Genomic DNA, 57,671 nt, shown 5'->3' with positions numbered 1-57,671 from the left:
CGGCAACGTCGCGTCGGCGGTGACCGTCATCAGCGGCGACCGCCTGCGCCGGCTGGGCTACCGCACGATCGCCGAGGCGCTGCGGGGCGTGGCCGGGTTCTACGTGGTCGACGATCACTACACCGAGCGGGTCGGCGTGCGCGGGCTCCAGGTCGTCGGCGACTTCAACACCCGGCTGTTGCTGCTGATCGACGGCGCCACGGTCAACGAGCCATGGAACCAGTTCGCCGGGTACGGCTGGGACGCGCCGGTCGCGATCGACGACATCGCCCGCATCGAGGTGATCCGCGGCCCGGTGTCGTCGGTCTACGGCACCAACGCGTTCTTCGGCATCGTCAACATCGTGACCCGCGGCGCGACCGAGACCCCGCGCGCGTGGGGCCGGGCCAGCGGCTCGAACCTCGGCGGCAGCGTCGCCGCCGGCTTCGCGATGGGCGACGTCGATCACCAGCTCCGGGGCTCGGTCGCGGCGCTCGGGCGGGTCGGCGAGGCGCTGACGGTGCCGGCGCTGGGCGAGGTCGATCAGGACGGCGCCACGGCGCTCTCGGCCAGCCTCGTGGGCGCCTACGAGGGCGCGTTCGCGCAGGCGCGGTTCTACCGGCGGGTGCGGCAGCTGCCGTTCGCGCCCTACCAGAGCGCGATCGACAGCCCCGAGAACACGGCGTCGGACACGCTGCTCATGGTCGAGGGCGGCTACACCCGCGAGGTGTCGTCGCGGCTGACCGCGACCGCGCGCGCCTACGGCAACGCCTACCGCTACCGCGATCGGCTGGTGCTCGACGACGGCAGCGGCACGTTCACCGACATCGGCGACTCGCGCTGGGCCGGCGCCGAGGTGCGCGGGCGCTACGCGGTGGTCGGCGGCGATCGCCTGGGCGTCACCGCCGGGGCCGAGGCCGCGTTCATCTCGACCGAGAGCCAGGCGTTCTACTACGGCGATCCGCCCGACGCGGTGGTGGTGGTGACGACGCCGTTCAACCTGCAGGGCCTCTACGCCGAGGTCGACGCGAAGCCGCTGGGCTGGCTGGCGCTGACCGCTGGCGTGCGCGCCGATCGCAACTCGCTGCTCGAGGATCGGGTGTCGCCGCGGGCGGCGCTGTTCGCGAGCCGCGACCGCTACGGCGCCAAGCTGCTGTACGCCGAGGGCTTCCGCAACCCGAGCGCGTACGAGGGCTTCTTCGAGGACGGCGTCGACTTCATCGCCAACCCGGCGATCGGCGCCGAGACCATCCGCAGCTTCGAGGCGGTGGTGTGGGCGCGGCCGCGGCCGGGGTTGACCACCCGCCTGTCGGGCTTTCGCTGGACCGCCGATCGCCTGGTCGAGCAGGACACCGTGACGACGCCCGACGGCGATCGGCTGCAGTTCGACAACCGCGGCCGGCTGCAGTCGACCGGCGTCGAGGTCGAGGGCAGCTACCGCGACGCCGACGGCTGGCTCGGGTTCGGCGGCGCGACCGTGACCAAGGTCGAGGACGGCGATGGCGCGACCGCGATCGGCGCGCCGTCGTGGACCGCGGTCGCGGGCGGGTCGTCGCCGCTGGTGGCCGAGCGCTTCCACATCTCGACCGAGGTCCACGCGATCGGCGCGCGCTCGACCCGCACCGACGGCGTCACCGCGGCGGCGTTCGTGATGTGGAACCTGGTGCTGTACGCGCCCGACCTGCACGGCGTCGACGCGACCGTGGGCGTGCGCAACCTGCTCGGGACGCGCGAGGAGGTGCCCGCGCCCGAGGACTACGATCGCGACGACGTCGTCCCGGTCTTGCCCGGCGAAGGGAGGGAGTTCTATGCGCGGCTCGGTTATCGCTACTAGCCTGCTGGCCGCGGCCGTGGTGCTGGCGACGCCGGCCGCGGCCCAGCCGCGCGGCGACGACGACAGCGTCGCGCTGGTCGCCGCCGGCCGCAGCGCGCTCACGCGCGGCGATCTCGGCGGCGCGGCCAAGGCGCTCGACCAGGCGCTGGCGCTCAACCCGCGGCGGATCGAGGCCTACGTGCTGCGCGCGGCGGTGTACGCGGCCCGCGGCGAGGCCGCCCGTGGCGTCGAGCTGATGCGCAAGGCCCGGGCCCTGGCGCCCGACAACGACGACGTCGCGATCGCGCTCGGCACGCAGCTCATGCTGGCCGGCGACGTCGCCGAGGGCGTGCCGCTGCTCGAGGCCGCGGCCGCGCGCGTGCCCGATCGCTACGAGGCCCACGCGCTGCTCGGCCACCACTACGCCGATCGCGCGCGCTGGCGCGACGCGGTCGTGGCGCTCGAGGCCTACCGCCGGACCCGGCCCGCGGGCATGGCGACCGAGGACGATCGCCACGCGCTCGATCTGGCCGAGGCCTACCTGCGCACGCGCAAGGCCGAGCCGGCCCGCGCGATGTACGAGGACCTGGCCCGGCGCCACCCGACCTGGATGACCGCGCGGCTGGGGCTGGCGTGGGCGACCGCGGCGGTCGACTGCCGCCGGGCGCGGCCGCTGCTCGCCAAGCTCGCCGACGATCCGGCGGCGCCGCCGACGGTGTGGCTGGTCGACGGCCAGTGCGCGATCGAGCTGCGCGAGCCCGGCGACGCGATGGCGCTGGGGCGCCGCTACCTCGAGCGCGAGCCCGACTCGGCGCCGGCGCTGGCGCTGATCGGCGAGGCCGAGGCGGCGCGCGGCGATCTGGCGGCGGCGCGCGCGTCGCTGACCCGGGCCCGGGCGCTCGAGCCGGCGCGCGCGCGGTACGCGGTGCGGTTGGCGCGGGTGCTGCGCGCCGCTGGCGACGACGCCGCGGCGGTCGCCGAGCTCGAGCCGCTGGCCGTGCCGCCCGAGTCGATCGACTTTCGGTCCTACTGGATCGAGTTCGGCGAGGCGCTGATCGCGGTCGGGCGGGGCCCGGCCATGCTCGATCGGCTGCGGCAGGCGCTGGCGACCGCGCCCGACGACGCCGAGCTGGCGACGACGGTCGGCGCGGCCCAGCTCGCGGCCGGCGACGCGGTCGCGGCGGCGGCCACCCTCGAGCACGCGCTGGCGGTCGCCGACGGCGGCGGCGGCGCGCGCACCCGGACGCGCCTGGCCCAGGCGCTGATCGCGATCGCCGAGGCGGCGCTGGCCGCCGATGACGTCGCCACCGCCGAGCCGGCGCTGGTCCGCGCCGACGCGGTGGCCAGCTCGCCGCCGGTGTGGCGCGGGCTCGGCATGGTCCGGCTGGCCCGCGGCGACGCCGCCGGCGCGATCGAGGTGCTGAGCCGGGCCAAGCTCGATCAGGCCGACGACGTGACGCTGATCTTGCTCGGGCGCGCCCAGGCGGCCCGGGGCGACGTCGGGGCAGCGCGCGCGGCGCTGGATCGCGCGGCCGCGATCGCGACCGGGCCGCGGCAGGTCGACGTCGCGCTCGAGCGCGCGGCGTTCGAGCTCGAGCGCGGCACGGCCGCGGCGGCGGTCGACGCGCTGACCGCGGTGCCTGCGGACGAGCGCAAGGCCGCGGGCGCGCGGCTCGCGAGCGCGCTCGTGACCGCGCGTCACGCCGCCGGGCTGGCGGCGCTGGCCGACGGCCAGGCCGCGCGCGCGCTCGGGCTCCTCGACGAGGCCGGCCGCGACGCCGCCGGTGACCAGGCGGTGGCGATCCGGTGCGACGCGGCGCTGGCGGCGGTCGCCAGCGGCGATCGCGATCGCGCGCTGGGCCGGCTCAAGGCCATCGCCAAGCTGCGGTGCCCGTTCCCGGCGCCGGCCGACACCCAGGCCGTGCCGATCCTGACCGCGTTCGTCGACGGGCTCAACCCGCGCCGCGCCGGCAAGGCCGCCGACAAGCTGGCCGGCCTGACCAGGACCGCGACCGGGGTGCCGCGCGCGCTGGCGGCGTCGGCGCTGCGGGTCGTGGCCATGACCGCCGCCGAGCAGGCCTACCGGGCTGGCAAGCTGCCCGCGGCCCGCAAGCACCTCGCCACCGCGCGCGGGGTCGAGAGCCGCGCCGGCGCCGACGAGCTCACCTACGATCTCGCCGCGCTCGATCTCGCGGACGGCAAGCTGGCCGAGGCCAAGGCCGCGTTCGCCCGGGTCGCCGCGCGCGTGCCCGAGGCCCTGGTCGGCGCCGGCATCGTCGCCGATCGCGAGGGCGACAGCGCCAAGGCGCTGGAGCTGTGGCGGCAGGCCAAGAAGGCCGGCGCCAAGCTGAGCGGCCTCGACGAGTGGATCGCCGCCAAGGAGCGCATCTTCGGGGGTGGCCGGTGAGGGCGCTCGTCGCGACCGCGGTGATCGCGCTCGCCGCGCTGGCGCTGACGCCGCGCGACGCCCAGGCCCAGGCGGTGACCGTCGGCGTGTACGCGCCGTCGACGCCGTTCGACGGCACGGCCGCGCGCCTCGACTTCGCCAACAAGCTGGCCGCGCACCTCGGCGGCGCCGGCTCGGTCGGGCGGGTCTACGGCAAGGGCTCGGACTTCGCCGCGGCGCTGGCCAAGGGCGAGATCCAGCTCGCGGTCGTCGACGCCGAGTTCCTGGCGACGACCAGCGCCGCCCACACCGCGCTCGCCGTGGCGGTCCGCGACGGCGACACCGCCGCGGCCTGGCAGCTGGTCGCGCGCGCGCCCGCGACGTCGATCCTCGATCTGCGCGGCAAGACCGTGCTGGCGCCGGTCACCGACGGGCGCCACGTGGCCTTCGTCGACAACGCGCTGCTGGGCGGCGAGCTGGCGGCCGGGTTCTGGAAGGTCGAGGCGTCGCCTGACGCGCTGTCGGCGGTGGCCGCGGTCGGGCTGGGCAAGGCCGACGCGGCGGTCGTCCCGACCGGCGTCGCGCTGCCGGGCGGCGTCGCGCGGATCGCGACCCTGCCGACGGTGAGCTGGCCGGTCCTGATCGCGGCCAAGGACGCGCCGGCGGCGGTCGTGGCCGCGGCCCGCGAGCGCGCGGCCACGTTCGGCGGCGCCGGCGCGATCTCGGGCTTCCGCACCAGCGGCGTCGACGGCTACCGCGGCCTGGCGCGGCGCATGAAGCGCGTCGTCCGGCAGGTGCCGCTGCTGGTCCCGAACCTCCGGATCGCGGTCGGCGATCTGATCGAGGGGCGGACCTTCACGATCGCCCGGCCGGCGGCGTCGTCTTACTTTCGCGCGCGCTGACGATCGCGTGCGCCGGTCGGCGCCGGCGCGCGTTCTCGGGGTGATGTCGTCGTCACTCGTCCGCTCGGTCCTCGGCCAGCAGCCGCCCGACGCTGGCCTCGAGCCGGCTGGCGATGAGCGCCAGGATGCTGTCGACCTCGGTCGGCGACACCGCCAGCGCCGTGGTCAGGCGCCGCCGGGTGCCGTCCAGCAGCCGGCCGCGGGCGTCGGCCAGCCAGCGCACGACCGTCGCGCGGTGGACGCTGTACATCGCGGCGAGCTGCTCGAGCGTCGCGCCGGTGAGGTGGTGCAGGCGGAGCAGGTTGCGGGCGCGGGCGTCGAGGTCGTCGACCGCCTCGGTGAACGCCGACTTCCACGCGTCGCGGTAGGTGGCCTTGAGGAACGTCAGCTCGGGATCGTCGGCGACGGCGGCCAGGTCGCCCAGCTCGTCGGGCGCGGCCCGGGGCTGGCCGCGGACGTGGTCGAGCGCGATCCGGGCCGCGACCACCTGCACCAGCCCGCGCAGCTTGCCCTGGCCGGCGTACGCGACGATCCGCGCGGTCGCGCCGGGCTCGGCGACCAGGAGCCGGGTCCGGGTGTGCTGGACCACGTCGTCGACGACCGCGCCGTCGAGGCGCATGTGGCCGAGCCCGGCCGGGACCTGCCGCAGGTAGTCGCGCTCGAACGTCGTCAGGGCCGTGCGATCGCCGCGCGCGCACGCCAGCGCCAGCGCCAGCTCGACCGCGTCGACGTCGGCGAGCGTCGTCGGCGTCGCGCGGATGGCCAGCGCGCGGCACAGCTCGGCGCGGTCGACCGCGACGCCCGGCAGCCCCGCCTCGGCCTCGGCGCAGCGCGCGGCGAGCAGGTCCCCGAGCGCGGCGAGCTCGGCGGGCGCGATGGCGAGCGCAGCGTCGGGGGCACCGGCGCGGTAGGCGTCGACCAGGGCGCTCGTCATCGCGCGGCCACTGTACCGCGGCGGCCGCACCGGCGCGCGCTATCCTCGGAGGTGGCGTGACCTGTCTCGACGACGTCGTGGTGCTGCGGGCGATCCAGGGCGAGCTGGCCCCGGCCGAGCTGGCCCAGCTCGACGCGCACCTCGACGGGTGCGGCGCGTGCCGGGCCCTGGTCGGCGCGGCCGGGCTCGCCCTCGGCAGCGCGCCCGCGGTCGCCTCCTCCGACGCGCTGGCGCCGGGCACGACCCTCGGGCGCTACCAGCTCGGGCCGCGCCTGGGCGCCGGCGCGATGGGCGTCGTCTACGCCGCCCAGGACCCCGAGCTCGAGCGCGCGGTCGCGATCAAGCTGGTGCGGCCGGAGCGCGCGGCCGATCGACCGCGGCTGGTGCGCGAGGCCCAGGCGATGGCGCGGCTGGCGCACCCCAACGTCGTCACGATCCACGACGTCGGGCGCCACGGCGACGACGTCTACGTCGCGATGGAGCGCGTCGACGGGCCGACGCTGCGGACGTGGGCCGCGACCCGCCCGCTAGCCGAGCGCGTGACGGCGTTGATCGCGATCGCGCGCGGGCTCCAGGCCGTCCACGCGGTCGGCCTGGTGCACCGTGACGTCAAGCCCGACAACGTGCTGGTCGGCGCCGACGGGCGGCCGCGCCTGGGCGACTTCGGCCTGGCCCACGTCGACCTCGACGACGGCGCCGCCCCGCCGCCGGCGCTGAGCACGACCGTCACCGCCACCGGCGCGGTGGTCGGCACGCCGGCGTACATGGCGCCCGAGGTGCTGCGCGGCGAGCCGGCGACGCCGGCCAGCGACCAGTGGAGCTTCGCGGTGATGGCGTGGGAGCTGATCGCCGGCCGTCGGCCGTTCGAGGGCGACGACCTCGCGGCGCTGCGGCGCGCGATCGACGCCGGCCTGCCCGACATCGCGTGGCGCGTCGGCACGGCGACCCGCCCGCTGATCGTCCTGGTGCGCGCGCTGGCGCTGCGCCCGGCCGACCGCTACCGCGATCTGGCGGCGCTGGCGGACGCCCTGGCTGGCGCCCTGGCGCCGCGCTCGCTCGCGCGGCCGCTGCTGGTGCTCGGCGCCGGCGCGGTCGCGGCGGTGGCGATCGCCGTGGTGCTGGCGCGGGGCGGCGGCGCGGCGCGGTCGGTCGACGCGTGCGCGGCGGTCGCCGGCGCGCTCGATCCCGTCTGGGGCGAGGCCGCGCCGGCGCGCGCCCAGGCCACGCCGGCCCAGCGCGACGCGCTCGATCGCTACGTCGGCCGCTGGCGCGGGGCCCGGCGCGCGGTGTGCGAGGCGGCGCGGCACGAGCGCGACGCGCTGGCCGACGTGCGCGCCGCGTGCCTGACCACGCGCGCGGCCGCGCTGACCGCGGTCGTCGACGGGCTCGGCCGCGATGGCGCCTGGGCGCTGGCGATCGCCGACCTGGCCGATCCCGACGAGTGCGCGACGTCGCCGGCGCTGGCGCTGTACACCCCGGTGCCCGCGTCGGACCGGCCCGCGGTGACCGCGCTCGCGGCGCAGATCGCCCAGGCGCGCGTGCGCGGCGCGGTCGACCTCGACGGCGCGCTGGCGGCGCTCGCGCCGCTCGCGGCCGCGGCCGAGCGGCTCGGCCATCGCCCCACCCAGGCCGCGGCCCAGCTCGCGATCGCCGAGCTGCGGCGGCGGCAGGGCCGCTACGTCGAGGCCGATCGCGCGGCCGAGGCCGCGGCGCTCGCGGCGGCGGCGGGCCACGACGATCTGACCGCGGCCCGGGCGTGGCTGGTGCGGGTCGGCGTCGCCGGCGATCGCCGCGACCTGATCCACGCCGGCGAGTGGCTGCCCCACGCCGCGGCCGCGGTCGAGCGCGCGGGCGCGCCGACGCTGCTGGCGGCGCAGGTCGACAACAGCGCCGGCCTGCTCGCGCTCAACCAGGGCCGCCTCGACGACGCCGACGCGGCGCTGGCCCGGGCCCTGACCGCGCGGACCGCGATCGCCGGCGACGACGTCGAGGTCGCGCGCACGCTGTCGGCGCTGGGCCACCTGGCGCGGCTGCGCGGCGAGCTGCCGGCGGCCCGCGCGCACCACGAGCGCGCGCTGGCGATCGATCGCGCCGCGCTCGGCCCCGACCACGTCGACGTCGGCCGCGACCTGCACAACCTCGGCGGGGTGCTGCGCCTGGCCGGCGATCTCGACGGCGCCGCGGCCGCGTACCGCGAGGCGCTGACGATCCGGACCGCGGCGCTCGGCGCCGACCACCCCGACGTCGGCCTGGTCCACAACAGCCTCGGCATCCTCGCGCTCGATCGCGGGCGGCTCGACGACGCCGAGCGCGAGCTGACCGCGGCCCGCGCGATCTTCGCCGCCCACGACCACCTCGATCTCGCGATCGCGCTGGCCAACCTCGCGCGGGTGGCCCTGGCGCGCGGCGATGGCGCGGCGGCGCTGGCCACGATCACCGACGCGATCGCGCTCGATCGCGCGCAGCTGCCCGCGCGCCACCCGCGCCTGGCCGCGAACCTGATCATCGCGACCCGCGCCGCGCTCGCCACCCGCGCGACCGCGACCGCCCGGGCGCTGGCGACCGAGGCCGCGGCGGCCCTGACCGACGACGATCGCGACGCGGCGGCCGAGCTCGACGGGCTGCGCCGGGCCCTGGCGCCGCGCGCGCCCACGATCGCGGCCCGCGCGGCCGCGCCCGACGCGGGCCCGCCGCCGCACGACGCGTCCACGCCGGTCGACGCCGGGGCCGGTCCGGTCGACGCCGGCGCGCCCGCCGACGCGACGGCGCCGCTCGACGCGTACGTGCCGCGCGGCGTCTACGGCTCGTCCCAGGGCTGGAACTGATCGCCCGCGCGCGTCGGGCCTACGCCGAGCGCAGGTCGGGGCCGGTGGCGATCAGATCGCGGTCGTCGTCGAGGCCGAGCCGCGCCAGCGCCGCCGCCAGGGTCGCCGGATCGATCGAGCGGTAGGTCGCGCGCAGCGTGCGCGCGCCGAGGAACCCGGCCACGCCCAGCATCGCGTTGGCGACCGCGGCCGAGGCGTCCTCGAGCGTGCGCTTGTCGTCGCGGCCGTCGCCGACGATGAACGACGGCCGCGCGATCGCCCACGGCAGCCCCGACGCCATGACCACCGCGTCGGCCTGACCGCGCGCGCGCAGGTAGGCCGACCGGGCCTTGGTGGAGGCGCCGATCGACGACAGCTGCACCACGCGCGGGCGCGCGCCGCTGGCGACCGCGGCCGCGACCAGGATCTTGGTCAGGCCGACGTCGACCGCCTGGTAGATGTCGCCGGCGACGCGATCGGCGGCGGCGCGCTTGCGGGTCGTGCCGATCACGTTCCAGACGTGGGTCGGCGCGTGCGCGCGCAGCGCCGCGGTCATCGCCGCGGGCTCCCACGCGGTCGTGTCGACGATCGCGCCCATCGCCTCGAACCGCGTCCGCCACTCGGTCAGCTGGCGCGAGTCCGGGCGCACGTGGGCCCGGGTCGGCACCCCGCGCGCGACCAGCGCCTGGATCAGCGCGCGCCCGACGAAGCCGGTGGCCCCGGCGACGAACGCGCCCGCGGTCACGACGCGGCCAGCGCGGCCGCGAGCTGGGCGGCCAGCGGCGCGACCACGTCGGGGTTCTTGATGTCGATCACCGGCTCGGTGTCGTACTGCTCGTAGAACAGCGTCGCCGGCTGCTCCGCCGCGACGCCCAGCGCCTCGCGCATGCGCTTGTGGTCGGGGATGAAGCCGCGCGCGCACAGGTTGGTGATCGTCGTGCCGATCGTGCCCTGGAGCCCGCAGATGAGGATCACCGCGCTCTTCGGGGTGAACCCGCCCGGGGCCAGGCCCAGCCGCCGCTCGAGATCGGCCAGCCGGTCGGGCGCGAAGTAGTGCTCGACCCGGCCGGTGTCGCCGGCCCAGCCCGGCGACTCCTTGGGCCGGCTGACCGTGCCCCAGTAGTGCAGGCCGTGCTCGACCACCATCCGCTGCAGCTCGTCGCGGTACCCGAGATCGCTGGCGTGCGAGGCGCCGTGCAGGAGCACCCACTTCGACAGGTCGGCCTTGGGGTTGCGCCGCAGCTCGCTGCGGACCATGCACACGAACGGCGCCGAGCCAGTGCCGGCCGCGACCATCACGCGCAGGCGCGGATCGTCGTCGCCGACGGTGTCCTTGACCGTGAAGACGCCGGCCGCGACCGGGCGCATGTACATGCGGTCGCCGGCCTTGAGCTTCCACAAGAGGTGCGTGAGCGGGTTGTCGCTCTCGGCCTTGGCCACGTACCGGATGTAGAACTCGATCGCGCCGTCGTCCTCGGGCGCGGACGCGATCGACATCGAGCGCCGGACCGAGCCGAGCTCGGGGCGGGCCTCGTTGTTCATCCCCAGCACGCAGTACTGGCCGGGCGTGAACCACCCGGGCGCGGGGCGCTCGTCGGGCATGACTCTGTAGAGGCACAGCGCATCGGTGAGATCGATGCGCTCGAGCAAGGTCGCGTTGTAGACGAGCGGCTTGGCCATGGTGCGTACTCCTGGACGTTAGCGGACCACGACCTCGTACCGCAGATCGTCGGGCTCGCCGACCTTGATGCCGTCGAACTCGATGATCTCGGACTTGAGGCCGATGTTCTGCAGCTTGCCCGGCCACTTGAGCCCACCGGCGTCGAGCCACCCGTCGATGAAGAACCCGATGCGGCCCTGGCCCCGGGCCTGCTCGATCACCTCGGGCAGCTTCGACTCGTTGTTGAAGTTGACGAACCAGGTGTCAGTGCCGACCCCGGCCTCGAACGTGACCTTGACCGACGAGCACGACGGCTTGCACGCCGCGACCTCGGCTGGCATCACGACCTCGGCGTTGTCGAGCGTCAGGATCACGCCCGGATCCTTGAGCTTGTGGACGATCGCCACGTAGTAGAGGTCGGTCGTCAGCGCGGCCTTGGCGCGCTTGGCGTTCTCCGCGCCGTCCTTGCGCGGCATCTCGCTGCCGCCGTAGGCGGCCCAGGGCACCCGGTCGGAGAACAGGTCCTGCTTGACCTGCAGCGCCTTGACGTCGTCGGGATCGCCGCCGAGGGTGCTGACGTCGGTCTCGACGTAGTAGTGGCGGCCGTTCCAGCGATCCCACCAGTGCTCGTGCTTCGACACGATGTCGGCGTCGTGGCGGTAGGTCACGCCGAAGTGCAGCTCCTTCATCGCCTCCCACGGGGCGGTGCCGCCGATCGCGGCGAGCCCGGCGTCGACCACCGCCAGCGCCTTGGGATCGGACTTGGCGCTGTCGAACGCCACCGGGGTCGGCTGGGTCGCCGCCGACGTGCGCGGCTTCGGGCACGCGGCCAGGAGCGGCGCCGCGGCGAGAGCGAGGACTGCGAGCTTCATGGCCGGAATCTACCCTCAGAACGCCGGCCTGTACCCGCCGGGCCGCACCTTCCTGGGGCGCGCCGACCGCGCCGACGCCGAAAACTGGCCCGCGGACGCGCCCGATCCTAGCCTCGCCCCATGCGCGCCGCCTGGTTCTCGCTCGTGGTCCTGGCCACGTCCCCGGCGCTGGCCGAGCCCCTGACCACGGACACGGCGTCGACCGGTGACGACCACGCCGTGGCGCTCGCCGTCGAGCTCGGCGCGGTCGGCGGCGGCGGCGCCACGCCCGGCGGCATGCGCGTCGGCGGCCGGTACCTGTACCGCATGGCCGAGCGCGACTGGTTCGACGGCGCGGTCGCGTTCACCTTCGGCCGCCCCGGCGTCGGCTGCGGCCGGGTCCCGCCCGCTGGCATGGCCTGCGACCACGGCGTCGCCGACGGCTTCGCCGGGGATCTGAGCCTGGGCGTCCGCCGTGAGCTCGGCCGCGATCCCGCCTTCGTCCCGTTCGTCCGCGCCGCCGTGTTCGCCCGGGTCCTCCGGTTCGCCTCCGACGACGTCACCGGCGCCGCCGCCGGCGGTGAGCTCGGCGCGGGCCTCCGCGCCCGCGTCAGCCCCGACCTGTCGCTGATCGGCGGCGCCACCGCCTTCGCCGGCCTCGCGCGCCTCGGCAACGACATCGGCAGCGTCGGCCAGCTCGGCCTCGCCATCACTGGCGGCGCCGAGCTCCGCATGCGCTGAAGCCGGAGCCGGAGCCGGAAGCGGAAGCGGAAGCGGAGCCGGAGCCGGAGCCGGAAGCGGAGCCGGAGCCGGAGCCGGAGCCGGAGCCGGAGCCGGAAGCGGAGCCGGAAGCGGAAGCGCCGGAAGCGGACCGGAGCCGGAACCGGAGCCGGAGCGGAGCCGGAGCCGGAAGCGGAACCGGAGCCGGAGCGGAGCCGGAACCGGCAGCGGGTCCGGAGCCGGAGCCGGAAGCGGAGCCGGAGCCGGAAGCGGAGCCGGAGCCGGAAGCGGAAGCGGAAGCGGAGCCGGAGCCGGAAGCGGAGCCGGAAGCGGAACCGGGATCCGGAACCACCGCCGCTCCCCACCGCCGCCGCCGCATCACCGCCGCCGCCGCATCACCGCCGCATCATCATCACCACTGCGCCCCGCGTCGCGCTCCGGGGCCGCCTTGCGACGGGATCAAGGAGGCGTGATCGGGATGTTGAACAGCTCGACCCAGTTGTCGGCGTTCTGCTGGTCGATGACCCAGGTCGAGATCGTCACGCTGTTCGAGCCGAGCGCGGCCGACGCGTAGAAGCCGTAGGCGCCGACCCAGGTCTGCTCGTTGCCGGCCAGCGCCGCGGGCCGCCAACCGCCCATCGCGCCGCTCTTGTCGGCGACCAGGAGCTCGTGGCTGGTGGCGTCCTGGTAGACCACCATCGGGCCGTTGCCGGTGAGCACGATCTGCGTGTCGGCGCCGACGAAGTGGTACTCGGGCTTGGGCAGACCGTCGGGGGTGGTGCCGACGATGCGGTAGCCGTCGTCGACCAGCTCCTGGGTGTTGGTCATCGAGTTCTTGTAGAAGACGTCGTCGTGGTCGGCGCCCTGGTAGGCCACGTGGACCGTGCCGGCGCCGTCGACGGCGACCGACGGGTACCAGCCCGAGTCGGCCGCGGCCCCGGCCATGACCGTCGGCGCGGCGAAGCCGCTGCCGGCCCAGGTCGCGACCTTGAGGTCGCCGTTCTCGCGATCGTAGTACGCGACCACCGGGTTGCCGGCGGCGTCCCGGGCCGACTCGACGAACAGGCCGATGCCGGCCGGCAGCGGGTACGGATCGGGCATCGCCGGATCGGTCGGCGGCAGCGTCATCGAGTCGATCGTCATCGTGTCCCAGTCGCCGGCGCTGGCCGGGTTGGGCGTCGACGCCTTGGCGTAGCGGCCCTCGGCCGAGACGATGTTGCCGCCCTGCGAGGTCTTGGCGTAGTAGGCGATGCCCGGGATGCCGTCGTCGCCGACGGTGATCGCGGTGTAGAGCCCGGCCTGCTCGCCGCCGATCTCGGGGTTGACGCTGGGGCCGGTGCCCTGCTCGACGACGTGATTGGACCACGCGCCGTCGCGGGGCTTCGACGCGAACTTGAGCGAGCCGGTCTCGCGATCGTAGTAGGACACCATGATCGTGTCGGTCGCGGTGACCGCGACGCTGGTGTAGAGGCCGACGTCGGGGCCCGGCTCGAAGATGCCGCCGCGGACGGTCGAGTTGGGCAGGGCCACCGGGCCGTCGGGCACGCCGTCGACGAACTCCCAGGCCTCGTCGGGGATGCGGCCGTTGCCGCTGTGGCGCGCGACCACGAGGTCGCCGTGGTTCTGCGCGTAGGCCGACACGACCGCGTCGCCGAGGGGGCCGACCGCGACGTCGGAGTGGGTGCCGATGCGGCCGTAGGGCACGTCGGACACGCACACGCACTCGCTGTCGAAGCACAGCGGGATCTGGCCCTCGGGGCAGTCGAGGTCACAGTCCTCGACCACCTCGCAGCTCTGGGCCCCGGCCTTGGAGCCGCACGAGCAGCCCGGGACCAGCGACGACAGCGCCGCGACCCCGAGCCACAGGCCGATCATCCCGAGGTACCGCTGCGAGCTAGCGAGCCGGCGTCGCGCCCGCACAACGACCGCGCCGCCGGTCGCCATGCCCCGTCGAAAAAGCAGCATCATCCCGGTGAGCAGGATCAGCACCAGGGTGCCGACCGGGGCGCCGCCGCTCGAGTCGCAGTTGCAGCCGCCCTCGCCGGGCGCGCCGTGGAAGTCGGTGCGGTAGGTCACCGTGCTGGTGTTGCCGCTGGGGTCGCGCACGAACACGACCAGGTCGCCGTCGGCGTTGGCCAGGTCCTTGGCCGTGGCGCGGTCGATCGAAGGCGCGCCGCTCCAGTCGGTGGCCGGCAGGTCGTCACCGACGAGGCCGAACGCCCACTCGAGGTGGTCGACGCCGTAGACCACGTCGTAGGCCGGGACGGTCAGGCGGTCGCCGTGCCAGGCGGCCTGCTCGACCAGGATGCGCGGGCCGACCGAGTCGATCACGACCGGCAGCTCGACGGTGCTGGCCGAGGTGGTGCGGTAGTCACCGACCACCCGCGCCCGCAGCCCGATCGTGTACTTGCCCTGCCACGCGAACGCCTTGTCGCTGATGACCAGCGGCGCGGCGCTGGTGAACGGGCGCCACATGCCGCCGTCGAGGTTCCAGCTCCACTCGAGCGGGCGCCCCTCGGCGTCGTGGGTCGCGGCGTCGATCGTCACCGCCGGCAGCGTCGCGCCGGGGTAGCCGGCCAGCGCCGCGCGCACCACGTCGGGCGTCGGCACCGTGACCGAGCGGACCTGCGCCGTCGGCGCCAGGACCGGCTTCGGCCAGCCGTGCTTGAGGCCGGCCTGCTCATCGATGGCGTCGAGCACCGGGGTCAGGCCCGGGACCTGGTCGGCCGCGAGCTGGCGCATCATCGCCGAGGCGCCCAGCGACGCGTAGATCGCGAGGAACTCGTCCTGCGAGGTCGTGACCTTCTGGACGCGGAGGTTGTTCAGCGTGAACCCGGCGAAGTCCGGGACCGGGAACGGGTCGATGCCGCCGGTGATGAGCGGCAGCGCCAGGTTGAACACCGTCGGCAGCACCGCCTCGAGCTCGGCGGCGCTCTCCTTGACGAACTCGTTGTTGAGCACCGTGATGCCGATCTGATCGGCGGTGAGCCCGACCAGGATCGGCTTGACCGTCGCCGGCTGGCCCGGCATCTGGGTGAACTCGAGGTTCACGCCCACGTTCATGTCGAGCGACATCGTGAAGACGCGCACGTAGCGCTCGAAGATGAACGCGTAGAAGTCGACCTCGAAGTCGTCGATCGCGATCGTGAGCGCGGGCGACGCCTCGGTGCCGTCACCGATCTTGAAGTCGAGCGCCTTCTGCGGCCGCGTGACCAGGAGCAGCGGCTCGCTGCCCTCGCCGACGTCGTTGAGCGACGGCACCAGCAGGCTGATCGTGCCGAGCGTGAGCTGCGAGACCAGCGACGTGCCGACGCCGAGGCACATGCCGCCCGAGGTGACGAGGTGGTGGCCGGCGAGGTCGAGCGTGGTCTCGGACAGGCCGATCGCGAGGTCGTCAGCGGGCTCGGGCATGCCGACGAACTCGTTGGCGGGCGCGAGCGTGAACGTGCCGCGCGAGCTGGCCGGCAGCGACGCGGGCGGCGCGGCGAAGTTGGGCGCGGGGATCGGCGGCACGCAGTAGGCGGGCTCGCTGATCAGGTCGGGCGTGCGGGTCGTGGGGTTCTGATCGGCGTTGAGGCCGGTGATCAGGCCGAGCGACATGCCGCCGGCCTGCAGCGACACGTAGCCGCCCGGGATCATCCGGGCCTCCATGAAGCCCTCGGTGCCGGGCGACACGCCCGCCATGAGCTGGCCGATATCGACCATGCCCTCGATGCCGAGCGGGTCGGGCAGGAAGCCCTGGATGAGGTTGTTGAAGGTCGGGGTCAGCAGGTCGATGATGAAGTCACCGATGAACGAGTTGAGGAGGGAGTTGAGCAGGTTGGCGACGTCGGACACGACGCTGCAACCGTTGAAGCTGAGGTCGGAGGTGTCGAGGCCGTTGATGCCCGCGAGCTCCATCGTCAGCTTGCCGGTGGCCGGGTCGATGCCGAACTGGATGTCGGCGTCGATCACGATGTTGGGGCCGGTCGCCGACAGGCTGCACGAGAACCCGATGCCGACCACCTGACCGCTGAGTGGCACCGTGGCGTTCACGTCGAGCTGGATGCGGACGTTCATCCGCTGGGCGTTGGTGACGCTGATGTTGGTCGAGTCGAGGTGGACGCCGACGTTGCACCCGTTCGCGGCGCCGCACGCGTCGGGGATCGACGGGGTCGCGCCCTGGTTGGTGCTGCAGTAGCGCGCGCCGGTGGCGAGGAAGCCGCCGCTCGGCGTGCCGACGCTGCCGGGGCCGACGCAGAAGCCGTTGCCGAGCTGCTGGTTGAGCAGCGGGGGGATGATCTGCGTCAGCTTGGTGAAGCCAGGTCGCGTGACGCGGATCTGGCCACCGCCTTCGATGGTCTGGGTCTTGGGCAGGCCGCCCGCGGGCAACGGCAGGCTGCCGCAGCCGCCGCAGCCGCCGCCGAGCCCGCCGCACGCGGCCAGCGTGACGAACGCGATCGAGAACAAGATATTCAAGCGTAGGTGCTTCGAGAACACTGGGCCTCCGCGGCGACGGTGATGGCGCGCTCCCCGGCGCGGCACCCCGCCTGATCGAGGACGGAATGCGATTCGGAACATGATACGGATCTGGGCGCGGAAATGAACCCTGATCGTGCGGCACGTCTGCGAAAATGCGCGGGTTTAGTGGTCAGGCCAGCTTGGGCCGTCGGGTGCGGCCGATCGCACGGGGTAGGCGCGGGTGGGTCCCCGGACGGCCGCACGGCGAGTTTTTCCGCGCCGCTCTTGACACGTCCCCCGCCCATCCCCTAGTAATCCGCGCGACACGCAGGGCTCGTAGCTCAATTGGATAGAGCGCCGGGCTTCGAACCCGTAGGTCGGGCGTTCGAGTCGCCCCGAGCCCACAACAACCGTACAAGGACGACCGCATCGCACGAGTTTCTGGGGGCATAGCTCAATTGGTAGAGCATCGGACTCTTAATCCGCTGGTTGTAGGTTCGATTCCTACTGCCCTCACGAATCGGGGGAGCCTAACAGGCTCCCCCGTCGCCTTTTCGGGATCGGTTCAGGGGATCTCGTCGGCGCCGATGTCGCGCAGGCCCTGCACCCGCGCCTGACCATCGACGTCGATCGTCAGGTCGGTGGGCGTGGCCGGGTCGGCCGCGCCGCGGGCCGCGCTGGCCGCGGTGATGTGGGCGTCGGTCGCGCTCACGAAGCCGGGACCGCCGACGAGGTTGCCGGCGCCGGCCGGCGGCATGCCCGCGGTGAACAGCGAGTAGGTGTGGCCGCAGCCGGTCGCGGTGCGCGCCGGGCCGTCGAACAAGTTGTTGCGGTTGATCGCGCCGATCCCGGTCGAGCCGCACTGGTAGTTCGACGCGGCGGTGTCGAGCGCGAGGTTGCGCGTGAAGGTGTTGTGCTCGACCCGGTGGTCGGTGCACTTGATCGACGCGCCGCCGACCGCGCCGCCCAGCGCGCCGTTGGCGACGACGAGGTTCGACGCGATCGTGCACGCGGTCGCGTCGATCACTAGCCCGCCCCCGGCGTTGCGGGTGATGACGTTGGCGACGAGGGTCGCCGCGCCGTTGTTGACCTGCACGCCCTGGTGGCCGTTGTCGATGAACGCGCCGCCGGTCGCGGTCAGCGCGCAGCCGTTGCACGCGAGGCCATCGTTGGGGCTGGGGCCGACGGTGACCCGCTCGAGCGTGACGGTGGTGCTGGGCTGGGTCCAGATCGCGTCGGACGCGTCGTTCATCGTCGAACCGGTGACCGTGAGGTTGCGCAGCCGCACGCGCCCTCGATAGACCTCGATCCCGTCGCTGTTGCTGCCATCGCTGGTGGCGGTGATGACCGCGGGATCCTGGGACGCGTCGGCGCCGCCGACCAGCAGCACGTCGAACGGCGGCTCGCTCTGGGTGAGCGGGTTGATCCGCACGGTCGCCGGGTACGTGCCGCTGGCCAGGACCACGATCGCGCGCGCCCCGCGGGCGGCGAGCGCGCGCGCGACGGTGCGGCACGGCGCGGCCTGGCTGCACGGGGCGGCGTCGTCGCCGATCGGCGCGACGTAGCGCGCGTCGTCGGACGGCAGGCAGGTCCCGCCGTCGCAGACCTGGCTCCGGCACGCGTCGTCGGTGGCGCACGCGGCGGCGCCGTCGATCGGCGCGTCGGTCGCGGCCACGCCGTCGCTCGGCGTCGCGTCGTCGAGCGGGGCGAGCGCGGGCCGATCGTAGGCGCAGGCCGCCGCGAGGATCGCGGTCGCGGCGCAGGCGAGGCGGAGCATCGGGCCATCGTATCGCGCCGGGCGCACGTCGGGGCCCGGTCCGCCGCGACCTGCGGTACGCTCGGCCGGTGAGGATCCCGCGCTGGGCCTGGGCCCTACCGATCGTGTTCGCCAACTGCATCTGCTCGAACAAGCTGGGCGGCGACCTGACGCTCAACGGCGAGCCGTTCGCGCCGTCGAGCTGCCGCAACGGCGCCGTCTACGGCTTCAGCGGCGTCGAGGTCACCGGCAAGGGCGGCTGGAAGCTGCGGCTGGTGCAGACGCCGACCGGCGAGGCCAACGTCGTCGTGTTCGGGCCCGACTCGCCCCGCGGCGCCGAGCTGGGCGCGTGCGGCACCGTCAAGGTCGACACCCAGAACAGCACCGTCAACGACGTCAAGAACGTCGAGGGCAGCGCCGTCCTCGCGTGCGCCGCCGATGGCGTCAGCCTCTCGGGCAAGGTCACGTTCGAGAACTGTCACTGAGCTGGAACGCCGTCGGCGCCGCGGCCGACGGATCTAGCCCAGGACCAGCGGCGGTTCGCCGGGAATCTCGTCCCCTCGCGCCTGAGCCCGGTGCGTTCAGCGCCGGTCCACGACGCTGTCGCCGCGACCCGTCGGGCTCTCCGCGCGCCGCGGGCGTGACGGCGCGTACGCGGCCAACGCGGGTGGTCGAACGCCACCCCGCGGCGGCGCAGCGGCGCTGGATCGGGGTCATGGCGCAAGTCCTGGCTCGTCTGTCCTCGTGCGCGCTGGCGCTCGCCACCGCGCTCACGCTCACCGCGGCGCCGGCGCGGGCCGACGTCGGCGTCGGGCTGTTCGTCGGCGAGCCGACCGGCCTCGACGTCAAGCTGGGCCTGTCGCGCCGGACCGCGCTCGATCTGCTGTTCGGCGCGTACTCGCGCTGGGACAACCTGAACGACGGCGCCTACGCCCACGCGACCTACCTGGTGACGCCGATGATGTCGCGCGGGCGCAGCGTGCTGGTGCCGCTGCGGCTCGGCGTCGGGGTGGCGCTGTTCGACGACGCCGGCCGGTTCGACGACGACCTGCACGTCGCCGCGCGGTTCCCGCTCGAGCTCGCGCTGGTGTTCCGCAAGACCCCGATCGAGCTCTACGGCGAGCTGGCGCTCAAGATCACCGTCATCGACCCCGGCCCCGACCACCCGACCGTCGATCTCGACGGCGGCCTCGGCCTGCGCTTCTACTTCTGAGGTTCAGCGGATCGTCGCCGAACCCAGGCAGGTGCAGGGGGACGCCGAGGGCCGTGAGTTGGGCCGAAGCAGGTCGGCCCCTCGGGCGGCGAGCCCTGACCGGGCCGCACCCGAGCCGCGAGCCGCCCGCGCGCGGACCGGCTCGATCGACAATCCTGCCCGTGCTGACGCCGGGCCGCCGGCCGCTACGTGCTGCGCTTGCGGTAGCCCAGACCGCGAGCGCGTTGGAAGAAGACCGCGAAGCCGGCCAGCTTCAGGAGCGCCGGGGCCAGGTCGCCGATCGTGCTGCCCTTGATGTAGACCGAGCGGATGACGTCGATGAAGTAGGTGGACGGGTTGAACACAGCGATGTGCTAAACCCAGCCGAGCATGCTCTCAACCAGCGTATACAGCCCACCGAGCAGGATGAAGATCATCATCACGAAGAACGAGAACAGGGTCGCCTGCTGCTGGTGCTCGCTGACCGTGCTGAGGAACAGGCCGACGCCGAGCACGCCGACCAGGTAGACCGCGGCGAAGACGTAGATCGTCAGGAACGCGCCGACCGGGATCAGGCCGTAGACGAAGCGCGCGACGATCATGCCGAGCGTGATCGACGCCAGCCCGAGCACCCAGAACGGGATCAGCTTGCCGAGGATGAACTGGTACTTCTTGATCGGCGTGACGTTGATCTGCTCGATCGTGCCGTCCTCCTTCTCCTTGACGATGTTGAGCGCCGACAGGAGCGCCCCGACCATGGTCACGAGGATCGCGAGGATGCCCGGCACCATGAACATCGGGTAGTCGACGTGCGGGTTGAACCAGCTCGCGGACGTGACCTCGATCGTCGGCACTGGCCCGGCCCGGCCCGGGGCCGCGGCCAGGAGCTCCTGCTGGAGCTGCCGCACCATCGCCGAGGCGTAGGCGACGCCGAGCCCAGCGCGGACGCCGTTGACGCCGTCGGCCGCGATCTGCAGCGCCGCCCGGCCGGTGACGGTCAGGTCGTGATCGAACCCGGCCGGGATGGTCAGCACCAGGTCGGCGGCGCGCCGCTCGACCAGCGCGACGCCCGCGTGGTAGTCGTCCGGCGTCGCGACCACCTCGAAGTAGCTCGACGCGCCCAGCCGGTCGACCAGGCGCCGCGACGTGCCCGAGTGATCGTGATCGACGACCGCCAGCGAGATGCCCTTGACCTCGTAGTCCGCCGCCATCGGGATCAGCACGAGCTGCATGATCGGCATGACGAAGATCAGCCGCAGGATCGTCTTGTCCCGGAAGATCAGCAGGAACTCTTTCTGGAGGATGTAGAACAGGGTGCGCATTACTAGAGCCGCTGCCGGAAGGTCTTGAGCGCGATCGCCAGGAGCCCGACGGTCATGCCGACCAGGATCAGCGTCGGCTTGATCACCGCCGCGAACCCCAGGTGCTTGATCATGACGTCGCTGACGATCAGGTAGAACCACTTGGTCGGGACCACGTTGCTGAACACCCGCAGCGGCAGCGGCATGTTCTGGATCGGGAACATGAAGCCGCTGAAGACCAGGGACGGCATCAGCAGGCCGACCAGCGAGATGAACATCGCGGTCTGCTGGGTCGCGACCACGTTCGAGATGACCAGGCCCAGCGCCAGCGTCGCGACGATGAACAGCAGGCACTCGGCCAGCAGCAGCGGCACGTTGGCGCCGGTCGGCATGTCGAGCAGGCCGTACGACAGGCCGAGGATGATCAGCACGTCGATGAAGCACAGGAGCAGGTACGGCACCGCCTTGCTGACGATCACCACCAGCGGGTTCATCGGTGACACCAGCAGGATCTCCATCGTGCCGGTCTCCTTCTCGCGGACGATCGACACCGAGGTCATCATCGCGCCGAGCAGCATCAGGATCAGCGTCATCACGCCCGGCACGAACATGTAGCTGCTCTTGAGCTGCGGGTTGTAGAGCATGCGGGTCTCGATCGCGATCCCGCCGCGGGCGGCGGCGGGGCCCGCCAGGTCGGCCTGGACCTGGGCGATGATCGCGCTGGCGTAGGCGGTGACCGTGGCGGCGGTGTTGGCGTCCGACGCGTCGGCGACCACCCGGACCTGGGCGTGGAGGTCGTGGCGCAGCGCGCGGTCGAAGCCGGCCTGGAACACCACGGCGACCCGGGCCTCGCCCCGGCGGAAGCTGCGCAGGAGCGCGGCCTCGTCGTCGACCCGGCCGACGAGCGCGAAGTAGCGGCTCTGGTCGAGGCGCTCGGTGATCGCGATCGTCGTGGCGTCGGGCGTGGGATCGAGGACCACGAACCGCGTGCTCTTGACCTCGTTGGACAGCGCGAACCCGAACAGGATCATCATCACGACCGGCAGGCCCAAGAGGATGATCAGGCTCTTGCGATCGCGCAGGACGTGCTTCCACTCCTTGACGACGAACGCGAAGAACACGCGCGCGCGACGCGGCCCGGGCGGCTCGCGGCTCGGCGCGGCGGCTCGTGGGGGCTCGTGCCCGACGGGGGGCGGGCCGAACGGCTCAGTCGCCATGGCGGGTCGCCCTCCGGGCCAGGGCCACGAACACCGCCTCGATCGAGGTCGCGCCGTGCTGGGCGTAGAGCTCGGCCGGCGTGCCGATCGCCGCGATCGCGCCGTCGACCATGATCGAGACCCGGTCGCAGTACTCGGCCTCGTCCATGTAGTGGGTCGTGACGAACACGGTCATGCCGCGCGACGCCTGCTCGTAGATCAGATCCCAGAACTGCCGGCGGACGATCGGGTCGACGCCGCCGGTGGGCTCGTCGAGGAACACCACCTTGGGCTCGTGGACCGTCGCGACCGCGAAGCTGATGCGCTGCTTCCAGCCCAGCGGCAGCGCGTCGACCTGGGTGTCGGCGGCGGCGCCGAGGTCGAGGCGCGCGACGATCTCGGCGGTCTTGGCCCGGACCTGGGCCCGCGACAGGCCGTAGATGCCCGCGAAGAAGCGGATGTTCTGGCGGACGGTCAGCTTGCCGTAGAGCGAGAACTTCTGGCTCATGTAGCCGATCCGCTGCTTGATCTGCTCGGCCTGGGTCATCGCGTCGAAGCCCGCGACCGTGGCGCGGCCCGAGGTCGGCTCGAGCAGGCCGCAGAAGATCCGCATCGCGGTGGTCTTGCCGGCGCCGTTGGCGCCGAGGAAGCCGAAGATCTCGCCGGGCGCGACCGTCAGGTTGATCGCGTCGACGGCGGTGAACGCGCCGAAGCGGCGGGTCAGGTCGACGGCCTCGATCGCGTGCTCAGGCATGGGCCCGCTCGTGGGTCAGGTGGATGAAGACGTCCTCGATGTTGGGCGCGATCGGCCGGATCGAGACCTCGCCGTGCCCGGCCGCGCGCAGGTGCGCGCGGACGCCGTCGACGCCGGCGACGTCGGCGGCGGTGAGCACGAGGTGCTGCTCCTGGCCGAACGCGTAGCAGTACTCGGTCCGGGCGTAGGCGCGCAGGTCCTGCAGCAGCCGGAACGGCTGGGGCCCGCGGACCGCGTAGGTCGCGACGGCGTGGCCGGCGAGGAGCGCGGCGAGCGTGTCGAGCGCGATGATCTCGCCGTGCTGGACCAGCGCGATCCGGTCGCAGCGCGCGGCCTCGTCCATGTACGGCGTCGACACGACGATCGTGATGCCCCGGTCGCGGAGCCGGCCGAGCATGTCCCAGAACTCCTTGCGCGACACCGGGTCGACGCCGGTGGTCGGCTCGTCGAGGAACAGCACCTTGGGCTCGTGGATGAGCGCGCAGCACAGCGCCAGCTTCTGCTTCATGCCGCCCGAGAGCTTGCCGGCGAGGCGCGTCTTGAACGGCTCGAGCTGGGTGTAGATGTCGGCGATCAGGTGGTAGTTGGCGTCGACCGTGGTGCCGAAGACGGTCGCGAAGAACGCCAGGTTCTCGGCGACCGACAGGTCCTGGTACAGCGAGAACCGGCCGGGCATATACCCGACGATCCGGCGGATCGCCTTGAAGTCGCGCACGACGTCGTGGCCCTCGACCGAGGCGGTGCCGCGATCGGCGAGCACGAGCGTGGTCAGGATGCGCAGGAGCGTGGTCTTGCCGGCGCCGTCGGGGCCGATCAGCCCGAACAGCTCGCCGCGGGCGACGGTGAACGACAGGTCGACGACCGCCGGCACCTTGCCCGCGGCGTAGCTCTTGCTGACGCCGTCGACGATCACCGAGGCCGCGGGCGCGCTCATGTCAGAACACCACCTCGCCGTACATCCCGATCTTGAGCGTGCCGTCGTTGGCGACGCGGATCTTGACGGCGTAGACGAGGTTCGAGCGCTCGCTCTTGGTCTGGATGGTCTTGGGCGTGAACTCGGCCTTGTCCGCGACCCAGATGAGCGTGCCGGGCAGCTCGCGGAAGGCGCCGGGGCCGGCGTCGATGAAGACCCGCACCGGCTGGTTGAGCTTCACGCGGCCGAGCTGATCGCCGGTGATGTAGGCGCGCAGGACGATGTTGGTGAGGTCGGCGATCTTGTACAGCGGCTTGCCCGGGGTCGCGAACTCGTACCGCTCGGCGTACTTGGTCAGCACCGTGCCGGCGACCGGGTTGACCACCGTGCACTTGCTGATCTGCTGCTCGATCTGGGCGATCCGCGCCTGGGCCGGCTCGCGCTCGCTCTGCGAGGCCCGGTTCTGCGTGTCGATCTGCGCGGCGTACGAGGTCCGCTGCTGCCGGATGATCGCGATCTGGCTCGAGGTCGACGCCAGCTGGCGCTTGAGGATCGCGAGCTGCCCCTCGAGGTCGGCGAGCTGCTTGGCCGGCGCGGCCTGGGCCGCGACCAGCTCGGCGAACCGCGCGCGCTCGCGCTCGAGGACCCGCACCTGCTCCTGCTGGACCGCGAGCTGCGCCTCGCTGGCCTTCTGCTGCTCGCGCAGCACGTCGAGCTGGGGCTTGGCCTCGGTGGTCCGCTCGGTGATCGCGGCGTCGGTCGCGCGCAGCTGGGCCTTCTGCAGCTCGAGCTGGCTGCAGTCGATCTCGGCGGCGATGGCCTGGGCCGCGAGCTCCTGGCCCTCCTCGATCGGCATCTGCAGGAGCTGGCCGGCGACCTCGGCGGCGATGATGGTCTCGCGCGCCTCGAACACGCCGCTGGCGTCGTGGGGGTGGCCCTGGTCGCGGCACGCGGCCACCAGGCTGACGAGCGCGGCGGCGACGGCCAGGGCCGCGCGGTCGGCGCGGCGGAGCTTCGGGTCGATCATAGGTCACCTACGATGAATGCGAGCTGGTGGCAGGCGAGGCTGCGCTGGGCCTGGTGCACGACCCGCTTGCTGCGGGCCAGGTCTTCCTGGGTGAGGTCGTTGACGAGGTCGGTCATCGTCGCGGTGCCCAGCGCCAGCTGGGTCTCGGTGTAGGCCCGGGCCCGGGCGCGCACGTCGACGAGCTGCGCGTCGATCACGAGCGCGGCGTCGAGCCGGGTCAGCTCGGCCCGCTGGGTCGCGAGCTGCACGTTGACCTGGGTGACGACCGCGTCGCGCGACCGCGCCAGGAGCGCCTGCTGCACCGCGAGCTGCCGCCGCGCCTTGCGGCGGGTGCCGGCGTACAGGTAGGTCAACGGCACGGTGACCTGGACGCCGCCGATGGCGAAGAAGCCGAACTCGTCGTCGAGGGCGTTGAGCCCCGGGCGCCCGTAGCCGCCGGTCGCGAACGCGGCGACGCGGGGGTGATCGGTGGCGGCCTCGGCGTCGTCCTGCGCGGTCAAGAGGCGCTGCTGCGCGGTCAGCACCGCGAGCTCGGGGCGGTGCAGCGCGGCGGCGTCGCCCGGCGGGGCGGCGTCGCACCGGTCGGCGACCTCGAAGCGGCCGGTCAACGGCGCGCCGGTCAGCTCGGCCAGGCCGCGACGGGTCGCGTCGAGGCCCGCGGCGGCGTCGGCCGCGGCCTGCAGCGCCTCGAGCTGGCGCGCCTCCACCAGCAAGACGTCGCGCTCGATCACCACGCCGGACGCGCGCGCGGCCTCGGCCTTGCTGTGCACGGTGGCCAGGTGATCGGCCAGCGTCTCGGCCTGGTGGGCCAGCTCCTGCTGCACGACGCCGGCGTAGTAGAGCTGCAGGATGCGCTCGCGCACCTGGTACCACTCGAGCTCGACCTTGGCCGTCTCGACGTCGGCGCGGCGGGCCGCGACCCGCTGCTGGCCCGCGACGACGCCGCCGTCCCACAGGCTCTGCGCGAGCTCGAGCGTGACCTTGTACTGATCCTTGGCCGGCGGGGTGATCGTGACGCCCGGCAGCGGGATCGCGATGGCCGTGACCTCGGACTGCCAGGTCGCCTGGCCGGCGAGGGTGAGCCGCGGCAGGTAGGCCTGGTCGAGCTGCGCCTGCGAGATCGCGCGGGCACGGGCGATCAGCGGCTCCTTCGCGAGCGTCGGGTGCGAGCGGCGCCCGGCGTCGAGCAGCGCGGTCAGCGTGATCGGCGGGCCGTCGTCGGCGCGGGCCGGCGCCGCCGGCAGCGGCACGCACAGCGCGATGAGCAAGATCGCAGGGACTCGACGCATGTCAGCGCTCCTCGGTCGGCCCGGGCCCGGGCGTCAGCAGCAGCACCACGTACCGCTTGAGCTCGTCGGCGCGGCGGCGCAAGAAGGCCTGGTAGGCGGGCTCGTCGAGCTCGAACAGGTGCTTGAACAGGTGCCGGCCGACGAACGGCATCACGCACATCCCGATCAGCGACGTGATGAACTGGATCGGGTCGTGCTCGCGCACCTGCCCGGCCCGGGCCGCGGCCCGGAACGCCGCCGCGAAGCGCTGCGGGAAGTCGCGGGCGACCTGCTTGAGCAGGTCGCTGTGGGTGGCCGACACCTGCAGCAGGTAGAACGGCAGGAACGGGTGCTCGATCAGGTGGGCGACGTAGAGGTCGACGAACGTGCAGGTGAACGCGATCAGGTCGGTGCGGTCGCGGAAGCTGGCCTGGATCTTCGGGAACAAGAGCCCGGCCTTGTCCCGGAACACCTGCGCGAACAGCTCGTCCTTGCTGCGGAAGTGGTAGTGCAGCATCGCCTTGTTGATCTCGGCGCGGTCGGCGATGGCTTGCATCCGCGAGCCGGCGTGGCCGTGGACCAAGAACTCGGCCTCGGCGGCCGCCAGGATCTTCTGCTTGGTGTCGAGCTTGTCGTCGGTCATGGGTGTTAACCAAATGGTTTATCCGTCTGGTTGGTTCTAGCCCTGGCCGCGGCCGCTGTCAAGCGCGACGCGCCTGCGGCCGATCGACCCGACGCCGGGGCTCATCCGCGCGGCCGAATCGCGCGGCCGATTCGCGCGGCCGATTCGCGCGGCCGATTCGCGGGGCCGTGACGCACGGCGACGCGACGCGACGCGTGGTGAGGCAGGGTGACGCGTGCGGCTGATTCGCGCGGTGACGCGAGGTGATTCGCGCGGCTGCTTCGCGCGGTGATGCCAGCGTGACGCGCGCGGCAGCTTTCGCGAGGTGGCGCGCGAGGTGGCGCGCGAGGTGGCGCGCGGCGCTCAGGCCGTCGGGCGGAACGCGTTGGTCGACGGGTCCCAGGCGTAGACGTCGGGCCCGTCGGCGAAGCCGAGCTCGCGCAGCGGCTGCTTGAGCGGGCGGTAGCCGTCGGTCTGCGGGATGCTGCCGACCCGGCGGACGCGGGTCGGTCGGGCGTGGGCCGGCAAGGTCACGACCGCGCGGGCGAGCGCGTCGAGATCGAGGGTGGCGGTCGGCTCGAGCGCGAACGCGGCCGCCGGCACCTCCTTGTCCGGCGTCGCCGGATCGGCGATCGCCACCGCCACGCACGCGGTCACCGCGTCCTGCTGGTGGAGCGCGTCCTCGATCTGGCGGCTGGGCACCGGGCCGCTGGCGGTGCGGATCACGTCGCCGTGGCGATCGACGAACCAGTAGTCGCCGTCGGCGTCGATCCGCAGCAGATCGCCGGTGACGAACCAGGTGTCGCCGGGGCCGAACGCGTCGTGGATGAGCCGGGTCGGGGCGATGTGGGCGATGTCGGCGATGCCGCGCGCCGAGTCGAGCCGCGCCACCAGCATGCCGGGCTCGTCGATCGGCGCGCGCACCAGCCGGCCGCGCGGGCCGCGCACCAGATCGTCGGCGTCGAAGTCGTACGCCGCGATCGCGAGCTCGGGGCTGCCGGGCAGCGGGTGGCCGACCGCGCCGATCTTGTCGCCGGCGGCGTTGGCCAGCACCGCCGAGGCCTCGGTCGACGCGTAGAACTCGAGCACGCCGACCGCGCCGAAGCGCTCGGTCAGGCGCCGCCACAGATCGGGTCGCATGCCCGAGCCCGCGAACAGTCGGACCGGGTGGTTGCGCTCGCCGACGGTGAACGGCGCGCGCACCAGCGCTCGGGCCATCTCGCCAGCGTAGAACACCACGCTCACGCCGTAGCGCCGCACCTCTTGCCAGAACACGTCGGGCGCGAACCGCGACGCCAGCGCCAGGCGGGCGCCGCCGACCAGCGCGCTGCCGGCGGCCACGAGCATGCCGGTCGGGTGGTGCAGCGGCAGCGCGCAGTAGACCGTGTCGCGGTTCGTGAGCGTGCAGGTCGCCGCGGCGCCCAGGGCCGAGAACGCCCAGCGCCGGTTGGTGACGCGGTTGGCGCGCGGCGCGTCGTGGAGCCCGCCGACGACGAACACCATCGCCAGGTCGCGGGCCCGGCCCGGGTCGGCGCGGAACCACGGCGGCAGCGGCACGGTCTCGGGATCGATCGCCTCGAGATCGATCACGCCCGGCGGCAGGCTGCGGGCCTCGTGGACGCCGCCCAGCACCATCAGCTTGCCCGAGAACGCGCCCGCGACGGCGCGCGCGTCGTCAGGGTCGGCGATCACCGCCTCGGCCTCGCCGACGTCGAGCGCGCGGCGCAGCGACGGCTCGGGCAGGCGCGGCGACACCAGCACCGCGACCGCGCCCAGGCGCGACAGCGCGGTCACGACCGACAGGTAGCTGGGGCGGCCGGTCATGATCACCGCGACCCGCTGGCCCGGGCGCACGCCGGCATGGATGAGCCCGCGCACGACCGCGTCGACCCGCCGGTTGGCCTCGCCGTAGGTGAACGCGCGGTCGCGCCACAGGAAGAAGGTGCGCTCGGGGATCTCGCGGGCCTGATCGGCGAGGGCCTTGCCGATCGACACGACCGTGTCGTCGCGCAGGTTGCGCAGGCGGTGCAGGCGCGGCAGCTGCCAGCGCAGGTTGTCGAGGTAGTCGGACAGATCGTCGGTGGCGTCGCCGACCCGGTCCCAGAGCGCGCGCGCGGTCTTGCCGACGACGTCGCCGGCCAGGTCGAGGTCGTACTGGACCTCGCCGAGGGCGCCGTCGAGGTCGTCGTCCTCGAGATCGTCGTCGGGGGCGTGGCCGGTCGAGGCCGCCGCCGGGGCTCGGGGCGGCGCGATCCGGGCCGGCTGCGGGCCGGCGCCGTCGCGCCAGCGCACCCACTCGACCACGATCGGCCACGTCACCGACAGCGCGGTCGAGCCGACCACCAGGCCGAAGTGCCCGGCCTTGACCATCACCTCGAACAGCTCGGTGACCGCGGGCGCGGCCTTGCGGATCCCGCGGACCGCCGCCGGGCGGCCCATCTCGTCGCGGTCGCCGACGAAGTACAGGATCGGCGAGTCGATGTCGGCCAGGGAGACCGAGTGCCCGTCGATGACGATGCCGCCGGAGGTCATGCGGTTGGCGACGATGATCTCGTCGACGAACTTGCGCAGGGCCGGGCCGGGCCAGGCCACGAAGCCCTGGCCGCCGAGGAACAGCCGGCGGGCCTCGCGCTTCTCGAGCGCCGAGCGGTCGTGCAGCTTGCGCACGAAGTCGATCAGCTGCGACGCCTCCTTGCGCGCCGACAGGAGCCGGAAGCCGGTCGAGGTCAGCACGCCCGGCAGGCCCTCGATCCGCGCCAGCGGGCCGGCGATCGCCCGCTGCACGCTGGCGACGATCTGCTCGACGATCTGATCGGCGATCGGCACCGAGCGGTGGACGTCGACCGGCGAGCCGAACGTGATGATCGACGCGATGCCGGCGCTGCGCCGGAACGCCGCGGCCTGGTACGCGAACATGCCGCCCTGCGAGTAGCCGGCGAGGTGCACGTCCCGGCCGGTGACGGCGCGGATCTTGTCGATCGCCTCGGACACCGCGCGCACGTGATCGTCGAGGGTGCGGTCCATGCCGCCCTCCTCGCGCTCGGGCGCGCCGAAGTCGGTCATCCACACGTCCATGCCCGACCGGGTCAGGAACGCCACCGCCGACACGTCGGGCGCGATGTCGTAGACCTCGGACGCGACCATCAGCGGCGGCACCAGCAAGAGCGGCGCGGCGCTCGACGGCGACGGCGACGCGTAGCGGCGCAGGCGGAAGATCGGGGTCTGGTGGACGACCTCGAACGGCGCGCCGTACGGGGCGGTCAGGCGCCCGGCCCGCATGATCTCGAGCGCGTTCTGCCAGGCCAGGCCGACCTTGCGCAGGCGCTTGGTCCACGCGACCTGACGCCGCCGGCGAGCGGTGGCCGAACCACGAGGCGGGGCGGCGGGATCAGGCATCGGCGGCAGTGTACATGCGGCTCGCGCGGGCCCGCCGCGATCGCGGCAGCGATGTCGTGGTCGGCGGATCGAGCGCCGACGGGCGCGGGCTACGTGCGCGGAACCGCGGCCGCGCGGGCGCTGGCCTGGCGGCTGCAATGGTGGGTGGCATGCGGAGACTCGTCAGCACGATCGCGATCGCGACCCTGGCCGCCTGTGGCGGCCTCGACGCCGGCTACCCCGGCGACTTCGGCGCCACCCCGGGCGGGGTCAAGGACCTGCACCTCGCGCGCGATCTGATCGCCCGGGGGCTGGTGCCGCCGGCGGCGGCGCTCCCGGTCGAGGGCATGTTCGCCGAGCACGACCTCGGCCTGGCCGGGCCCCCGTGCCCCGACACGCTGTGCCTGCGCGGCGGCCTCGGGATCGCGCCCGGCGCCGACGGCGTGCCGCGCGGCTGGGTCCAGGTCGGGCTGTCGTCGACGATCGATCCCGCCACCTACGTCCGGCCGGCGACGACGTTCATCTACACGGTCGACGTCTCCGGCTCGATGGGCTGGGACAGCGGCGCCGGCACGCCCGGCGAGCTGTCGCGCCGGCTCCTGCGCGGCCTGGCGCCGCGGCTGACCGCGCGCGATCAGGCGGCGATCGTCACCTACGGCTCGAGCGTCACCACCGCGCTGGCGCCGATCGCCGGGGATCAGCAGCTCACGATCCAGCGCGCGATCGATCGGCTGGGCGAGGGCGGGGTGACCGACATGGAGGCCGGCCTCGCGCGCGCCTACGAGCTGGGCCGCGCCGCCCGCGCCGCCGGGCGCGGCAACGTCCGGATCGTGCTGTTCACCGACGTGCAACCCAACGTCGGCGCCACCACGCCCAGCCAGTTCGACCGGATCGTCACCGACGGCGCGACCGCGGGCGTCAGCCTGACCGTGGTCGCGCTCGGGCTCGGCATCGGCCCGGAGGTGCTGCAGAGCATCGCCGATCAGCGCGGCGGGAACGCGTTCGGCCTGATCACCGCCGCCGACGTCGACACGTTCCTGGCCGACGAGGATCCGTGGTTCGCGGCGCCGATCGCCAACGCGCTGCGGGTGGGCGTGCGCACCGCGCCGGGGGTCGGCATCGACGCGCCCTACGGGTTCCCGGTCGGCTTCGCCGAGGACCCGACCATGAAGGTCGAGTCGGTGTTCTTGTCCAAGCGCAAGGGCGCGCTGCTGGTCGCGCTGGCCGGCGACGATCTGACCGGGCTGACCGCGCAGCTCGAGCTGACCTACCTCGACCCGGCCGGCGTCCAGCACGGCGGCGCGATCCCGCTGGCCCGGGGCGACGCGACGCTCGACGACCGCGGCCAGTGGTTCGAGCAGGAGGCGACCGCGCGCACCACCGCGCTGGCGCTGATCACCACCGCGATGCGCGACGCCGCCGACGCCTACGCGACCTCGCACGCCGAGGCCGACGCCATCCTGCGCCCGGCGCTGGCGCGGTTCGAGGCCGACGCGGCGGCGCTGGCGGCGCCCGACCTGCCGGTCGAGGTCGACCTGGCGCAGGACCTGCTGCGGCTGATCGAGCTGGGCGCGCCCCAGGGCACGCTCTACGGTCAGAGCCTGTAACTTTCGGTCGAGCGCCGGGGCGTCTCGCGTCGCGGCGGGGAGGCTCGGGAGGCCTGCCCGAGCTACCGACGTGGTCCGGACGAGCCCTCCGACCCCAGCGTCTGCCCCTGCCCGGGCGCCCGCCCGAACGGGCAGGGGCGGCAGACAACCCGCGGTCGCCATCGTAGAGTGTGCCCCAAGCTCGGGACCTACCCGGGCGGCACGCAACGACCGTCCGCGAGGAACGCCATGGGTACGAGCACCGTCCAGATCACGATCGACAACTTCCAGGAGATCATCGACAAGCCCGGCATCGTGATGCTCGACTTCTGGGCCGAGTGGTGTGGGCCGTGCAAGGTGTTCGCGCCGGTGTTCGAGAAGGCGGCCGAGAAGTACACCGACGTGGTGTTCGGCAAGATCGACACCGAGGCCGAGCAGGACCTGGCCCAGGCGGTGGGCATCTCGGCGATCCCGACGGTGATGGTGTTCCGCGACGGCGTGCTGCTGTTCCGCGAGTCGGGCGCGCTGCCGCCCCAGGCGATCGACTCGATCGTCGAGCAGGCCAAGAAGCTCGACATGGACGAGGTCAAGAAGAAGGCGGCCGAGCACCAGCACGGGCCGGGCTGCGACCACGATCACGATCACGACCACGATCACGATCACGGCCACGATCACGGCCCCGACCACGAGCACTGACCGGCCGCCGGCGACGATCACGTCGGCGAAGTAGAGCTGGTAGTGGCGCGGCGAGTGGGCGCGCAGCCACGGCTGCCCGCGGAGGTGGGTGGTGACCGCGAGCCCGGCGTCGGCCACGAGCGTGGTCAGGCGGTCGGGGTCGCCGGTGCCGAGGCCCGGCTCCGGCGTCGAGACGATCGCGCGCCCGGTGGCGGTGAGGGCCTCGGCGGTGGCGTCGATGAACGCGCCGGGATCGTCGAGCAGGTCGACCAGGTTGGCCGCGATCAGCGCGTCGACCCGGGCGGCGGCGAACGGCAGCGCCTCGGCGTCGACCACCGCGCCGACCGCGCCGGTGGCCGCGCAGGTGCGGACCACCGCGCGCAGCGAGCGATCGGTCACGACGACGGTGCGCCCGCGCCGGGCCAGGCGCGCGGCCAGCATGTTGCCGCCGCAGCCGACCTCGACCACGACCTTGGCGGCGGCCGGCACCAGCGCGGTGATCGTCGTCGCGGGATCGGGCGCGGCCGCGAGCCAGGCGGCGATGCTCGCGTCGTCGGTGTCGGCCGCCGGGCGCAGGTCGTCGTCCTCGGCCGCGGTCCAGTCGTCGCCGAACGCCAGCGCCTCGGTCGGGCCGGCCGCGCGCGCGAGCTGATCGATCAGCGCGAGCTGGGTGACGGTGACCGCGTCGGCCTCGGCCAGGGTCGCGAGCACCGCGTCGCGGTAGCTGGCCAGGTACGCCATCGGCGACGGCACGACGATCGGCACGCCCGCCAGCACCGGGTACAGCGCCGGGCACGCGGCGCAGGTGAGGACCGCGCCGCCGTGGCGCGGGCGGAGGCGACCGCGGCACGCGCCGGCGACGCAGGTGAGGAGATCGTGCAGGACGGTGCGTGCGCTCATGGGAGGACCTCGGCGTGGGTGTCGAGCCAGGCCCGCAGGGTCGCGAGGTCGGCGGGCAGCGGGGCGTCGATCGGCGGGCGCTCGGGCAGCTCGAGGCGCGCGGCGTGGAGCGCGAGGCGCAGGGGCGGCGCGTCGGCGAAGGCGCCGCGCAGCGTGCGCTTGCCGTAGAGCGGGTCGCCGACGATCGGCGCCTCGAGCGCGCGCAGGTGCACACGGATCTGATGGTGGCGGCCGGTCACCGGCCGGGCCTCGACCAGGGTCACGGCGTCGGCGCCCAGCCGCCAGCGCGCGCGGGCCGACAGGTCGGTGCGCGCGGCCTTGCCGCCGGCCTCGCCGGGCTGCGCGGGCCGGGCCTTGCCGCGCCGGGCCTCGTGCAGCGCCAGGTCGACCGTGCGCTCGCCCGGGAGATCACCGAACGCGAACGCGAGGTAGGTCTTGCGCACCGCGCGATGCTCGAACGCCGCGCACAGCGCGCGGTGGGCCGCGGCCGAGCGCGCGAACACGACCACGCCCGAGGTGTCCTGATCGATCCGGTGCACGACCCACAGCGCCTCGCCGCGCGCGGCCTCGAGCAGGTGCCGCAGCGCGGCCGGTCCACCGTCGACGCGCCCGGGGATGACCGGCACGCCGGCCGGCTTGGCCACGGCGATCAGATCGTCATCCTCGAACAGGATCGGCAGGTCCACCTGGGCCTTGTAGCGCGGCGTCGGGCGCCCGCGCGACCTGCGCGTCTGCTCCGGTGCGCGCGTGTCGCACCTCGCCTGCGACAATGGCGCGCGCCCGCGAAACCGCTGGCGAATGTGGCGGCGCCCAGCGGTGGTGCTTCGCGCCCCGGTGTTACGATGCGCACACCACTCGACGATGGGGTGACTCGCACGCGCGAGTCGTGTGCGTCGGGTGGCCCATCCGTCCATCTGCCCAGACTGGTACCTGCCCGGACCGGCTCACCGGTCACCGCGGCTCCGAGAAGAGGGATCATGGCCAAGAGCGACTTCGCGACTGCCGCTGCCAACGTCAAGAGCGCGCCGCACTCGACGGCTGCGTGGGACGAGCTCGAAGAGCTGGCCCGCGAGACCGACAAGCCCGACGACGTGATCGCCGCGTACCGCGACGCGTTGCAGAGCGGCCTCGATCCGCAGGTGGTCGAGATGATCGGCGAGCGCGCCGCGGCGTTCTGCGACGAGTGGTTCGGCGACGAGCCCAAGGTCGCCGAGAGCATCCTCGGCAAGGTGCTCGATCTGGCGCCGCAGTCGGAGACCGCGCTCGGGCGCCTGAGCGTGCTCTACACCCAGCACGAGCGCTGGGCCGATCTGCTGCGCCTCTACGATCGCGCGCTGACCGCGGTCAAGGACGGCGGGCGCCGCGTCAAGCTGCTGCGCGAGGCCGCGCAGCTCGCGAAGGACGTCGCCAACCAACCCGAGAAGGCGATCGGCTACCTGCAGCGGTTGCTGCCGCTGACGCCGGACGATCACCAGCTGAGCCTGTCGCTCGAGCGCCTGCTCGAGCGCTACGAGCGCTGGGCCGATCTGATCGGCCTGTGGGAGGGCCGGCTCGAGCGCCAGCCCAAGGTCGAGCGCGACAAGAGCCGCGCGCGGATCGCCGCGTGCTACCTCGACAACCTGCGCGACTCGGCGAAGGCGCTGGCCGCGGTGCGGCCGCTCCTGGCGGTGGCCGAGGACGATCACGAGCCGTGCAGCCTGCTCGAGCAGATCGTCGTGGCGCCGCACACGCACGAGAAGGATCGCAGCGCTGCGCTCGATCTGCTGCGCGCGCACTACGACGCGACCGGCCGGCCGCGCGAGGTGATCCGCGTGCTCGAGCGGACGATCGAGCTCGACCCCGGCGCCAGCCAGGCGCTGCGCGAGGAGGCCGGCGCCCGCCTGGCCGAGCTCGACGACGACCAGGCCGCGATGGATCACTACGCGGCGCTGCTGGCGCTGCAGCCGGACTCGTCGGTGACGCAGGAGAAGCTGCGGCAGCTGGCCCAGCGCTCGAACAACTACGCCGGCTACGCCAAGGGCGTCGCGGCCGCGGCCGACAACGCCGCGACCGTCGGCCGCCGGGTCGAGCTCTTGTCCGAGGCGGCGCGCACCCGGCTCGATCTCCTCGACGACGCCGCCGGCGCGATCGAGCTGTACCAGCGCGCGCTCGGCCTCGAGGGCGCCGGCGCCAAGGAGCTGCTGCACGTCAGCCGGCGCCTGTCGGAGCTGTTCTCGCGGGTCGATCGCCCGCGCGACCGGTTCGAGATCCTCGAGAAGCTGGCCGGGCTCGAGCCGGCGCCGGCCGCGCGGCGATCGGTGATCGGTGAGGCCGCGCGCCTGGCCGAGACCCTGGGCGAGACCGATCGGGCCCTGGCGCTGTGGCGCCAGCGGATCGCCGACGACGGCGACGATCTGGCCGCGCTCGACGCGGTGATCGCGCTGCTCGAGCACGCCCAGCGCTGGCCGGAGCTGGTGGTCGCGCTCGACACCCGCGCCGGCAAGGACGTGTCGGCGGCGCAGCGCCGCGCCGACCTGACGCGGATCGCGGTGGTCCAGCGCGATCACGTCGGTGACGCGCCGGCCGCGATCGCGGCGTGGCAGCGCGTGGCGGCGACGTTCGGCGACGATCCCGAGAACGTCGGGGCGCTGACCGAGCTGTTCGCGAACGCCGGGCGCTGGGCCGAGATGGCCGACCTGCTCGAGCGCACGTCGAGCGGCGACATCGAGCGCACGACCGCGCGCCTCAACCGGCTGGGCCAGGCGCTGGCCGAGCACCTCGCGCAGCTCGATCGGGCGCTGGCCGCGTACCGCGCCGCGCTGGCGATCGACAGCGTCAACCCCGCGGCGCGGGCCGGGCTCCTGCGCTTGCTCGACAGCCCTGCGCACCGCAGCGCCGCCGCCGACGCGCTGGCCGCGAGCTACCGCGAGAGCCAGGACTGGCCGGGCTACCTGCAGCTGGTGCCGGCCCGCCTCGCCGACGCCGCCGACGATCGCACCCGGCTGGCGCTCCTGCGCGAGGCCGCGTACATCCGGCAGCAGCACCAGGACGACGCCGCCGGCGCGCTCGGCCACCTCGTCGACGCGTTCCCGCTGGCGCCGCGCGACGGCGTGATGGAGGGCCAGCTGCTCGCGCTGGCCGCGCGCACCAACGACTACGCCGCCGCGGCCACCGCCGTGGCGCGGGCGATCGCGGCGCTGGCCGACGACCCCGACGAGGCCGCGCGCCTGCGCGTCGTGCGCGCCGGCGTGCTCGAGCAGCACCTCGGCGACGCCGCCGGGGCGCTGGCCGAGTACGGCCTCGTCCACGCGCACGATCCGCGGCAGGTGATCGCCACCACCGGCGTGATCCGCCTGGCGCCGGGCTTCGGCGGTTGGACCGAGGCCGCCCAGGCGCTCGGGCGCTACGCGGTCGCCAAGGAGCGCCTCGACGAGGGCCTGCTGGCGCGGCTCGAGGACGCCGCCCGGGCTGGCGGCGCGGTCGACGCGGCGGCGGCGGCGCTCGAGGCCACCGCCGGTCAGGTGGCGTTGCCGCCCGCGGTCGCCGCGGCGTGGTGGGGCCGCCTGGCGCTGTGGCACCGCGACGTGCGCGACGATCGCCCCGCGGCGATCGCGGCGTTCAGCAAGGCGCTGGCGGCCGGCGGCGATCGCGCGGACACCTTGCGCGCGCTGGCGGAGCTGCTGCGGGCCGGCGGCGCGTCGGCGCCGCTGCTCGACGTGCTGCGCCGGCTGGCCGACGCGGACCCCCGCGATCTCGACGTCCTGGTCGAGGCCGCCGATACCGCCAGCCGGATCGGCGATCGCGACGCGTCGCTGACGATCCTCGGCCAGGTGCTCGGGCGCGCGACCGCGGCCTGGCGCGGCTCGGCCGCGATCACCTCGGCCCGGCCGGCCGAGGCGGTGGTCCGGTGGGCCGTCGACGGCCTGGTCGATCTGCACAAGGGCGCCGGCCGGCCGCGCGCGGCGGTCGACCTGCTGGTCGAGTCGGCGCGGTTGCCGTTCGACGTCGCGACCCGGCGCGAGCTGCGCCTGCGCGCCGCCGCGATGGCGGCGAGCGAGCTCAACGACAACAGCGCCGCGATCGACATGTACCGCGGCGTGCTGGCCGACAGCCCCGGCGATCTCGAGATCATCGATCGCCTGGGCGGGCTGCTCGACGCCGAGGGCCGGGTCGCCGAGCTGCTCGGCCTGCGCCAGCTCCAGCTCGGGCTCGAGCAGGACGCGGCGCGGCGCCTCGAGCTGCGCCTCGACATCGCCCGCCTGGTCGGCATCGTCGAGGAGAAGGGCGGGCGCCTCGAGGCGCTGACCGCCAACCTCGCCGATCACCCCGGCCACGACGCGTCGATCGACGCGGTCGCCGGGTTCCTGGCCGGCAAGGGCCAGCACAAGGCCCTGGCCGATCTGCTCGAGGAGCAGGCCGGTCGCCTCGAGCAGGCCGGCGACGCGCCCAAGGCCGCGCGCCTGTGGGCGCGGTTCGCGGGCGTGGCCGAGCGCGACACCGGCGAGGCCGATCGTGCGATCGCCGGCCACCGTCGGGTGGTGACGCTGGCGCCGACGCCCGAGTCGTTCCGCGCGCTGGCGCGGCTCCAGATCAACCGCGGGCAGCCGGCCCAGGCGGTGCCGTGGTTCGAGAGCCTGCTGTCGACGGTCACCGGCGCCGAGCGGATCGGCGTCGTGCACCAGCTCGCGAAGGCCCACCTCGCGGCCGACCAGGCCGATCGCGCGATCGCGGCGATCGAGGGCAGCCTCGACGATCGCGAGCCGGCGCTCGAGCTGCGCGTCATGCTGGCCGACCTGTACCGCGCCGCCCAGCAGTGGGAGCCGCTGGCGCGCCACCTGACCCGGTCGCTCGACCGGTTCGCCGACGACGGCCGCGCCCGCGAGTTCGCGCGCGAGGCCGCGGCGATCTACACCGACAAGCTGGCGGCGCCGGCCAAGGCCATCCCCGCGCTCGAGCGCGCGCTCGCCGTCGACCCCAGCGACAAGGAGCTGCGGGCCCAGCTCGCCACCGGCCTGCGCGTGGCCGGGCGCCTGCCCGAGGCCCGGGCGATGCTGACCGAGCTGATCGAGGGCTTCGGCCGCCGCCGCGCGCCCGAGCGCGCCGCGCTGCACGTCGAGCTGGCCAAGGTGGCGCAGGCCGAGGGCAAGCTCGACGAGGCGCTGACCGAGATGGAGGCGGCGTCCAAGATGGACGTCAACAACGCGCGGATCCAGCGCGAGCTGGCCGAGCTGTTCCGGGCGGCCGGGCAGATGGACAAGTCCGAGCGGACCTACCGCTCGCTCCTGCTGGTCGTGCGCCGGCAGCCGCCGGGCGAGGACGAGACCGCGGTCGGCCAGAGCGAGGTGCTCTACGAGCTGTCGGCGGTGGCCGCGAGCCGCGGCGAGGCCGATCAGGCCACCGAGCTGCTCGAGAGCGCGATCGACGCGGCGGTGCAGTCCGACGTCGAGGTGCGCCGGCTGCGCCGCAGCCTGATCGCCCACGGCCAGGCCGAGACGCTGCTGCGGGTCCTCGAGATGCGGCTGTCGCAGCTCGCCGGGAGCCAGACCAGCGAGCACGCCAGCCAGGCCCGGCTGCTCCACGACATGGCCGAGGTGCTCGACACCAACCTCGGGCGCACCGCCGACGGGCTCGACGCGATGATCAAGGCGATCGGCCACGCGCCGGCCCGGCTCGATCTCCACGACAAGGCCCGGGCCCTCGCCGCGAAGGTGGGCGAGACCAAGAAGTACGTCGAGGCGGTCGAGGCGGTCGTCGACCGGCTGCGCCGCAAGGACGATCCGCCGCTGGTCGCGGCGCTGCTGCTCAAGGCCGGCGAGGCGCTCGAGCACGACGCCAGCGATCTGCGCGGCGCCGCCGGGCTGTACCGCCGGGTCGAGATGCTGGGCGAGCGGCTGGCCGAGGCCTACTACGCCCAGGCGCGCGTGGCCGGCGCGCTCGGCGACAACGACGAGCAGGCGCGCGCGCTCGACAACATGCTGCGGCTGGCCGGCGCCGATGGCGGCGAGCCGTCGCCGGCGCAGGTCGACGCGCTCTATCGCCTGGCGGAGATCTTCATCGCGTCGCCGGCCCGTCGGGCCCAGGGCATCGACCTGATCGAGAAGGCGTTCGCGGCCGAGCCGCGCTGGGCCCAGGCCGGGCGCGTGCTCAAGGCCGCGTCGGCGACCGATCCGGGCGACGCGCGGGTGATGGCGCTGTACGAGCGGGTCGCGCGCAACGGCGGCGACAACGAGCTCCTGCTCGACTTCCTCGAGAAGCGCGCGCAGCAGCCGGGCGCGACCCCGTCGCAGATCCGTGAGGCGGTCGACGTCGCGGTCGAGCTCGGGCAGGCCGGGCGCGCCGAGGCGCTGCTGGGCCGGGCGGTCGACGCCGCGCGGGCCTCGGGCGACGGCGTGGGCGGCGCGGTCTGGGCGGTGATCGCCCTGGCCGAGGTGCGGATCCGCGCCGGCGAGCTCGCCGGCGCCCGCGAGCTGGTCTACGACGTGGTGAGCATCGCCGACGCTGCGCAGATCGAGCCGTTGATCGGGCGCCTGGCCGCGGCCGCCGCGGGCGCGCCCGGGCAGCTCGAGCTGGCGTCGGAGATGTACGAGCTCCTGCGCGAGCGGCGCCCGGCCGATCGCGCGGTGTGGGAGCCGCTGGTCGAGCTGTACCAGCAGGCCGGCGACGGCGATCGGCTGGCCAGCGTGGTGTCGTCGACGCTGCCGCACCTCGGCGACGCCGGCGAGCGCAACGCCCTGCGCCGCGCCCACGCGCGGTTCTTGATCGAGCGGCTGGCGCGGCACCACGACGCCGCCGACGTGCTGCGCGACGCGCTCGCCGACGATCCCGACGATCTCGAGGCGGCCGAGATGCTCGAGACCAACCTGCGCAAGCAGGGCGACGACGACGGCCTCGCCGAGTTCCTGTGGGCGCGCTTCGACGACGCGGTCAAGCGCGGCAACCGGGCGTCGACCGTCGACGTCGCGCTGCGGCTGGGCGCCCACCTCGACGCCACCGGCGCCGGCAGCGGCAAGGTCTATCGCGGCGCGCTCGAGGTCGCGCCCGACGATCTGCAGCTCCTGCGCGGCGCGGTCGCCACGATCGGGCCCGACGACGACGGCCGCGCGGCCGCCGAGCTGATGGAGCGGTTGCTCGCGGTCGAGACGGCCGAGCAGGTGCCGACGATCACCTGGCACCTGGCCTCGGCGTACCAGGAGGCCCAGGACTGGGCCGGCGTGCAGCGGGTGCTCGAGCTCGGGCACCGGGGCGCGCCTGACGACGCGACGATCCACGATCGCCTCGAGCAGCACTACCGCGACACCCAGCAGTGGGAGCCGCTCGCGCGGCTGATGATCGCCGACGCCGAGCGCGCCACCGACGACGCGGTCGTCGTCGCGCGCCTGCGCGAGGCCGCGTCGGTGTTCTCCGGCTTCCTCGGCCAGCCCCTGGCCGCGGCCGGGGCCTTGCGGGCCGCCACCCACCGGGTGCCGTCGGCGCCCGAGCTGGTGGCCGAGCTGGCGGCGGCGTGCGCGGCCGGCGGCGACCACGCCGCCGCGGTGGCGTCGATCGATCGCGCGCTCGATGGCGACGACGCGCCGATCCAGGGCGTCGCCCGGGTCGATCTGTTGCTGCTGCGCGCCAGCCTGCGGCAGCAGAGCGGGGATCACGAGCCGGCGGTGGTCGATCTCGAGGAGGCCTACGGGCTCGATCGGGCGCGCGCGTCCGCGGCGCTGACCGACGGGCTCGATCGCGCGCGCGGGCGTGCGGCCGAGGCCGGCGATCTCGCGGCCGAGCGGATCTCGACCTTGCGCCTGGCCGGGCTCCTGGCCGAGCACGGCGACGCCGAGCGGGCCCGCGATCTCCTGATCGGCTGGATCGAGCGCGCGCCCAGCGATCCCGATCCGCTGTACCTGCTGCGCGACATGGACGCGGCGATCGAGCACTGGGACGGCGTGATCGCCGCCAGCACCCGGCTGGCGTACATCGTCACCGGGGAGGCGCAGCTCCAGGCCGCGATGGAGGTGGCCGACGCGGCCGCGAAGGTCGAGCGGGCGGGCGAGGCCATCGCCGTGCTCGAGATGGTGCACGAGGCGCAGCCGTCGTCGGAGGAGCTGCGCGGTCGCCTGCGCGAGCTGTACGAGGCCGCCGGCGCGCACCGCGAGCTGGCGGCGATCTTGATCGCCGACGCCGACCTCGCCGCGGAGACCGACGTGCGGTTCGCGAGCTACAAGCGCGCGGCCGAGCTGTTGCTGTACCAGGCCAGCGACCCCGCCGCCGCGGCCGCCCCCGCCGCCAAGGCGTGCGAGCTGGCGCCCGACGACCACGGCGCGGCGATGCTCTACGTCGACGTCCTGATCGCCTCGGGCCAGACCGCCGAGGCCGGCGCGGTGCTGGAGACCGCGATCGCGGCGCAGAAGAAGCGCTCGCCCGAGCTGGCGATGATGCAGCAGCGCATGGCCCGTGTGTCGGGCACGCTCGGCGACAAGGACGGCCAGCTCAACTGGCTGAAGAAGGCGTTCGACGTCGATCGCAAGAACGGCGAGGTCGCGGCCGAGCTGGCGCAGCTCGCCACCGAGATGGGCGACTACGAGCTGGCGCTCAAGCCGCTGCGCGCGATCACGCTGATGGAGAACCCGCAGCCGATCACCCGGCCGATGGCGCTCCTGTGGGAGGCCAAGATCGAGCACGCGCGCGGCAACCGCGCCAAGGCCGAGCTGTGGGCCAAGAAGGCGCTGCGCGAGGACCCGGCGTTCGCCGAGGCCCAGCAGTTCCTCGACGAGCTGGGCGGCTGAGCGCCGCGGCGGAGGGGCGTCGGGCGCCGCTGGGCGCGTGGCGCGCGGTGGCGCGGCGCCCGGGCCGGGCCTGGCGAGCTCAGCGCAGCGTCCAGCCGGCCGACACCAGCGCGCCGCGCCCGGTCGGGACGACCGCGATCGCGGGGCGGCGCGCCAGCGGCCGCGGCCGACGAGGTAGAGGCCGACGCCGACCGCGATCGCGACGCCGCCGGCGCCGTAGGCGATCGTGGCGTTCCGCTCGGCGTCGGCGCCGCGGCGGTCGTGATCGAGCACGTCGGCGGCGGTGCAGCCGTCGGCGCACGCCTGCTCGAGCTCCTGGCCGAGATCGTGGGCGCGCATCGACAGGTAGGCGCCGCCACCGACCGCGGCGACGCCGACGCCGACCGCGACGAGCCCGCCGAGGCGCAGGCCGCGCCCGCGATCGCGCGGGACCGGCGCGACCACGACCGCGGCGGGGGGCGGGGCGTCGACCGGGGGCGCCGCGGCGGCGCTCGGCGTGGGCTCGCTCGGCGTGGGCTCGCTCGGCGGCGGCGCGACCGGGGGCGGCGCGACCGGCGGCTCCTCGACCGGCGGCGGCTGGGTCGCCGCGCACGTCCATCTCGGCGATGCGCTTCTCGACGCGGGCGCGGTCCTTGGCGTCGGGCTGCTCGCGCAGGTAGCTGGCGTAGAAGCGGCTGGCCTCGATGCACGCGCCCTTGAGGCGATAGGCCTGCGCGATGTTGAACAGCAGCAGCGGCGCCGGCGCGAGCTTGTACGACTCCTTGAACGCCTCGATCGCGGCGTCGTACTCGGCCAGGTTGAACAGGGTGTTGCCGCGGGCGAACGCGGCCTTCGCCCCGGCGCGGTCGGTCGAGGTCGGTGTCGGCTGGGCCGTGGCACGACCGGCGCCGGCGCCGAACGCCAGCGCGGCCGCGAGCACCAACCGGAGACGCGCGTGCGCGGGCGAGGGAGCGGTCGCGGTCGGGGTCATGGGCCTGCGAAGGGATCGACGACGCCGTCGTCGTCTCGGGGGCCGCGGCGGCGCGGCGGGCGGTCGCGGGTCGGGCGGTCGCGGACCATCGTGATCTCGAGTTGCTCGACGACGCCCGCGGCGAGGTCGAGCTCGCGGCGCTCGTCGCCGCGCCCGCGGGCCGTGACGACGATCGTGTGGGGGCCGGGCGTGAGCTCGACGACGGCGCGCTGGTCGGCGTCGACCGCGCGGCGCTCGCCGTCGATCGTGACCCGCAGCCCCGGGGCCGAGCCGCGCACAGTCAGCGCGAGGTGCGCGGGCTCGGCCGGCGCGGGTGCGGCAGGCGGCGGCGGCGTGGGCGTGACGGGGGCCGGCGCGCTCGCCGGCGGGGCCTCGGCGGCGGTCGTGGCGGCGGCGCGCTCCTGGTGACGCCCGAGGCCGAGGCCGAGCACCGCGGCGCCCGCGATCCCCGCGGCCGCCGCGATCCACGGCCAGCGCCGACGGGCCGGGGCCGGCGCCTCCGCGACCGGCGCGTCGGCCGGCGCGGTGTCCGCGCGCACCGCGACCGGCGCGTCCGCGATCGGCGCGTCCGCGACCGGCGGCTCCGGGGTGAACCGCGGCACCTGCCCGGTCGTGCCCCGCCCCGCGGGCACCACCGCCATCTGGCCGGTGATCCGGACCGCGGCCAGGCTGCCGCTGAGCCGCACGACCTGGCCCGACGTGGTGTCGAGGATCGTGGCGTCGGGGGCGACCTCGCGCAGGTACACCAGCTCGAGCACCTCGCGGATCGCCGCGATCGACGGGCGCTCGTCGGGGCTCTTGGCGAGCATCGACATCACCGTGGCGGCGACCTCGGCCGGCACTGGCGCGCGCGATGCGAGATCCGCCGGCGGATCGTGCAGGTGCATCGCCACGACGTCCATGATGCTGGGCGCGTTGAACGGCGGGGCGCCGCTCAAGACCTCGTAGGCGACGGCGCCGAGCGAATAGATGTCGGCGCGCCCGTCGACCGCCTGGCCCCGCGCCTGCTCGGGCGAGACGTAGTGCGGCGAGCCGATGAAGTTGCCGGTCTGGGTCTTGCTCGTGAGGTTGTTGCCGACCAGCTTGGCGATGCCGAAGTCGAGCAGCTTGACCCGGACGCGATCGCCGGCCAGCAGGAAGATGTTGTCGGGCTTGAGGTCGCGGTGGACGATGTCCTTGGCGTGCGCGTCCTGGAGGCCGGCGAGGATCTCGTCGAGGATCGTGTACGCCTCGGTCCGCGGCACGACGTCGCGATCGATCCGATCGGCCAGGGTCTCGCCGTCGAGCCACTCCATGACGAAGTAGTGCCGGCGGTCGGGGAGCACGCCGAAGGCGAAGATGTCGACGATGTTGGGGTGGCCGATGCGGTTGGCGGCGCGCGCCTCGAGCAAGAACCGCTGGACCGTCACCGGCTGGTGGGTGAACTGGTGGTGCAGCACCTTGATCGCGACCCGCTTGCCGATCAGCGGGTGGATCGCGCCGTAGACCCGCCATCGCCCGCGCCCGATCACTCGCCGACCAGCCGGGCGAGGGGGACTCGGCCAGCTGCCGAGCACGCCGGGTCGGTCGAGCGTGCGCGCCCGACCTGGCGGCTCGGCGGGTCCGCGCGCTGGCCGCCCCATGGCCGGCGCAGTATAGCCCTGGCGGGGTGAGGTCCAGGGGATTTTCCGATACCCTTTCCGCGGATGATCCCCCGCGCTCGTCTCGCCTGCTCGGCTCTGCGGCTGCTGGCCGCAAGATCGCCGCGCCCGACCGCGGACACCTGCCCGGAGGCGGAGACCTGCGCCAGCGACGGCTTCTGTCACGCGGCCGACGATCTGGCGCTGTGCGGCGCGGTCGACGCAGCGCTCGACGACGCGGTGGCGCTCGATGGCGCGCGCGACGCCAGCGACCTCGACGCCAGCGATCCCGACGGCGGCGGCGGCGACGGCGGCCCGGTCGACGGCGGCCCCATCGACGGCGCCGGCCCCGACGGCGGCGTCATCATCGGCCAGGCGGTCGCGGTCGCCGCTGCCGCCGACCACACCTGCGCGATCGACGACGCGGCCACGCTCTGGTGCTGGGGCCGCAACCTCGACGGCGAGGTCGGCGACGGCAGCGGTCTGGCCCGGGTCGCGACCCCGCAGCAGGTCGCCACCGGCGTGACCGCGGTCGCGACCGGGCCGCGCCACAGCTGCGCGATCGCCAGCGGCCGGGTGGTGTGCTGGGGCCGCAACCTCGACGGCGAGAGCGGCCAGCCGCTGGTCGGCGCGGTGTCGACGCCGGCCGAGGTCACCGGCGCCGGCACCGGCTGGGTCGCGATCGCGGTCGGCGACCATCACAGCTGCGGCATCAAGCAGCTCGCGGCGCAGGAGCTCCGCGCGTACTGCTGGGGTTGGGATGCGCGCGGCGCGCGCGGCAACGGCGCGACCGTCGTGAACGGGCCATCGCTGACCGAGGTCGCCGGCGGCCTGACGACCTGGGATCCCCGGGTCCGTGGGGGCGGCTACTGCTGGGGCGACAACCCGGCGGCCAGCTCGGCGTGGGCGACCGGTCGATCGCGACCAGCCCACGCAGGTCCGGCCGCGAAACCCGTCCGTCAGTACGAGGTGTCGCCACGCCGCCACGACGTGCGCCGCCGCCCTACTGCTGGGGCGACAACAGCCGCGGCTGTTCGGCGACACCAGCGCGTCACGTCCGCGCCCCACGCCGTCGCGAGGTGGCAGCAGCTGGACCCAGATCCGGTCGCGGCCAGCATGGCTGCGGGTGCGGGCCGGCGCCCCTGTGCTGGGGCGGCGGCGGCCGGGGCGATCGGCGACGGCGCGTTCTTCCCGCGAGCGGTCGTCGGGCTGACGGCATCCCTCGGTCGCGGTCGGCGGCGACCCGTCGCGGTCGCGGCGGGCAGGCCTGGGCTGGGGCGACGACCCAGGCGCTGGCGACGGCGCCAGAGGCGCTGTACGCGCCGACCCAGGTCCCGCCATGCCGGCTGGGTCGACGTGCGACCGCGTCGGCCCACCGCGCGACCGCGCCGGCGCGACCCGCACCGAGTTTGGTGCTGGGGCGCCAACGACGCGCCAGGTCATCCACCGCGGCGATGCGCGACCATCCGCGCCGGTGAGGTGCCGCGACCCGGAGGCCGGCCCCACCGCGCCCAGGGCCGCGCCGCTAGGCCCCCCCGACCCTGCCGCGCCCTGGCTGCACGCCCCCGCCGCTGGCCGACACCCAGCTGGGGCGACCCCAGCCTGGCGCCCCCCCCCCCCCCCCCCCCCCCCCCCGCCCGCGCGGCGCGGGCGGCTGCGACAACCCCCGCCCCCCCGCGGGGCCCCCACCACCCCGCGGCACAACGCCCCGGTCGGCGTGGCGCCAAGCCGGCCGGCCCGGTGGCCGTGCTGTTGCCGTGATCGCGGCCCACGCCGTGGCGCGCGCCGGAGTATACCCGCGCGCATGACCACTCCCGCGGTTCGCTTCGCCGTCGACGGCCACGTCGGCGAGATCACCCTCGATCGCCCCGCCAACCGCAACAGCATGACGCCGGAGCTGCTCGACGCGTTCACCGCGGCGATCGCGGCGGCGCGCGCGGCCCACGACCTGCGCTGCGTGATCATCACCGGCACCGGCGCGTGCTTCTCGGCCGGCGCCGACTTCAAGTCGGTGCTGCAGCGCGACGGCGACGGGCCGATCCAGGCGCCGCACGACAAGAGCTTCGCGATGTACCAGCCGTTCCTCGCGGTGCTCGACCTCGACGTGCCGGTGATCGGCGCGCTCAACGGCCACGCGGTCGGCGGCGGCTTCGGCCTGGCGCTGGCGACCGACATCCGGATCGGCGCGCGCGACGGCCGCTACGGCGCCAACTTCGCGCGGCTCGGGCTGCACCCGGGCATGGCGATCAGCTACCTCCTGCCGCGGCTGGTGGGCGTGGCCCGCGCCGCCGAGCTGCTGTTCACCGGGCGGCTGGTCGACGGCGACGAGGCCGCGCGCATCGGCCTGCTCGCGTCGGTCCACGACGCCGCCGAGGTCCTGCCGACCGCGCGGGCGCTGGCCGCCGCGATCGCCGCCAACGCGCCGCTCGCGGTGCGCGAGACCAAGCGCTCGCTCTACCGCGGGCTCGGGTGGGATCCGCGCGGCGCGGCCTACGCCGAGGCGTTCGCGCAGGCCGAGTCGCTCGCGACCGCCGACGCCGCCGAGGGCATCGCCGCGCTCCTGGCCAAGCGCGCGCCGGTGTTCACCGGGCGCTGAGGATCACGGGCACCGCCGCCACGCCGGCGGGCCGCGGCCGCGGGTCCGATCCTGCACGACGACGGTGCGCAGGCCCCACGGCGTGCCGACGTAGACCGACCAGCGGCCGTCACCGAGGTCGTGGGCGTAGCGCTCGTCCGCGTCGAGCTGGACGCCGATCACGGCGCCGCGCTCGTCGAACATGCAGGCGCCGGCGTCGAGCTGGACCCGCGCGGTGTCGGAGATCCCGTAGCCCGAACCGCTGCCGCTGCCACTCGCGAACATGCCGTCGCCGAGCTCGGCCGCGCGGATCCAGCCGCGGACGCGGACGTGCGCGCCGACGTGTTCGACCAGGACCCAGTCGCGCGGGCCGCGGTCGATCACCGTGACGCCGACGGCGAAGGTCGGCGTCACCAGCGGCGGACCGTCGGGCGCGCGGGCCAGCGGCGCGCTGGTGCTGTGCGCGGTCGGGCGGCCCGCTGGCGGCGGCACGAACCGGTGCGCCAGCGCGGCGCGATCGACGGTGCCATCGACGGTCACGTGCTCGTCGACGACGTGGACCGCGACCCGGCGCCCGGCGCCGGCGATCGTCAGCGGCGCGCCGGGGCGGAGCCAGACGCCGACGTCGCCGCGGCCGAGGATCCGGATCGAGCGCGCCACGGTCCACGCGAGATCGGTGCGCGCCACCCAGACCAGCAGGCGCGCGTGATCTTCCTCGACCAGGATCCTCACCGCGCCCGGCGTCTCCTGCAGCAGCGGGTACGCCGTCGGCGCGTCCACATCGGGCGACGCGTCGAGCGTCATGGCGTCCCGGGACCAGCCCGCCACGCCGATGCGCGCGACCAGCACGCGCGCGCGCAGCCCGGCGGGATGGCGCAGGGCCCCGCTCGCGGACGGCCCCGCGGTCGCGAGGTCAGCGGTGAGCCCCACGATCAGCGCGAGCAGCGCGGCGACGGCGATACGCATCGGTCCATGGACGCCACCGCGGCGAAACGGTTCCGCCACCCGAGGTACACACCCAGGCCCGGAATGTGCGTAGCCGGCTTCGCGCCAGGGATCGGTCCGGCCATCAGATTTCGGTGGTTTACGCACTGCGTCGACGCGCTCGGTTCTTGCAAGCTACCGGGGCAGGAGTTGCCCCATGCAGATCGGTGTCATCACCAACCCCAACAGCCGGAAGAACAAGGGCAAGCCCGATCGGGCCGCCCGCCTTCAGTCGATCGTCGGGACCATGGGTGAGGTCCACGAGACGCGGACGCTCGAGTCGATCAAGCCGGTGCTGCGCGACTTCCTCCGCAAGCGGGCCCGCTACTGGGTCGCCGACGGCGGTGACGGCGCGCTCCACTGGATGCTGCGGATGGGCATGGAGGTCCTGCAGGAGGAGGAGTTCGCGGGCCACGCGGTGCCGATGCCGCTGACCATGCCGACCAACGGCGGCACGATCGACTTCATCGCCGGCAACGTCGGCATCAAGGGCGACGCCGAGGGCCTGCTGGCCACGCTGCGCGGCAAGATCGAGGCGGGCCTGCGGGTCGAGGAGACCGAGGTCGACTCGATGGTGATCGACGGGATCGAGGCCACCGACGCCGGCGACGTCCCGTTCCGCACCTGGGGCTTCGCGGTCGCCGCGGGCGGCATCGGCCAGCGCTTCTTCTCGAAGTACTACGAGGCCGCGGATCCCAACCCGCGCACGATCATGAAGGTCGTGACCCGCACGCTCCTGTCGATGCCGGTCACGCTGACGCCGCTCCGCCACGTGCCGGCGCTGGCGCCGCTCGGCGAGTACGCCCGCTCGATGTTCCGCCCGACCCGCGCCAAGGTGTCGATCGACGGCATGGTGCTGCCCGGCGATGAGTTCACCGGCATCCACGTCGCGTCGATGTCGATCAACCTGGGCAACGTGCTCAAGTTCTTCGGCAAGGCCGATCAGGCCGGCCTGATGAACGCGCTGGTCGGCACGCCGTCGCCGTGGGCGATCGCGCGCAACCTGCCGCGGATGGCGCGCGGCGACGAGATGATCGGCCGCGAGGTCCTCGACCGGCCGTGCCGCGAGATGACGCTCGAGGCGACCGCCGGCGAGCTGCTCGAGCCGGTGATCGACGGCGAGTACTACAAGAACCTGCGCAAGGTGACCTTCCGGATCGGCCCGCGCGTGCGGATCCCGAAGGTCGTCAGCGCCGCCGCGCGCGCCTGAGCCGCTGGCTCGCCGGCCGCCGGCTCACTGGCAGGTGCTGCTGACCACCGCGAGGTGGGGGCAGTGCGTGCCGGGCGCGACCGAGGCCGCGGTCAGGTGGTAGAGGCGGCACTCGATCGTGTCGCCGGCGATGTCGCTGGCGTCGAACGGCGACAGCGACGCGAAGCCGGCGCACGCCGACAAGCACTCGGCGCTGGTCGCGTACGGCGACAGGTCGCCGCAGATCTCGTCGGTCATCGCGCAGAAGCTCTCGCAGTCGCTCCCGCACACGCCGGCGCCGCCGGGCCCGGCGCTGGGGCACGTGGCCGCCGCGTCGAGCTCCGCGGCCGCGGCCTGGAACGTCCGGCACGCGACGGTGTGGCCGGCGTGGGTCGCCGGTTCGCCCAGCGGCATCACCTCGCAGGTCGCCAGGCAGCTGTTGCGATCGGAGTACTGCGCCACGGCGCCCGAGCAGTGGGCCGTGATGAGGTCGCAGTAGTCCTCGCACTCGCCGACCTGCGGGTCGCCGGTGTCGCCGCCGCAGGCGACCACGAGGAGCGAGAACAGCGGAGCGAGACCGAGGACGCGGCGCATCGTCGACATCCTACTCCGCTGTGGGGCCAGGCGCGAGTCGGGTAGATTCCGACCGTGCTCACCGACCACGCGCGCACCGTCGAGCTCGCCGAGCCGCTGGCGGCGTGGGCGGCCCAGGCTGGGCGCGCCTGGGCGTGCGCGACCGCGGCGGCGCGCGCCGCGCTGATCGAGCGGGTCGACGGGCTGATGGACGGGACCGCCCCGCGCGACGGCATGTTCTTTCAGCACGACGCCCCGACCGGCGCCTACGACGATCTGCCGGTCCGACGCGGCTGGATCGGGCCGTCGCGGGCGTACCGCAAGATCGAGGGCGTCGAGCGCGATCCGGTCGTGCGCGCGTGGCTCGACAACCCGCTGTTCGCGCGGATCGCGCGCGCGCTCATCGGCGACGAGGTCGCGCTGTGCCGCGCGGTGATCTGGACCAAGGCCGCGTCCGCGACGACGGCGGGCGGCACCGAGCTGCCGTGGCACCAGGACGGCGGCAACTTCTGGGGCCTGACCGCGCAGCCGACCGTGACCCTGTGGACCGCGCTCGACGACGCGCCGGTCGCGAGCGGCTGCGTCGAGCTGGTGCCGGGCAGCCACCGCGGCGGGCTGGCCACGCCCGCGGGCGGGACGATCCCCGACGCGCTCGTCGACGCGCGCGGCGGTCGCGGTGCCGGCGGTCGCGGGCGAGGTGCTGCTCTTGCACAACCTGGTCTGGCACCGCTCGCGCCGCAACCACACCGCGCGGCCGCGCCGGGCGCTGTCGTTCGTGCTGATGCCGGCGTCGACCCGCTGCACCCGCACCCGCCGGGCGCCGCGGCAGTTCGTGCGGCTCTATGAGTAGCGCCGCGGCGGCGCCGCGCGCTCACAGCAGCGACGGCTGCGCCGACCAGCGCTCGAGGTAGCGCTTGACCCGCACCTTGCGCGCGGTGTTGTCCGAGGACATGTAGCGGATCGTGCCGAAGATCGGGCGCTCCGGCCCCACGGGCGATCGAACCGGCCCAGGTCCAGAAGATGCCGCTGTACGAGTTGGGGTCGCGGCCGTCGAGCGCGTACTTGTTGTTGAGCTCGATCAGCGCGGCCAGCGCGGCCCGCGGCGACGGGCTCCACTCGAGGATCTTCTTGCCCCAGAGCATGCGCAGGTAGTTGTGGATGCGGCCCTCGGCGACGAGCTGGCGCTGGGCCGCGTTCCAGAGCGGATCGTGGGTCGCGGCGCCCTCGAGCTCGGCGAGCGTGTAGCGGTGCGGGCGCGGATCGCCGGCGTGGGCGTCGAGCGAGGTCCGCGCCCACGGCGGCAGCGACTCGTACCGATCGTAGTCGGGCCGGTGGTGACAGAAGCCATGGCCGAGCTCGCGCCAGGTCAAGCAGCTCGTCCATGGAACGCCCTCGGCCGGCGGCGGCACGCCCCACCAGCCGTCGCGGCTGCCGGTCGCGCTGCCCGGCCCGCGCCGGGGCCAGCCGGCGCTGCGCCGGCCGCGCGTCGACGACCTCGTGTGGGCGCCCATGTGGCCGAAGTGCAGGTACGGCGACAGGCCGCTGGCCGCCGCGACCGTCGGGCTGGTTGCGCTCGTCGGCGTAGCGAGGCAGGCGGGTCGCGACGAAGCTGCGCAGCCGCGGCGGCCGCGGGCGCGCCGCCGCGATCGGCGACCGGGCCCCGGCGTGATCGATCGGCAGGCGGCGAGGCCGGCGCCGGCGAGCAGCGCCGCGGTGGCCGCGGGCCAGCGCCGCAGGATCGCGCCGGGGATCGCGGCGCGCCGGCGCTGGCGGCCGCGCGCGCCAGCGGCGGGCTCGGCCCGGACCGAGGTGCGCGCCGAGCACCTTCTGCCAGTGCCAGCGGAACGCCGCGGCGGTGGCGAACGCGCGGCCGTGGGCGCGCAGCGGCAGGAGGCCGACGCCGTCGATCGGCTCGACGCGGCCGTCGCGCTGGCGGCCCGCGGCGGCGACCATCGCCGGCAGGAAGAACCCGGGCTGCTCGTCGGTGATGACCACCGCGGCCCGCGCCGCGAGCGCCGCCAGCAGGCCGCGCCCGGCGCCGGGCGCGGGCTCGACGTACGGGTAGTAGGTGACGCCGGCCGCCGCGAACGCCGCGGCGTTGGCGGCCATGCCGTCGAGCACGAACCGGTGCAGGCGATCGCTGGCCCAGCGGTAGCCGACCCGGAGCGGCTCGAACACCAGGAGCAGCAGGCCCAGCGCGGTCGCGCGCGACGACGCGTGATCGAGCGCGAAGCTCGCGGTCGCGCGCCGGGCGCCGATCATCAGTACAGCACGTGCGCCGCCCGGGAGGTTCATGAACCCGTCGTTGAAGATCAGCGTCAGCCTGGCGTCGTCGTCGCGGTGGATGAACACCGCCTCCGACGGCACGCCCGCGAGCGGCTCGACCTCGACCCGGCCGCCGGTCGGCAGGGCGCCGTAGTCGCCGTCGACCGGGACCCGGGCGCCGACGCGGCGGTGGGCGCCGGCATCGCGACAACCCGGGCGTCGGGGTGGCGGGCCTTCCAGCGCGGCGCGTCCAGGCGGTGGAACCCGCTCGGCACGACGATCCAGCGCACCGGGCCGAGCGCGTCGAGCTGCGCCATCGTCGCGGCGTCACGCGACCGCGCTGTGCGCGGCGAGCCGCCGTCGGCGGTCCGCCACAACGTCATGCGTCGGCCGATCGGCAGGTCGGGCAGCTCGGCGTCCACGATCCACAGGTCGGTCGCGACCTCGGTGAGCGGTCCGTGCGATGCTGCCGGCCATGTTTCGGCGTCGCCATCCTGTCGAGATGCTCGCCGATGGTGGGTCGTCGCGCTACTGGTGACGACCGCGTTCGCGCCCGCGGTCGCCGACGACGCGGCCCGGCCGACGCCGCCGGACACCGGCGCGCTGTTCGATCGGAAGCCGACGCCGCCGGCCACTGGCGCGCTGTTCGACCGCAGCCCCAGGCGTCGGCCGCTGGCGCGCTGCCCCCGACCAGCGCTGCTGCCGTGCCCGCGCCGCGATGCGCGGGCGCCGGCCGCGCTCACGACCGTGCTGACCCGCGCGTTCCTGCGGCGGCTGCCGAGCCTCGACGCCGACGTCCGGCGCGGTCGCCGGCGCGGTGATCGGCACCGGCCGCGACGACGCCGGCCTGAGCGCCAGCGGCGCGACCGGCGTCGACAGCCACTGGACCGTCGACGGTGCGCCGATCGACGCGCCCTACACCGGCGGCCTCGGCCTGACCGTGCCGCTCGCGTTCGTCGAGGACCTCACCGTCGGCACCGCCGGGCTCGGCGCCGACAGCGGCGTCGGCGTGGGCGCGGCCGTCGACGCGCGGCTGCGCACCGCCGGGGCCGTCGCCGCGGCCGAGGGCCGCGTGTGGCTGAGCGCCGGCCGGGCCGCGCCGTGGCTGCCGCGCGCGCCGCTCGCAGTTCACGCCGTTCCGCGGCCGCCTGGTCGGCGCGGACGATCGCGGCCGAGGCCGTGGTCAGCGGGCCGCTGCTCGACCGTCGCCGGCGGCCGGCCCTGGTACCTCGTCGGGGGTCGCGCCGCAACTCACCGATCAACGCCTCGAGCGCGTGGCGTTCCAGCAGGTCGACGCCGACGGCGACGGCGTGGCGGATCGCGACAGCGCCGGGCGATCGTCCACGAGGCGATCGCCAGCGGCGAGCCGCGCCGCGATCGCGTTTGACGTGCCGTTCGTCGCGCGCGCGGGCCTGCGGTTCGCGCACCATCAGCTCGACGTCACCGCGCTGGGCGAGGTCGCGCGCAGCCCGCGCTGGATCGTCCCGGCCGGGGACGACGCCGCCGGCGTCAGCCGCACCAGCCTGTTCGGCACCGCCGGCGCGACCTGGCGCGGCCAGTGGGGCGCGACCTCGGTGCGGCGCTCCAGGCGCGTGGTTCCGCAGCGACCGCACCGACGACGCGCGCATTGCCGCCGGCGACGCGCCCGACGTCGGCTCGGCCTACGTGCCCGCGGTCACCGAGCTGCCGGTCGGCGACGCGCTCGATCAGCAGGTGCGCGCGGCCTCCGCCGGCGGCACCGGCGACGCCTACCCGTGATCGCGAACTGCCGATCGCGACCGGGTTCACCTGGACCGGCGGCGCCGGCGCGCTGCGCCAGCTCGCGATCGATCGCCCGAGCGCCCACGCCGGTGGTCCACACCCAGGCGCCCATCGCCTGGCGCTCGGCGTCGCCGGCGACGACGTGCGCGCAGTCAGCGCCGCGCGCTACAGCGGCGGCCTCATCCGGCGGCGGCTCGGCCCCGACGCGTTCATCGACTGCCAGCTGGTCGAGGTCGGCGACGGCCCCGGCACCTGCGCCGGCACCGCGTGCACGTTCCTCGATCGCGCGACGATCACCTACCGCACCCGCACCGTCGCCGCGTTCGTCGCCGGCACCTGGCGCCCGGCGCCGGAGATCGCGGTCGAGTACGGCGTGCGCGCGCAGTCAGGCCAGCTCGGCACCGCGCTGACCCTGCGCGAGGTGCTGCCATGGACCAGCGCCGCCTGGGACTTCCTCGGCGGCGACCGGTCGCGCGCGTTCGTGGCCTGGGGGCGCTACGCGCCGGTGGTCCGGCCGGCCTGGGCGCAGTCGTCTACGCCGGGCCGACGCTCTTACAGACGCTGACCTTCGCCGGCAGCGCCGACGATCGCTCAGGGGGCAGCGCCGCAGGAACGTTCCAGCCCGACGCATGCGGCACCCGGGTCGACGAGGCGCCGGCCGGCGTCGAGGTCAGTCAGCCGACGTCGTCCGCCTGGGCGTGTCGGTGCGCAACCCGTCACCTGGGCGCGCGCTCGACGACGAGCTCGGCGCTCGGGACCGCCGGCGCCGCCACCGGGCAGTGGTCGCGACCCCCGAGATACGACCGGCAGGTCGCGAGCTGGCTGACCAGCGCGCCGACCGGCAAGCTGGCGGTGCGGCTCGGCTACGTGGTCGCGGCTGCGCGGCAACTGGCCGGGGCCGTACGGTCGAGGGCTACCAGCTCGGCGGGTCGTCGCTGTTCGACGAGGCCGTCGGCGGCGTACGCCAACGCCACCGGCCCGCTGCCCGGCGATCAGCCGCACCGGTTCTTCGCCGAGCTGGCGCTGCGCGGGCGCTGGCGCGGCCTCGCCCTCGACGGTGGCGTCGCGCGACCGCCGCGTCAGGACGACCCCGCAGCGCGCGCATCGGTCGCAGCCAGACCTTCGCGGTGCCGCGCGGCGTCCGGGCGCCTGCCGGCCCCGCCCCAGGCCAGGCCAACCGTCGGCGCGCGCCGCGGTCGCTGGAGCGCGACGCTCGACGTCTGGAACCTGTTCGATCGCCGCGGCGTGGTCGCGGTCGAGGAAGTCGTTCGCGCGCGACGCGTCGCCGATCGTCGGCGGCGACGCCGGCGATCTGATCTGGCTCAAGGACGGCGTCGTCGAGGGCAACCCGGCCTGCGCGTCGACGGCTACGTAGCCGACCCGGTACCAGGCGCCGATCAGCGCGATCGTCGCGGTCGCCGTCGAGCTATGACGGGCGGCCGCCGCCGCCACTGCCGCCGCCGCCGCAAACCGCCGCCACCACCGGGGCGCAGGGGCGCCCGCAGGCGCCGGCGCGGACGTGAAGCCGGGCGCTGCCCCTCGGGGCGCGCCGGCTCGCGGCGGTGATCATCGCGCCGGGGCGCGTCCGCCGCGGCGACGACCGGCGCAGCTCGTCGCGCCGCGCCTGCATCTGCGCCTGGGGCGACATCGCGACCCGCTCGCCCGGGCGCAGCGGCCGCGACGCCCGATCCTCGAACAGGTGGCCCTCGATCACCGGGATGTTGATGCGGATGAGCCGCTCGATCGCGACCAGCAGCTCGCGCTCGTCGGCCTCGCAGAACGACCACGCGGCGTAGCCCGTCGCGGCCGGCGCGGGCGCGGTGACCGATCCGGTGGACGTACGTCTCGGCGACCTCGGGCAGGTCGAAGTTGACCACGTGGGTCATCCGTCAATGTCGATGCCGCGGGCGGCAAATGTCGGTCGCAAACCAGACACCCAGTCTTGCCGACCCTGAAGGGTGCCAGGGCGCGCGTCTCGCGCTCTCTGCGACTTGTTTCGTGGATCGCGGCCGCTGCGACGTCGGTCTGTCCAGGTGGGCGACGATCTTGTTCGCCCCATGCTTGGTGCGGAGAAGTACAGCACCCGTCGGCATTCCGACGCATCACGCAGGTGCTCGATCGAGGAGCGCGCTTGTCGTCCTTTGTCGACGTAACCCACCTCTCTGGCGACGTTCTCGGCCGTCGGCGACACCGGGCCCCGCGACCCGGACAAACCCGGCCCCGAGCAGCTTGTCGGCCAGCTTCTGGGCCTCGTCCGGCATCGTCGCGGAGAAGAACAGCGCGTTTGACGCTTGTTGGGCAGAGCCGCGGTTACCCCTTGCACGTCGTGGATGAACCCCATGTCGAGCAACGATCTGGCCCTGTCGCGAGCTAACTGAGACTCCAGGAGGGGCAAGTCCACGAGCCCTCGCCGTCGAGGTCGAGCAAGCGTCCAGGCATCGGACCAGCACATCGAGGCCACTGCTCAGCTCCTGCTTCTGGGGCTCTGTTCCGACACCGCCATATCTGACCGTGCACAGGTGTCGAGGTGCGCAAGCCCAAGCCGTTGAGGCTCTCGCCGATCTGCGACGCCAGCTCTCGGGTCGGCGTCAGGATCAGCGCCCACGGAGCGGCCTCGGGCCGCGGCCGCGGGCCAGACCCGGCGTCACCAGGCGTTGCAGAATCGGCAGGCAGAAGGCCGCGGTCTTGCCGGTTCCCGTCTGGGCCAGCCCAGCAGGTCACGACCCGCGAGCGGTGGGGGATGGCGCGCGCCTGGATGGGGGTCGGACGCTCGTAGCCTTGCTCTCGCACCGCGCGCGCGATCGGATCGATGAGGCCGAGGTCGTCGAAGCGCTCCGGGCGGTGGTTCTTTCACGGGTCGCGGACCTTGCCACGTCCCGGCGGCCAGCGGGAGCCACCAGAGGCCCAATCCCGGCCGATCCGGGCCAGGAACCACACCCGCGCCCGACACGCCGACCGCGGGTCAGCCGCCGACGCCCGGGTACCAGCGCAGGCCCCACCGCAGCGTGGAGGTACAGCCGCGACGCGCCCTGGTGCAGGCACAGGGTCGCGACATGGGAAGCGTAGCAGGCTGTCGCACGGCCGACGTCGTAGCCGGGGCCGCCGTCGAGTGACACCTCGAGGGCGCGACGCCCACAGCACCAGCGCCGCGCCGACGGTGGCCTCGAGCCCGACGTGGCGGTCGGGCAGCGCAAATCATTCGACGCGGGATCGTAGTGGTGCGCGTAATGGCGCGCGCCGACGCCGACGAACAGCGGCACTGCGCGGCGCGAGGTGGCCGCCAGCACCACCAGCGCGAACGCTGACCCCGCCATGGATCTGCGTCAGGCCGGTGCCGTCAGGCGTGCCGGTGCCGACGCCGCGCCGACGCCGAGCACCGCAACCGGTCGCCCACCGCACGGTCACGGTCGACGGCTGGCCCAGCTCGACGCCGATCGCGACACCGGTCGGCGGCCCGGTGCGCGCAGCGACGGTCGGCTCGGCGTGCGCGACGCCGACCGCGGCCGCCAGGACGACGAGGGTCCAAAGAACCCCGTGACCCGGAAAGATCCGGCCGCGGGCGCCGTTGCCAGGCTCGGTGATGAGGTACAGAGGTCGAGCCGGCCGCGGCACGACGTCGATCGCAAGCCCGGGTCAGGTAGACCGCAGCCCGGAGCTGCCACCGCCGCAGGTCAGGTAGACCGTGCGGTCGCCGCGGCTGGTCACCATCGAGGCTGTCGCCGAACGCGGTAGCGCCGCCGCCGGCCAGCCACTCGATGCCGCGCGGCTCGGCGATGCGCGCGTCCTCGAACCGCGTGACCGCGCGCCGGTCGTGCGGTCGACCAGCGACGCTCGTCGCGCGGTTGAAGTCGGACACAAGCTTACCCGGCCAGTCCGGATCGAGCGCGACGCCCCAGGAAGATCGAAGTTGCCGCCGGTCGACAGCGCGGTCGGG

General features: G+C 74.5%; 33 protein-coding genes, 2 tRNA genes and 4 pseudogenes (1 of these 39 running past the window's edge). 17 read left to right on the top strand and 22 right to left on the bottom strand.

Going from position 1 to position 57,671, the window contains the following annotated elements; genetic code table 11:
* The 3 genes in view from IPL61_31250 to IPL61_31240 are tightly spaced (each overlapping or abutting the next) and all read left to right on the top strand, a layout consistent with a single transcriptional unit that may run on beyond the window.
* Positions 1–1,813: the 3' portion of a TonB-dependent receptor gene (locus IPL61_31250; protein ID MBK9035678.1), read on the top strand. The gene continues 203 nt to the left of window position 1, outside the view; the window shows 1,813 of its 2,016 coding nt (coding positions 204–2,016); its start codon lies off the left edge, out of view; the stop codon is at positions 1,811–1,813.
* Entirely contained in the window at positions 1,788–4,199 is a 2,412-nt protein-coding gene (locus IPL61_31245; GenBank protein MBK9035677.1) for a tetratricopeptide repeat protein, read from the top strand. Before IPL61_31250 ends, IPL61_31245 begins: the two co-directional genes overlap by 26 nt.
* Positions 4,196–5,080 (top strand): hypothetical protein, encoded by an 885-nt coding sequence (locus tag IPL61_31240; protein ID MBK9035676.1) that lies wholly within the window; start codon positions 4,196–4,198, stop codon positions 5,078–5,080. The genes IPL61_31245 and IPL61_31240 overlap by 4 nt, the downstream gene beginning before the upstream one ends.
* Positions 5,081–5,132: 52 nt before the next feature.
* Here IPL61_31240 and IPL61_31235 read toward each other — a convergent pair whose 3' ends face one another.
* Positions 5,133–6,014 (bottom strand): transcriptional regulator, encoded by an 882-nt coding sequence (locus IPL61_31235; GenBank protein MBK9035675.1) that lies wholly within the window; start codon positions 6,012–6,014, stop codon positions 5,133–5,135.
* Between the two features lie 56 nt (positions 6,015–6,070).
* Here IPL61_31235 and IPL61_31230 point away from each other — a divergent pair, with 56 nt between their 5' ends.
* Positions 6,071–8,839, top strand: a complete 2,769-nt coding sequence (locus IPL61_31230) for a tetratricopeptide repeat protein (protein MBK9035674.1) — start codon at positions 6,071–6,073, stop codon at positions 8,837–8,839.
* Between the two features lie 19 nt (positions 8,840–8,858).
* Here IPL61_31230 and IPL61_31225 read toward each other — a convergent pair whose 3' ends face one another.
* From IPL61_31225 to IPL61_31215, 3 genes are read right to left on the bottom strand one after another with little or no spacing between them, the layout of a single operon-like run.
* Entirely contained in the window at positions 8,859–9,563 is a 705-nt protein-coding gene (locus tag IPL61_31225; GenBank protein ID MBK9035673.1) for an NAD(P)H-binding protein, read from the bottom strand.
* Positions 9,560–10,498 carry a hypothetical protein gene (locus IPL61_31220; protein ID MBK9035672.1) on the bottom strand — a complete coding sequence of 313 codons (939 nt, stop codon included), beginning with the start codon at positions 10,496–10,498 and terminating at the stop codon, positions 9,560–9,562. Before IPL61_31220 ends, IPL61_31225 begins: the two co-directional genes overlap by 4 nt.
* An 18-nt stretch (positions 10,499–10,516) precedes the next feature.
* Positions 10,517–11,350 (bottom strand): hypothetical protein, encoded by an 834-nt coding sequence (locus IPL61_31215; GenBank protein ID MBK9035671.1) that lies wholly within the window; start codon positions 11,348–11,350, stop codon positions 10,517–10,519.
* A 120-nt stretch (positions 11,351–11,470) separates the two neighbouring features.
* Here IPL61_31215 and IPL61_31210 point away from each other — a divergent pair, with 120 nt between their 5' ends.
* Complete coding sequence (locus tag IPL61_31210; GenBank protein MBK9035670.1) at positions 11,471–12,070, top strand: hypothetical protein; 600 nt, start codon at positions 11,471–11,473, stop codon at positions 12,068–12,070.
* 438 nt (positions 12,071–12,508) lie between these two features.
* Here IPL61_31210 and IPL61_31205 read toward each other — a convergent pair whose 3' ends face one another.
* Positions 12,509–16,498 (bottom strand): hypothetical protein, encoded by a 3,990-nt coding sequence (locus IPL61_31205; GenBank protein MBK9035669.1) that lies wholly within the window; start codon positions 16,496–16,498, stop codon positions 12,509–12,511.
* A 321-nt stretch (positions 16,499–16,819) separates the two neighbouring features.
* On the opposite strand from IPL61_31205, the gene IPL61_31200 reads away from it, so the two are divergent.
* A tRNA-Arg gene (locus IPL61_31200) sits at positions 16,820–16,893 on the top strand.
* 39 nt (positions 16,894–16,932) lie between these two features.
* Positions 16,933–17,005 (top strand) — tRNA-Lys (locus IPL61_31195).
* 49 nt (positions 17,006–17,054) lie between these two features.
* Here IPL61_31195 and IPL61_31190 read toward each other — a convergent pair.
* A complete protein-coding gene (locus tag IPL61_31190; protein ID MBK9035668.1) occupies positions 17,055–18,266 on the bottom strand; it encodes a right-handed parallel beta-helix repeat-containing protein in 1,212 nt (403 codons plus the stop codon).
* A 68-nt stretch (positions 18,267–18,334) separates the two neighbouring features.
* On the opposite strand from IPL61_31190, the gene IPL61_31185 reads away from it, so the two are divergent.
* Both IPL61_31185 and IPL61_31180 read left to right on the top strand, forming a co-directional pair.
* Positions 18,335–18,730: a hypothetical protein gene (locus IPL61_31185; GenBank protein MBK9035667.1), complete on the top strand. Its 396-nt coding sequence runs from the start codon at positions 18,335–18,337 to the stop codon at positions 18,728–18,730.
* Positions 18,731–18,960: 230 nt separating this feature from the next.
* Entirely contained in the window at positions 18,961–19,458 is a 498-nt protein-coding gene (locus IPL61_31180) for a hypothetical protein (GenBank protein ID MBK9035666.1), read from the top strand.
* A 185-nt stretch (positions 19,459–19,643) separates the two neighbouring features.
* Here IPL61_31180 and IPL61_31175 read toward each other — a convergent pair.
* The 8 genes and pseudogenes from IPL61_31175 to IPL61_31140 form a co-directional block, all read right to left on the bottom strand.
* Positions 19,644–20,759: pseudogene (locus IPL61_31175) on the bottom strand (ABC transporter permease).
* A 2-nt stretch (positions 20,760–20,761) separates the two neighbouring features.
* Positions 20,762–21,955: an ABC transporter permease gene (locus IPL61_31170; GenBank protein MBK9035665.1), complete on the bottom strand. Its 1,194-nt coding sequence runs from the start codon at positions 21,953–21,955 to the stop codon at positions 20,762–20,764.
* Positions 21,945–22,688, bottom strand: coding sequence for an ABC transporter ATP-binding protein (locus IPL61_31165; GenBank protein MBK9035664.1), 744 nt, complete (start codon positions 22,686–22,688; stop codon positions 21,945–21,947). Before IPL61_31165 ends, IPL61_31170 begins: the two co-directional genes overlap by 11 nt.
* Positions 22,681–23,622 carry an ABC transporter ATP-binding protein gene (locus tag IPL61_31160; protein ID MBK9035663.1) on the bottom strand — a complete coding sequence of 314 codons (942 nt, stop codon included), beginning with the start codon at positions 23,620–23,622 and terminating at the stop codon, positions 22,681–22,683. The genes IPL61_31165 and IPL61_31160 overlap by 8 nt, the downstream gene beginning before the upstream one ends.
* A 1-nt stretch (position 23,623) precedes the next feature.
* The gene (locus IPL61_31155; protein ID MBK9035662.1) at positions 23,624–24,628 is read right to left on the bottom strand and encodes an HlyD family efflux transporter periplasmic adaptor subunit; all 1,005 of its coding nucleotides are present in this window, start codon (positions 24,626–24,628) and stop codon (positions 23,624–23,626) included.
* The gene (locus tag IPL61_31150) at positions 24,625–25,917 is read right to left on the bottom strand and encodes a TolC family protein (protein ID MBK9035661.1); all 1,293 of its coding nucleotides are present in this window, start codon (positions 25,915–25,917) and stop codon (positions 24,625–24,627) included. The genes IPL61_31155 and IPL61_31150 overlap by 4 nt, the downstream gene beginning before the upstream one ends.
* A gap of 1 nt (position 25,918) precedes the next feature.
* Complete coding sequence (locus tag IPL61_31145; GenBank protein ID MBK9035660.1) at positions 25,919–26,539, bottom strand: TetR/AcrR family transcriptional regulator; 621 nt, start codon at positions 26,537–26,539, stop codon at positions 25,919–25,921.
* Between the two features lie 342 nt (positions 26,540–26,881).
* Positions 26,882–29,914 (bottom strand): alpha/beta fold hydrolase, encoded by a 3,033-nt coding sequence (locus IPL61_31140; protein ID MBK9035659.1) that lies wholly within the window; start codon positions 29,912–29,914, stop codon positions 26,882–26,884.
* A 149-nt stretch (positions 29,915–30,063) separates the two neighbouring features.
* Here IPL61_31140 and IPL61_31135 point away from each other — a divergent pair, with 149 nt between their 5' ends.
* Positions 30,064–31,500, top strand: a complete 1,437-nt coding sequence (locus IPL61_31135; GenBank protein MBK9035658.1) for a VWA domain-containing protein — start codon at positions 30,064–30,066, stop codon at positions 31,498–31,500.
* A 228-nt stretch (positions 31,501–31,728) separates the two neighbouring features.
* Positions 31,729–32,175 (top strand): thioredoxin, encoded by a 447-nt coding sequence (gene trxA / locus IPL61_31130; GenBank protein ID MBK9035657.1) that lies wholly within the window; start codon positions 31,729–31,731, stop codon positions 32,173–32,175.
* Between the two features lie 174 nt (positions 32,176–32,349).
* Here the strand turns inward: trxA and IPL61_31125 are convergent.
* Both IPL61_31125 and IPL61_31120 read right to left on the bottom strand, forming a co-directional pair.
* Positions 32,350–33,054, bottom strand: a pseudogene (locus tag IPL61_31125) (methyltransferase domain-containing protein).
* Positions 33,051–33,968, bottom strand: coding sequence for an RluA family pseudouridine synthase (locus tag IPL61_31120; GenBank protein MBK9035656.1), 918 nt, complete (start codon positions 33,966–33,968; stop codon positions 33,051–33,053). Before IPL61_31120 ends, IPL61_31125 begins: the two are co-directional and overlap by 4 nt.
* Positions 33,969–34,031: 63 nt before the next feature.
* Here IPL61_31120 and IPL61_31115 point away from each other — a divergent pair, with 63 nt between their 5' ends.
* Entirely contained in the window at positions 34,032–41,801 is a 7,770-nt protein-coding gene (locus IPL61_31115; protein MBK9035655.1) for a hypothetical protein, read from the top strand.
* A 79-nt stretch (positions 41,802–41,880) separates the two neighbouring features.
* On the opposite strand, the gene IPL61_31110 is transcribed toward IPL61_31115, so the two are convergent.
* Together IPL61_31110 and IPL61_31105 are read right to left on the bottom strand one after the other, a co-directional pair.
* The gene (locus tag IPL61_31110) at positions 41,881–42,723 is read right to left on the bottom strand and encodes a tetratricopeptide repeat protein (protein MBK9035654.1); all 843 of its coding nucleotides are present in this window, start codon (positions 42,721–42,723) and stop codon (positions 41,881–41,883) included.
* Positions 42,724–42,767: 44 nt separating this feature from the next.
* Positions 42,768–44,282, bottom strand: a complete 1,515-nt coding sequence (locus IPL61_31105) for a serine/threonine protein kinase (GenBank protein MBK9035653.1) — start codon at positions 44,280–44,282, stop codon at positions 42,768–42,770.
* Between the two features lie 174 nt (positions 44,283–44,456).
* On the opposite strand from IPL61_31105, the gene IPL61_31100 reads away from it, so the two are divergent.
* Both IPL61_31100 and IPL61_31095 read left to right on the top strand, forming a co-directional pair.
* The gene (locus tag IPL61_31100) at positions 44,457–46,151 is read left to right on the top strand and encodes a hypothetical protein (GenBank protein MBK9035652.1); all 1,695 of its coding nucleotides are present in this window, start codon (positions 44,457–44,459) and stop codon (positions 46,149–46,151) included.
* Positions 46,152–46,194: 43 nt separating this feature from the next.
* Positions 46,195–46,986 (top strand): enoyl-CoA hydratase/isomerase family protein, encoded by a 792-nt coding sequence (locus tag IPL61_31095; protein MBK9035651.1) that lies wholly within the window; start codon positions 46,195–46,197, stop codon positions 46,984–46,986.
* A gap of 3 nt (positions 46,987–46,989) precedes the next feature.
* On the opposite strand, the gene IPL61_31090 is transcribed toward IPL61_31095, so the two are convergent.
* Positions 46,990–47,931 carry a hypothetical protein gene (locus IPL61_31090; protein ID MBK9035650.1) on the bottom strand — a complete coding sequence of 314 codons (942 nt, stop codon included), beginning with the start codon at positions 47,929–47,931 and terminating at the stop codon, positions 46,990–46,992.
* 175 nt (positions 47,932–48,106) lie between these two features.
* Between IPL61_31090 and IPL61_31085 the strand changes: the two genes are divergently transcribed.
* Entirely contained in the window at positions 48,107–49,159 is a 1,053-nt protein-coding gene (locus tag IPL61_31085; protein ID MBK9035649.1) for a hypothetical protein, read from the top strand.
* A gap of 24 nt (positions 49,160–49,183) precedes the next feature.
* Here IPL61_31085 and IPL61_31080 read toward each other — a convergent pair whose 3' ends face one another.
* Positions 49,184–49,732, bottom strand: coding sequence for a hypothetical protein (locus IPL61_31080; GenBank protein ID MBK9035648.1), 549 nt, complete (start codon positions 49,730–49,732; stop codon positions 49,184–49,186).
* A 54-nt stretch (positions 49,733–49,786) separates the two neighbouring features.
* Here IPL61_31080 and IPL61_31075 point away from each other — a divergent pair.
* Positions 49,787–50,561 (top strand): annotated as a pseudogene (locus IPL61_31075) (phytanoyl-CoA dioxygenase family protein).
* Between the two features lie 21 nt (positions 50,562–50,582).
* On the opposite strand, the pseudogene IPL61_31070 reads toward IPL61_31075, so the two are convergent.
* Positions 50,583–52,006, bottom strand: a pseudogene (locus tag IPL61_31070) (deoxyribodipyrimidine photolyase).
* Between the two features lie 1,873 nt (positions 52,007–53,879).
* On the opposite strand from IPL61_31070, the gene IPL61_31065 reads away from it, so the two are divergent.
* Positions 53,880–54,302, top strand: a complete 423-nt coding sequence (locus IPL61_31065) for a hypothetical protein (protein ID MBK9035647.1) — start codon at positions 53,880–53,882, stop codon at positions 54,300–54,302.
* A gap of 2,630 nt (positions 54,303–56,932) precedes the next feature.
* Here the strand turns inward: IPL61_31065 and IPL61_31060 are convergent.
* Positions 56,933–57,349, bottom strand: coding sequence for a hypothetical protein (locus IPL61_31060; protein MBK9035646.1), 417 nt, complete (start codon positions 57,347–57,349; stop codon positions 56,933–56,935).
* Between the last annotated feature and the right edge of the window lie 322 nt (positions 57,350–57,671).

Source organism: Myxococcales bacterium (assembly GCA_016717005.1).
GTDB lineage: Bacteria > Myxococcota_A > Polyangia > Haliangiales > Haliangiaceae > UBA2376.
This window is presented reverse-complemented; position numbering and strand designations above follow the sequence as displayed.

What these genes read in the sequence shown, in the direction of transcription:
- IPL61_31245 (MBK9035677.1), top strand. Translation starts at nt 1,788, where the DNA reads ATGCGCGGCTCGGTTATCGCTACTAGCCTGCTGGCCGCGGCCGTGGTG.
- IPL61_31235 (MBK9035675.1), bottom strand. Translation starts at nt 6,014, where the DNA reads ATGACGAGCGCCCTGGTCGACGCCTACCGCGCCGGTGCCCCCGACGCT.
- IPL61_31220 (MBK9035672.1), bottom strand. Translation starts at nt 10,498, where the DNA reads ATGGCCAAGCCGCTCGTCTACAACGCGACCTTGCTCGAGCGCATCGAT.
- IPL61_31215 (MBK9035671.1), bottom strand. Translation starts at nt 11,350, where the DNA reads ATGAAGCTCGCAGTCCTCGCTCTCGCCGCGGCGCCGCTCCTGGCCGCG.
- IPL61_31210 (MBK9035670.1), top strand. Translation starts at nt 11,471, where the DNA reads ATGCGCGCCGCCTGGTTCTCGCTCGTGGTCCTGGCCACGTCCCCGGCG.
- IPL61_31190 (MBK9035668.1), bottom strand. Translation starts at nt 18,266, where the DNA reads ATGCTCCGCCTCGCCTGCGCCGCGACCGCGATCCTCGCGGCGGCCTGC.
- IPL61_31180 (MBK9035666.1), top strand. Translation starts at nt 18,961, where the DNA reads ATGGCGCAAGTCCTGGCTCGTCTGTCCTCGTGCGCGCTGGCGCTCGCC.
- IPL61_31170 (MBK9035665.1), bottom strand. Translation starts at nt 21,955, where the DNA reads ATGGCGACTGAGCCGTTCGGCCCGCCCCCCGTCGGGCACGAGCCCCCA.
- IPL61_31165 (MBK9035664.1), bottom strand. Translation starts at nt 22,688, where the DNA reads ATGCCTGAGCACGCGATCGAGGCCGTCGACCTGACCCGCCGCTTCGGC.
- IPL61_31160 (MBK9035663.1), bottom strand. Translation starts at nt 23,622, where the DNA reads ATGAGCGCGCCCGCGGCCTCGGTGATCGTCGACGGCGTCAGCAAGAGC.
- IPL61_31155 (MBK9035662.1), bottom strand. Translation starts at nt 24,628, where the DNA reads ATGATCGACCCGAAGCTCCGCCGCGCCGACCGCGCGGCCCTGGCCGTC.
- IPL61_31150 (MBK9035661.1), bottom strand. Translation starts at nt 25,917, where the DNA reads ATGCGTCGAGTCCCTGCGATCTTGCTCATCGCGCTGTGCGTGCCGCTG.
- IPL61_31145 (MBK9035660.1), bottom strand. Translation starts at nt 26,539, where the DNA reads ATGACCGACGACAAGCTCGACACCAAGCAGAAGATCCTGGCGGCCGCC.
- IPL61_31140 (MBK9035659.1), bottom strand. Translation starts at nt 29,914, where the DNA reads ATGCCTGATCCCGCCGCCCCGCCTCGTGGTTCGGCCACCGCTCGCCGG.
- IPL61_31135 (MBK9035658.1), top strand. Translation starts at nt 30,064, where the DNA reads ATGCGGAGACTCGTCAGCACGATCGCGATCGCGACCCTGGCCGCCTGT.
- trxA (MBK9035657.1), top strand. Translation starts at nt 31,729, where the DNA reads ATGGGTACGAGCACCGTCCAGATCACGATCGACAACTTCCAGGAGATC.
- IPL61_31120 (MBK9035656.1), bottom strand. Translation starts at nt 33,968, where the DNA reads ATGGACGGATGGGCCACCCGACGCACACGACTCGCGCGTGCGAGTCAC.
- IPL61_31115 (MBK9035655.1), top strand. Translation starts at nt 34,032, where the DNA reads ATGGCCAAGAGCGACTTCGCGACTGCCGCTGCCAACGTCAAGAGCGCG.
- IPL61_31100 (MBK9035652.1), top strand. Translation starts at nt 44,457, where the DNA reads ATGATCCCCCGCGCTCGTCTCGCCTGCTCGGCTCTGCGGCTGCTGGCC.
- IPL61_31095 (MBK9035651.1), top strand. Translation starts at nt 46,195, where the DNA reads ATGACCACTCCCGCGGTTCGCTTCGCCGTCGACGGCCACGTCGGCGAG.
- IPL61_31090 (MBK9035650.1), bottom strand. Translation starts at nt 47,931, where the DNA reads ATGCGTATCGCCGTCGCCGCGCTGCTCGCGCTGATCGTGGGGCTCACC.
- IPL61_31085 (MBK9035649.1), top strand. Translation starts at nt 48,107, where the DNA reads ATGCAGATCGGTGTCATCACCAACCCCAACAGCCGGAAGAACAAGGGC.
- IPL61_31080 (MBK9035648.1), bottom strand. Translation starts at nt 49,732, where the DNA reads ATGCGCCGCGTCCTCGGTCTCGCTCCGCTGTTCTCGCTCCTCGTGGTC.